Annotated in this window: 38 protein-coding genes and 12 pseudogenes (1 of these 50 running past the window's edge); 34 read left to right on the top strand and 16 right to left on the bottom strand. The window is 61.6% G+C overall.

Annotation, left to right across the window (positions count from 1 at the left end):
- Window positions 1–1,301, top strand: the 3' portion of a protein-coding gene (locus BZ163_RS14670) for an aldehyde dehydrogenase family protein (protein WP_128871509.1). The gene continues 112 nt to the left of window position 1, outside the view; the window shows 1,301 of its 1,413 coding nt (coding positions 113–1,413); its start codon lies beyond the left edge, outside the window; it ends in the stop codon at window positions 1,299–1,301.
- A gap of 134 nt (window positions 1,302–1,435) precedes the next feature.
- On the opposite strand, the gene BZ163_RS14665 is transcribed toward BZ163_RS14670, so the two are convergent.
- The gene (locus BZ163_RS14665; protein ID WP_128871508.1) at window positions 1,436–1,876 is read right to left on the bottom strand and encodes an Rrf2 family transcriptional regulator; all 441 of its coding nucleotides are present in this window, start codon (window positions 1,874–1,876) and stop codon (window positions 1,436–1,438) included.
- A gap of 176 nt (window positions 1,877–2,052) precedes the next feature.
- On the opposite strand from BZ163_RS14665, the gene BZ163_RS14660 reads away from it, so the two are divergent.
- From BZ163_RS14660 to BZ163_RS14640, 5 genes and pseudogenes are all read left to right on the top strand, one after another.
- A complete protein-coding gene (locus BZ163_RS14660; protein WP_128871507.1) occupies window positions 2,053–3,654 on the top strand; it encodes an ABC transporter substrate-binding protein in 1,602 nt (533 codons plus the stop codon).
- Between the two features lie 68 nt (window positions 3,655–3,722).
- A pseudogene (locus tag BZ163_RS14655) lies at window positions 3,723–4,681 on the top strand (ABC transporter permease).
- Between the two features lie 3 nt (window positions 4,682–4,684).
- On the top strand, window positions 4,685–5,512 hold the full coding sequence (locus BZ163_RS14650) for an ABC transporter permease (RefSeq protein WP_128871506.1): 828 nt from the start codon (window positions 4,685–4,687) through the stop codon (window positions 5,510–5,512).
- A gap of 2 nt (window positions 5,513–5,514) precedes the next feature.
- Window positions 5,515–7,176 (top strand): ABC transporter ATP-binding protein, encoded by a 1,662-nt coding sequence (locus tag BZ163_RS14645; protein ID WP_178084693.1) that lies wholly within the window; start codon window positions 5,515–5,517, stop codon window positions 7,174–7,176.
- A gap of 9 nt (window positions 7,177–7,185) precedes the next feature.
- A pseudogene (locus tag BZ163_RS14640) lies at window positions 7,186–7,904 on the top strand (NAD(P)H-dependent oxidoreductase).
- A gap of 62 nt (window positions 7,905–7,966) precedes the next feature.
- Here BZ163_RS14640 and BZ163_RS14635 read toward each other — a convergent pair.
- Window positions 7,967–9,205 (bottom strand): acyl-CoA dehydrogenase family protein, encoded by a 1,239-nt coding sequence (locus tag BZ163_RS14635; protein ID WP_128871505.1) that lies wholly within the window; start codon window positions 9,203–9,205, stop codon window positions 7,967–7,969.
- Window positions 9,206–9,595: 390 nt separating this feature from the next.
- Between BZ163_RS14635 and msuE the strand changes: the two genes are divergently transcribed.
- From msuE to BZ163_RS14595, 8 genes and pseudogenes are all read left to right on the top strand, one after another.
- The gene (msuE, locus tag BZ163_RS14630; protein ID WP_128871504.1) at window positions 9,596–10,159 is read left to right on the top strand and encodes an FMN reductase; all 564 of its coding nucleotides are present in this window, start codon (window positions 9,596–9,598) and stop codon (window positions 10,157–10,159) included.
- Window positions 10,160–10,205: 46 nt separating this feature from the next.
- Window positions 10,206–11,306 carry a dimethylsulfone monooxygenase SfnG gene (sfnG, locus tag BZ163_RS14625; RefSeq protein WP_128871503.1) on the top strand — a complete coding sequence of 367 codons (1,101 nt, stop codon included), beginning with the start codon at window positions 10,206–10,208 and terminating at the stop codon, window positions 11,304–11,306.
- Between the two features lie 15 nt (window positions 11,307–11,321).
- Window positions 11,322–12,478: pseudogene (locus tag BZ163_RS14620) on the top strand (AMP-binding protein).
- Window positions 12,479–12,490: 12 nt separating this feature from the next.
- Entirely contained in the window at window positions 12,491–13,282 is a 792-nt protein-coding gene (locus BZ163_RS14615; protein ID WP_128871502.1) for an ABC transporter ATP-binding protein, read from the top strand.
- A 46-nt stretch (window positions 13,283–13,328) separates the two neighbouring features.
- On the top strand, window positions 13,329–14,234 hold the full coding sequence (locus BZ163_RS14610) for a branched-chain amino acid ABC transporter permease (RefSeq protein ID WP_256579030.1): 906 nt from the start codon (window positions 13,329–13,331) through the stop codon (window positions 14,232–14,234).
- 11 nt (window positions 14,235–14,245) lie between these two features.
- A pseudogene (locus BZ163_RS14605) lies at window positions 14,246–15,314 on the top strand (branched-chain amino acid ABC transporter permease).
- A gap of 79 nt (window positions 15,315–15,393) precedes the next feature.
- Complete coding sequence (locus BZ163_RS14600) at window positions 15,394–16,716, top strand: ABC transporter substrate-binding protein (protein ID WP_128871501.1); 1,323 nt, start codon at window positions 15,394–15,396, stop codon at window positions 16,714–16,716.
- Between the two features lie 201 nt (window positions 16,717–16,917).
- Window positions 16,918–17,688: an ABC transporter ATP-binding protein gene (locus BZ163_RS14595; protein ID WP_128871500.1), complete on the top strand. Its 771-nt coding sequence runs from the start codon at window positions 16,918–16,920 to the stop codon at window positions 17,686–17,688.
- Window positions 17,689–17,757: 69 nt separating this feature from the next.
- On the opposite strand, the gene BZ163_RS14590 is transcribed toward BZ163_RS14595, so the two are convergent.
- The 5 genes and pseudogenes from BZ163_RS14590 to BZ163_RS14570 all read right to left on the bottom strand — a co-directional run.
- On the bottom strand, window positions 17,758–18,861 hold the full coding sequence (locus BZ163_RS14590; protein ID WP_128871499.1) for a sigma-54-dependent Fis family transcriptional regulator: 1,104 nt from the start codon (window positions 18,859–18,861) through the stop codon (window positions 17,758–17,760).
- An 8-nt stretch (window positions 18,862–18,869) separates the two neighbouring features.
- Window positions 18,870–20,057, bottom strand: a complete 1,188-nt coding sequence (locus BZ163_RS14585; protein ID WP_128871511.1) for an acyl-CoA dehydrogenase family protein — start codon at window positions 20,055–20,057, stop codon at window positions 18,870–18,872.
- 402 nt (window positions 20,058–20,459) lie between these two features.
- Window positions 20,460–20,726 carry a hypothetical protein gene (locus BZ163_RS14580; protein WP_128871498.1) on the bottom strand — a complete coding sequence of 89 codons (267 nt, stop codon included), beginning with the start codon at window positions 20,724–20,726 and terminating at the stop codon, window positions 20,460–20,462.
- 391 nt (window positions 20,727–21,117) lie between these two features.
- A complete protein-coding gene (locus BZ163_RS14575; protein ID WP_128871497.1) occupies window positions 21,118–22,779 on the bottom strand; it encodes an alpha/beta hydrolase in 1,662 nt (553 codons plus the stop codon).
- 154 nt (window positions 22,780–22,933) lie between these two features.
- Window positions 22,934–23,383 (bottom strand): annotated as a pseudogene (locus tag BZ163_RS14570) (MBL fold metallo-hydrolase); the annotation flags it as partial.
- A 651-nt stretch (window positions 23,384–24,034) separates the two neighbouring features.
- Here BZ163_RS14570 and BZ163_RS14565 point away from each other — a divergent pair.
- Window positions 24,035–24,898 (top strand): sensor domain-containing diguanylate cyclase, encoded by an 864-nt coding sequence (locus BZ163_RS14565; protein ID WP_128871496.1) that lies wholly within the window; start codon window positions 24,035–24,037, stop codon window positions 24,896–24,898.
- A 153-nt stretch (window positions 24,899–25,051) separates the two neighbouring features.
- Window positions 25,052–25,783: a hypothetical protein gene (locus BZ163_RS14560; RefSeq protein WP_228761607.1), complete on the top strand. Its 732-nt coding sequence runs from the start codon at window positions 25,052–25,054 to the stop codon at window positions 25,781–25,783.
- Between the two features lie 105 nt (window positions 25,784–25,888).
- On the opposite strand, the pseudogene BZ163_RS36425 reads toward BZ163_RS14560, so the two are convergent.
- Window positions 25,889–27,246 (bottom strand): annotated as a pseudogene (locus BZ163_RS36425) (amidase).
- A gap of 13 nt (window positions 27,247–27,259) precedes the next feature.
- Complete coding sequence (locus tag BZ163_RS14550; protein WP_128871494.1) at window positions 27,260–28,591, bottom strand: MFS transporter; 1,332 nt, start codon at window positions 28,589–28,591, stop codon at window positions 27,260–27,262.
- Window positions 28,592–28,802: 211 nt separating this feature from the next.
- On the opposite strand from BZ163_RS14550, the gene BZ163_RS14545 reads away from it, so the two are divergent.
- Window positions 28,803–29,840, top strand: a complete 1,038-nt coding sequence (locus BZ163_RS14545; protein WP_128871493.1) for a LacI family DNA-binding transcriptional regulator — start codon at window positions 28,803–28,805, stop codon at window positions 29,838–29,840.
- Between the two features lie 72 nt (window positions 29,841–29,912).
- Here the strand turns inward: BZ163_RS14545 and BZ163_RS14540 are convergent, their stop codons facing one another.
- Window positions 29,913–30,827 carry a LysR family transcriptional regulator gene (locus tag BZ163_RS14540; protein WP_128871492.1) on the bottom strand — a complete coding sequence of 305 codons (915 nt, stop codon included), beginning with the start codon at window positions 30,825–30,827 and terminating at the stop codon, window positions 29,913–29,915.
- A gap of 184 nt (window positions 30,828–31,011) precedes the next feature.
- Between BZ163_RS14540 and BZ163_RS14535 the strand changes: the two genes are divergently transcribed.
- The 4 genes from BZ163_RS14535 to BZ163_RS14520 all read left to right on the top strand — a co-directional run bounded on the left by BZ163_RS14535 (window position 31,012) and on the right by BZ163_RS14520 (window position 35,247).
- Entirely contained in the window at window positions 31,012–32,505 is a 1,494-nt protein-coding gene (locus BZ163_RS14535; RefSeq protein ID WP_128871491.1) for a cytosine permease, read from the top strand.
- Between the two features lie 50 nt (window positions 32,506–32,555).
- Window positions 32,556–33,395, top strand: coding sequence for a nitrilase family protein (locus tag BZ163_RS14530; protein WP_128871490.1), 840 nt, complete (start codon window positions 32,556–32,558; stop codon window positions 33,393–33,395).
- A 206-nt stretch (window positions 33,396–33,601) separates the two neighbouring features.
- Window positions 33,602–34,267 carry a c-type cytochrome gene (locus BZ163_RS14525; RefSeq protein ID WP_128871489.1) on the top strand — a complete coding sequence of 222 codons (666 nt, stop codon included), beginning with the start codon at window positions 33,602–33,604 and terminating at the stop codon, window positions 34,265–34,267.
- Window positions 34,264–35,247, top strand: coding sequence for a c-type cytochrome (locus BZ163_RS14520; protein ID WP_128871488.1), 984 nt, complete (start codon window positions 34,264–34,266; stop codon window positions 35,245–35,247). The genes BZ163_RS14525 and BZ163_RS14520 overlap by 4 nt, the downstream gene beginning before the upstream one ends.
- A gap of 89 nt (window positions 35,248–35,336) precedes the next feature.
- Here the strand turns inward: BZ163_RS14520 and BZ163_RS14515 are convergent, their stop codons facing one another.
- Window positions 35,337–35,615, bottom strand: coding sequence for a hypothetical protein (locus BZ163_RS14515; RefSeq protein ID WP_128871487.1), 279 nt, complete (start codon window positions 35,613–35,615; stop codon window positions 35,337–35,339).
- 276 nt (window positions 35,616–35,891) lie between these two features.
- On the opposite strand from BZ163_RS14515, the gene BZ163_RS14510 reads away from it, so the two are divergent.
- The 3 genes and pseudogenes from BZ163_RS14510 to BZ163_RS14500 all read left to right on the top strand — a co-directional run bounded on the left by BZ163_RS14510 (window position 35,892) and on the right by BZ163_RS14500 (window position 38,797).
- Complete coding sequence (locus tag BZ163_RS14510; RefSeq protein ID WP_128871486.1) at window positions 35,892–36,098, top strand: hypothetical protein; 207 nt, start codon at window positions 35,892–35,894, stop codon at window positions 36,096–36,098.
- A gap of 441 nt (window positions 36,099–36,539) precedes the next feature.
- Window positions 36,540–37,865, top strand: coding sequence for an MFS transporter (locus tag BZ163_RS14505; protein WP_128871485.1), 1,326 nt, complete (start codon window positions 36,540–36,542; stop codon window positions 37,863–37,865).
- Window positions 37,865–38,797: pseudogene (locus tag BZ163_RS14500) on the top strand (2-hydroxyacid dehydrogenase). The gene BZ163_RS14505 and the pseudogene BZ163_RS14500 overlap by 1 nt, the downstream one beginning before the upstream one ends.
- A 23-nt stretch (window positions 38,798–38,820) precedes the next feature.
- On the opposite strand, the gene BZ163_RS34840 reads toward BZ163_RS14500, so the two are convergent.
- Window positions 38,821–38,982, bottom strand: coding sequence for a hypothetical protein (locus BZ163_RS34840; RefSeq protein ID WP_168187365.1), 162 nt, complete (start codon window positions 38,980–38,982; stop codon window positions 38,821–38,823).
- A 350-nt stretch (window positions 38,983–39,332) separates the two neighbouring features.
- On the opposite strand from BZ163_RS34840, the gene BZ163_RS14495 reads away from it, so the two are divergent.
- Window positions 39,333–40,640: an MFS transporter gene (locus BZ163_RS14495; protein ID WP_128871484.1), complete on the top strand. Its 1,308-nt coding sequence runs from the start codon at window positions 39,333–39,335 to the stop codon at window positions 40,638–40,640.
- 46 nt (window positions 40,641–40,686) lie between these two features.
- On the opposite strand, the pseudogene BZ163_RS14490 reads toward BZ163_RS14495, so the two are convergent.
- The 3 genes and pseudogenes from BZ163_RS14490 to BZ163_RS14480 all read right to left on the bottom strand — a co-directional run bounded on the left by BZ163_RS14490 (window position 40,687) and on the right by BZ163_RS14480 (window position 44,660).
- Window positions 40,687–41,951, bottom strand: a pseudogene (locus BZ163_RS14490) (nitrate/nitrite transporter).
- A gap of 20 nt (window positions 41,952–41,971) precedes the next feature.
- Window positions 41,972–43,042 (bottom strand): sugar phosphate isomerase/epimerase, encoded by a 1,071-nt coding sequence (locus BZ163_RS14485; RefSeq protein ID WP_128871483.1) that lies wholly within the window; start codon window positions 43,040–43,042, stop codon window positions 41,972–41,974.
- A gap of 108 nt (window positions 43,043–43,150) precedes the next feature.
- A pseudogene (locus BZ163_RS14480) lies at window positions 43,151–44,660 on the bottom strand (PLP-dependent aminotransferase family protein).
- A gap of 230 nt (window positions 44,661–44,890) precedes the next feature.
- Here BZ163_RS14480 and BZ163_RS14475 point away from each other — a divergent pair.
- The 5 genes and pseudogenes from BZ163_RS14475 (at window position 44,891) to BZ163_RS14455 (ending at window position 50,302) form a co-directional block, all read left to right on the top strand.
- Window positions 44,891–45,871, top strand: a complete 981-nt coding sequence (locus BZ163_RS14475; RefSeq protein WP_128871482.1) for a quinone oxidoreductase — start codon at window positions 44,891–44,893, stop codon at window positions 45,869–45,871.
- Window positions 45,872–45,884: 13 nt separating this feature from the next.
- Window positions 45,885–46,733: a TauD/TfdA family dioxygenase gene (locus tag BZ163_RS14470; protein WP_128871481.1), complete on the top strand. Its 849-nt coding sequence runs from the start codon at window positions 45,885–45,887 to the stop codon at window positions 46,731–46,733.
- A gap of 86 nt (window positions 46,734–46,819) precedes the next feature.
- Window positions 46,820–47,872, top strand: a complete 1,053-nt coding sequence (locus tag BZ163_RS14465) for a 3-keto-5-aminohexanoate cleavage protein (protein ID WP_128871480.1) — start codon at window positions 46,820–46,822, stop codon at window positions 47,870–47,872.
- A gap of 92 nt (window positions 47,873–47,964) precedes the next feature.
- A pseudogene (locus BZ163_RS14460) lies at window positions 47,965–49,295 on the top strand (MFS transporter).
- Window positions 49,292–50,302, top strand: coding sequence for a YeiH family protein (locus BZ163_RS14455; RefSeq protein ID WP_128871479.1), 1,011 nt, complete (start codon window positions 49,292–49,294; stop codon window positions 50,300–50,302). The pseudogene BZ163_RS14460 and the gene BZ163_RS14455 overlap by 4 nt, the downstream one beginning before the upstream one ends.
- 88 nt (window positions 50,303–50,390) lie before the next feature.
- On the opposite strand, the pseudogene BZ163_RS14450 reads toward BZ163_RS14455, so the two are convergent.
- Window positions 50,391–51,448, bottom strand: a pseudogene (locus BZ163_RS14450) (AraC family transcriptional regulator).
- A gap of 384 nt (window positions 51,449–51,832) precedes the next feature.
- Here BZ163_RS14450 and BZ163_RS14445 point away from each other — a divergent pair.
- From BZ163_RS14445 to BZ163_RS14430, 4 genes and pseudogenes are all read left to right on the top strand, one after another.
- Window positions 51,833–53,845, top strand: coding sequence for a DUF1302 domain-containing protein (locus BZ163_RS14445; protein ID WP_128871478.1), 2,013 nt, complete (start codon window positions 51,833–51,835; stop codon window positions 53,843–53,845).
- 41 nt (window positions 53,846–53,886) lie between these two features.
- Window positions 53,887–55,244: pseudogene (locus tag BZ163_RS14440) on the top strand (DUF1329 domain-containing protein).
- Window positions 55,245–55,410: 166 nt separating this feature from the next.
- Complete coding sequence (locus tag BZ163_RS14435; protein ID WP_128871477.1) at window positions 55,411–56,487, top strand: YCF48-related protein; 1,077 nt, start codon at window positions 55,411–55,413, stop codon at window positions 56,485–56,487.
- Window positions 56,488–56,518: 31 nt separating this feature from the next.
- Window positions 56,519–57,671: RND family transporter (locus tag BZ163_RS14430; protein ID WP_371916804.1), on the top strand; the 1,153-nt coding region annotated here is incomplete at its 3' end.

Genomic DNA, 57,671 nt, shown 5'->3' with positions numbered 1-57,671 from the left:
TGGGCGACGAGCGTGACGTTGATCGCGCCGTGGCCGCGGCCCGACGGGCCTTTGGTGCATGGTCGCGCACCTCGTCCAGCGTCCGCGCGGCTTACATCCGCGCACTGCGAGCAACTGCGAGCGCGGCGGACGAAATGGCGCAGGTGATCACCACCGAACTCGGCATGCCGGTGCAGTGGTGTCGCTCGGTGCAGGTCGAGGGGCCGATCGCCGGACTGGAACACTACGTCGAAATCGCCGGGTTGATGGATGAGGTGCGCGAGGTCGGCAACTCCCTGGTGATTCGCGAGGCGGTGGGTGTCTGTGCCTTCATCAATCCGTGGAATTACCCGCTGCACCAGTTGATCGGCAAGCTCGCGCAGGCACTGGCGGCCGGCTGCACGGTGGTGGTCAAGCCGAGCCAGGAAACCCCGCTGCATGCCTTCCTGCTGGCGGAAATGATCGAGGCCATCGGTCTGCCGGCCGGGGTGTTCAACCTGGTCAGCGGGCCCGGTTCCAAGGTCGGTGAAGCCTTGGCCAGGCACCCGGATGTCGACATGATGTCGTTCACCGGCTCCACCGGCGCCGGCGTCCGCGTGGCCCAGGCGGCAGCGCCTTCGGTCAAGCGGGTGTGCCTGGAACTGGGCGGCAAGTCGCCGCTGCTGATCGGCGAAGATGCCGATCTGGCGGCAGCGGTGCGTTACGGCGTGCAGGATGTGATGATCAACTCCGGACAGACTTGCACTGCCTTGACCCGCATGCTGCTGCCCGCCAGCCGTTATGCCGAGGCGCTGGAGCTGGCCCTGGCCGAGACCCGAAGCCTGCGCATGGGCGATCCGCTCGACCCGCAGAGTTTCCTTGGCCCGATGTGCTCGGCCGCGCAACGGCGGACCGTGCGTGATTACATTCAAGTCGGTCGGCAAGAGGGCGCGCGGCTGCTGTGTGGCGGTGAATCGGCCGACGAGTTCGAGCGCGGGTTTTACCTCAAGCCGACGCTGTTTGCCGACGTCGACAATCGGATGCGCATCGCCCAGGAAGAAATCTTCGGCCCGGTACTGTGCCTGATCCCCTATGCGGATGAAGCCCAGGCCATCCAGATCGCCAACGACTCGCCGTTCGGCCTGTCCAGCGGCGTATGGGCCGGTAGCGCCGAGCGTGCACTCGGGCTGGCGCGGCAGCTGCGCGCCGGGCAGTGCTTTATCAACGGCGCGGCGTTCAACTATCAGGCGCCGTTTGGCGGCTATAAACAGTCAGGCAATGGTCGCGAATGGGGTGAAGAAGGGCTGGCCGAGTTTGTCGAAGTGAAAGCGATGCAGCTGTGATCTCGCCATGAGCGCGGCCGGGCCGCAGGCCCGCATGGCGTTATACCTGGGCACCTCGCTGCTGCAACTGGCAGCGGGGTGGCCCAAGCACCGCAAAAAGATCCCAGCCTGCGCCAGCGCCTGCACCAGCCAAATCAAGCCCTGTCGCGGTTTTCCAGCGGGGTATCGAAGGCCACGAACAACTGGTCGGCGGTGATGCTTCCGAGATCCAGCCGCATGTTGTTTTCCAGCATGGCGAACAGCCGGGTAAACACTTCGAAGACCTTGCAATGGTCTTCCATGCCGGAAAACGGGTTGTCGATTTTCTCGGCGATCAGCGAGCTTTCCTGCACCGCGTCGTAGACCTCGCGCAGGGTGATTTCATTGGCGGGCCTGGCCAGGGTCAGCCCGCCCTTGGCACCGCGATAGGACTTGAGAATGTCCGCCTTGACCATCTGCGACACCAGATTGCGCACCCGCGTCGGGTGGGTTTTTACCCACTTGGCAATGGTTTCGGTGCGCAGCTTCTGCGGTGCGTTGGCGGCAACGAACGACAGGATGTAAGAAGCGGTGATCAAGCGGGTCGACTGGCTCATGAGGCGGAAGGCTCCCTGTAGAAACCGGATTATTCAATCGATGAAAAATACCCGTCAGGGCGTGGAATTTACGTTGTGAAGTCGTTAATGTATTTGTTACGGTAACAATTAGGAATGTTAGCAGATTCGGTAGGACCTTCGAATCATTTTCTCTGCAATCGATCAGGGGCAATGTAATGAGCGATAACAAAAACAAGATTACTCAAGCGATTAATGACTGCAATCTTCCTCGTCGGGATTTCCTCAAAGGCAGCGCCGCCGCCGGCCTGGTGGCCGCTGCGTTTTCCATGGGCCTGCCGTTCGGGGCCTTTGCCCAGGAAAGCACGCCCAAGCCGGGCGGTGTGCTGCGCCTTGGCCTGGCGGGTGGCAGCACCACCGATTCGCTGGACCCGGGCTCCTGGAGCGACACGTTCACTTTTGTCGGCTTCTCGGCGGTGTACAACACCCTGAGCGAAATTGGCGTGGACGGCACCGCGATTCCCGAGCTCGCCGAGCGCTGGGAATCGTCGCCGGATGCGCGGATCTGGACCTTCACACTGCGCCAGGGCGTGACCTTCCACAACGGCAAGAGCCTGACCGCCGAAGACGTCGTGGCGTCGATCAATCACCACCTGGGCGAAAAATCCACCTCGGCGGCCAAGACTGTGCTCGGGGATGTCGCCCAGGTGCGCGCACAGGGCACCGATACGGTGGTCTTCGAGTTGCATTCGGGCAACGCCGACTTCGCCTATGTGGTGGCCGATTACCATTTGGTGATCATGCCGAGCAAGGACGGCGTTGCCGACTGGCAAGCGGGGGCGGGCACCGGCGGTTATCGCCTCAAGGCCTTCGATCCGGGCGTGCGCATGGCCCTGGAACGCAGCCCCGATTACTGGAAACCCGGCCGGGCGCATTTCGCCAGCGCCGAGTTGATCGGCATTGCCGACGGCGCGGCGCGGATCAATGCACTGGTGACCGGGCAGGTCGATGTGATCAACAAGGTCGACCTCAAAACCGTGGCGCTGCTCAAGCGCAATCCGAACATGGTGATCGAAGAAACCAAGGGCGCGCAGCACTACACCTTCCCGATGCTGTGCGACAGCCAGGACTTCAGGAACAACGACATCCGCCTGGCGATGAAGTACGCCATCAACCGTGAAACCCTGCTGGCCTCGATACTGCACGGCTATGGCCTGGTCGGTAACGATCATCCGATCCAGCCCGGCAGCCGCTTCATCAATACGGCGCTGGAGCAGCGCAGCTATGACCCGGACAAGGCGCGATTCCACCTGCGCAAGGCCGGCGTCGAGTCGCTCAAGGTGCGCCTGCAAGCGTCCGACGCGGCGTATACCGGCGCAGTGGACGCCTCGGTGTTGTTCAAGGAGCAGGCGCGCCAGGCGGGGATCGATATCGATGTGGTGCGCGAGCCGGCGGACGGTTTCTTCTCCAACGTCTGGATGAAGCAACCCTTCACCACCTCGTTCTGGTACAGCAGCCTGACCGCCGACCGCATGTTCAGCATCGGTTACGCCAAAGGCGCGGCCTGGAACGAAACCCACTGGGACAACGGGCGCTTCAACCAGTTGCTGAACGCCGCGCGCGGCGAGATGAACGACCCGCTGCGCCGCGAGATGTACAACGAAATGCAGGCGCTGTGCCGCGACGACGGCGGGGCGATTGTGCCGTTGTTCGCCAGCTCCGTGGCCGCCCGCTCGAAACGCGTCAGTCATGGCGAACTCACCGCACCCTACGGCGAACTGGATGGTCTGCGGGTCATCGAGCGCTGGTGGCAAGCCTGAGCACCTGATCGTTGATGGCCGACCTGCGCGCAGGTCGGCCACCCTGTGCCATCCCGGAGGATTCTGCGGTGAATAGTATTTTGAAGTTGCTGTTGCAGCGCCTGCCCTGGGCCTGTTGTCGCTGTTTGCGGTGTCGGTGATTATTTTTCTGGCGGTCGGCATGCTGCCGGGCGATCTCGCCCAGGCCATGCTCGGGCAGTCGGCGACGGCCGAAACCGTGGCGGCCTTCCGTGCCCAGCTGGGGCTGGACTTGCCGCCATTGACCCGCTTCGTGCAGTGGATCTGGCAGCTGCTGCAAGGCGACCTCGGGGTCTCGCTGGCCAACCAGCGGCCGATCGCGGAGCTGATCGGCACGCGGTTGGGCAATACCCTCAGCCTGGCGGCCTTGGCGGCATTGGTCTCGGTACCCTTGGCGCTGCTGCTGGGGATGCTCGCGGCCTTGTATCGCAATAGCTGGTTCGACCGCCTGCTCAACACCTCGGCACTGAGTGCGGTGTCGTTTCCGGAATTCTTCGTCGCCTACCTGTTGATTCTGCTGTTTTCGGTGAAGCTCGGCTGGTTCCCGAGCATCTCCAACCTGGCGCCGGATGCCTCCTTCGGCACGGTGCTGGAACGCTCGGTGTTGCCGGTGGCGACCCTGAGCCTGGTGGTGATCGCGCAGATGATGCGCATGACGCGTGCGTCCCTGATCAACCTGCTGGCCAGCCCCTATATCGAAATGGCCCGGCTCAAGGGCATCAGTCAGTCGCGGATTATCTTCCGGCATGCCTTGCCCAACGCGCTGGCACCGATCGTCAACGTGGTGGCCTTGAACCTCGCGTACCTGGTGGTTGGCGTGGTGGTGGTCGAGGTGGTGTTCGTCTACCCGGGGCTTGGCCAGTTGCTGGTGGACTCGGTGGCCAAGCGCGACATTCCGGTGGTCCAGGCCTGCAGCCTGATCTTTGCCGCGACCTACATCCTGCTCAATACCACGGCCGATGTGCTATCCATCGCCAGCAATCCACGCCTGATGCATCCGAAGGGGTAGAACATGAGCCTGCTTAAAGAACTGGCCCGGGCACCGCTGAGTGCGAAGTTCGGGATTCTGGTCATCGTTGTGTACATCCTGGTGGCGCTGTGCGCTCCGGCATTGGCGCCCTATGGCGAAACCGAAGTGGTCGGCGAGGGCTTTGCGCCCTGGAGCGGGCAGTTCCTGCTGGGCACCGATAACCTCGGTCGCGACATGTTCAGCCGGCTGGTGTATGGCGCCCGCAACACCCTGGGCATCGCCTTTCTCACCACGGTGCTGGCGTTCCTGCTCGGTGGCTTTTGCGGTTTGATCGCGGCGATCAAGGGCGGTTGGGTCGATCAAGGCCTGTCGCGAGTCGTCGACATCCTGATGGCCATTCCACAACTGATCTTCGCCTTGCTGATTCTCAGTGTGGTCGGCACCACGGCCACTTCCCTGGTGTTGGTGATCGCGCTGCTGGATGCCACCCGGGTGTTTCGCCTGTCACGGGCGGTGGCGATGAACGTGGTGGTCCAGGACTTCGTCGAGGCGGCGCGGCTGCGGGGCGAGGGCTTGTGGTGGCTGGTGACCCGCGAAGTATTGCCCAACGCCGCCGCGCCCTTGATTGCCGAATTCGGCCTGCGTTTCTGTTTCGTCTTTCTGTTTATCAGTGCGCTGTCATTCCTCGGCCTGGGCATTCAGCCACCGACTGCCGACTGGGGCAGCATGGTCCGGGACAATGCGGTGCTCATCACTTTCGGCGACATCAGCCCGCTGCTGCCGGCACTGGCAGTGGCGTTGATCACGGTAAGCGTCAACTTCGTCGTCGACTGGATGCTGCATAAATCCAGCGGCCTCAAGGAGTGCTGAACATGCACCAACCCTCTTGCAACAACGACCAGCCGCTGCTGGAAATCCGCGGCCTGCATATCGAAGGTCATTACGAAGACGCCTGGCATCCGCTGATCAAAGGCATCGACCTGACCCTGCAACGCGGCGAAGTGCTGGGCCTGATCGGCGAGTCGGGTGCCGGCAAGTCGACCCTGGGCCTGGCAGCCATGGGTTATGCCCGTGACGGCTGCAAGATCACGGGCGGCTCGGTGCGCTTCGACGGCATGGAACTGTTGCAGGCCAAGCCCGACACCCTGCGCAAACTGCGTGGCCTGCGCATCGCCTACGTAGCGCAAAGTGCCGCGGCATCGTTCAACCCGGCGCATCGGCTGATCGATCAACACGTGGAAACCGCGGTCAACAATGGTGGCATCAGTCGCGCCCAGGCCGAAGCCGAAGCGGTGGAGCTGTACCGGGTGTTGCGCCTGCCGAATCCCGAGCAGATCGGTCAGCGTTATCCGCACCAGGTGTCGGGCGGGCAACTGCAACGGGTGATGACCGCCATGGCCATGGCCTGCCATCCGGACCTGATCATCTTCGACGAACCGACCACGGCCCTCGACGTGACCACCCAGATCGAAGTGCTGGCGGCGATTCGCGACGCGGTGGCGCAGTTCGGCAGTGCGGCGATCTATATCAGCCATGACCTGGCCGTCGTCGCGCAAATGGCCGACCGCATCATGGTGCTGCGCCACGGCAAGCTGGTGGAGGAGGCCGAGACCCGCACCATGCTCCGCGACCCGCAGGAGGACTACACCAAGTCACTGTGGGCGGTGCGCAGCTTTCGCACCGAACCCAAGCCGTGCCCGCAACAGGAAGTGCCGTTGCTGGAACTGCGCCAGGCCTGCGCCAGCTACGGTCACCAGCCGGTGCTGCACGATGTTTCGCTGAGCCTGTATCGCGGCCAGACGCTGGCCGTGATTGGTGAGTCCGGCAGCGGCAAGAGTTCGACGGCGCGGTTGATTACCGGCCTGCTGCAACCGACTTCCGGTCAGGTGCTGTATGCCGGCGAACCCCTGCCGGCGGACTTCCGCCAGCGCAGCAAGGAGCAGTTGCGTCGGGTGCAGATGATCTACCAGATCCCGGACACCGCCTTGAATCCCCGGCAGCGGATCGTCGACATCATCGGTCGGCCGTTGACGTTTTACCTCGGCCTGAAGGGCAAGGCCCTGCGCGCGCGGGTCGCCGAGTTGCTGGAAATGATCGAGCTGGATCCGGCGACGTTCATGGAGCGTCAGCCCCGTGAATTGTCCGGCGGGCAGAAGCAACGCATCTGCATTGCCCGGGCGCTGGCGGCCGATCCGCAGTTGATCATTTGCGACGAAGTGACCTCGGCCCTCGATCAACTGGTGGCCGAGGGGGTGCTGAAGCTGCTCAATCGTATCCAGCAGCAGCTCGGCGTCGCGTATCTGTTCATTACCCACGATGTCGCCACCGTGCGCGCGATTGCCGATGAAGTGGTGGTGATGCAGCGCGGGCGGGTGGTCGACCACGGCTCGCGCAGCGCGATCTTCACCCCGCCGCATCAGGACTACACCGGCCTGCTGTTTTCATCCGAACCGGAAATGGACCCGGACTGGCTGGATCACCTGCTCGCCCAGCGCGCTGGCCAACCCGCGCCTTCCAAGCTTGAAATCGTCTGAGGAATTACCATGAACGTACTGATTGTCCACGCCCATCCCGAACCCAACTCTTTCACCGCCGCCCTGCGCGATCAAGCGGTAGACACCTTGAAGGCCCAAGGGCATGAAGTGCAGGTCAGTGACCTGTATGCAATGAACTGGAACCCGGTGGCCAGTGCCGAGGACTTCTCCTCGCGGGAGAATCCGGACTATCTGGTCTATGCCCTGGAGCAGCGTCTGGGCGTTAAAAGCCAGTCGCTGGCGGCGGATATCCAGCAAGAGTTGGACAAGCTGCTGTGGGCCGACCTGCTGATCCTCAACTTTCCGATTTTCTGGTTCTCGACGCCGGCGATACTCAAGGGCTGGATCGACCGGGTACTGGTATCGGGCGTGTGCTACGGCGGCAAGCGCTTCTACGACCAGGGCGGGCTCAGCGGCAAGAAGGCGCTGGTGACGGTGACCCTGGGCGGACGCGAGCACATGTTTGGCGAGGGCGCGATTCATGGCCCGCTGGAAGACATGCTGCGGCCGATCCTGCGCGGCACCCTGGCGTATGTCGGATTCGAGGTGCTGGAGCCGTTCGTGGCCTGGCACGTACCGTACATCAGCGCGACGCGCGCAAGGACTTCCTGCGTGGCTATCGGCAACGCCTGGAAACCATCGCCGACGACCAACCCATCGAGTTCCCGCGCCTGTCGCAGTTCGATGAGGCGCTTTACCCGTTGCCCGGCCAGCGGGTGGCTGGCTGAGTCGCTGAGTCGGCGAAGGCGAGCGGTTCATTGCCGTTGGTTGGGCAATGCTGGTTTCGCGATCAGTCGGACGACCGGCCGATCTGCCAGACATAGGGCGGTTCGGTGCCGTTGATTTCCCAGTCGCCGATGATGCGCTCCTTGTAGATCAGCGGGTTGTGTGAAGCCGCGGTGCGCGCGTTGCGCCAGTGCCGATCGAGGGCCTTGCCGGTGCTGGTGGCCGAGGCGCTGAGCGCGTTGAACAGGTCACTGGTGGCGCGCAGCACCAGGTCGGCGATCACCACCTGGGCCTGGGCCGATTCCAGTTCGGCAGCGATGTTGGCCTCGCGTTCGGCGACTTCGTCATGGGCGAAGCGGCTTTCGTATGCGACCTGCAAGGCGGCCGCCGCGCGCAGGGTGGTGGCATGTGCGGCGTAGACCTGCGCCGACGCCTTGCCCACCACCTGCTGCACCTGGACGTCCTGGCTGACGTGGCTGGCATTGCCGGTGCTGAAGATGCGCGTGCGCTTGCGCACTTCTTCGGTGATGTCGTTGACCGCGGCACGGCCGGCACCGGTCTGGACCGCCAACAGCACCAGTTGATAGAAGGCCGTCTGGTACTTGAAGCGGGTGGCGAAGTCCAGCAGGTTCTCGGCTTCCACCACCGCGTTCTCGAACACCGAGGTGCCGCTGCCGGTGGTGCGTTGGCCAAAGCCATCCCAATCGTCGCTCTGGGTGATGCCCGGTTGCTGCACGCGGACGGCGGCAATCACGTCGGCGCCGGTGTCATCGCGCTGGGCATAGAGGTCGATCCAGTCGGCGAAGATGGTGCCGGTGCTGTAGTACTTGGTGCCGTTGACCACCCAGTGTTCACCCAGGCGCGAGACCCGGGTACCGACCTGGCCGATCTTCACGCTGCCGACTTCGGTCCAGGCGTTGCCCACCAGGTCACCCTCGACAAACCGCTTGAACCAGGTGTCCTGCGGCGCCTCGGCCTGAGCATTGAGGCGGTCTTCGACAAAGGCAAAGTGACCGCGCAATGCCTGCGGCAGGTTGGAATCGGCGGCGGCCAATTCGATCAGCAATTCAAACAATTGGGGCAGGGAAGCGCCGGCGCCCCCGTACTGCACCGGCACGCGCACGGCGCCAAAGCCGGCTTCCTTCAGCCACTTCACTTGTTCAAAAGGCAGGCTGCGCTGTTGCTCGCGCTCCAGTGCGCCGGCGGCGATGCGGGCAAAGATCGGCCGGAAGCGCGCGGCCAGGGCCTGGTAGTCGGTGCCGCTGGAGAGGGGGTGTGGCAGGTGCTGTTGCTGGACGGTCATGGTGCAGCTCCTTATGAAGGCAAGAGAAAGCAACAGAGCAGTGGATCTGTTGCGTTCTGCTGTCAGTGCACAGGTCGTGCCTGGCGCTGCAACGCCCGTTTTTCCGGGCGCGCGGGGTGTTGGCAGCGTTCGCTTCTGTCGTCTGCCGGGCAACTTGTTGAAGCGTTGACCGCCTGGCAACAGTGGCCGAGGTGCGCTGCGTTGCGTGGACCCGCAGGCAACTGTTGGGGGTGCAACAGTTGATCAACAGCCTGTCCGGCAGGCGACACTGCGCAAGTCCGAAAAAAATTTATAACTCTTTGATTAATATAGATTTATTGAAATGGCACGGTTGCTGCTCTAGTCCTTGTGCAGGTGCCGCGGTGGCCTCTGCCAGCACGAGGACGGGCAATGAGCAACACACTGAAAGTGGTCGCGGTATCCGGGAGCGTACAGCGGCCTACGCGCACCCTGGTATTGCTCAAGGCGCTGGTCGCCGGCCTTGCGCAACAGCTGCCGATCGAGCTGCACTTGATCGAGTTGTCCGAGGTTGGCCCGCAGTTCGCCGGGGTGCTGCGCCGTGAGGACTTGCCCGCGGCGGTCGAGGCCGATCTGCGGGCCATAGAAACAGCCGACCTGCTGATCGCGGCCAGCCCGGTGTACCGCGCCTCGTACACCGGACTGTTCAAGCACCTGTTCGACTTCGTCCATCACCAGGCGTTGAACAACGTGCCGGTGTTGCTGGCCGCCACCGGTGGCTCGGACCGCCACGCCCTGATCATCGATCACCAGTTGCGCCCGCTGTTCGGCTTTTTCCAGGCCCTGAGCTTGCCCATCGGTGTGTATGCCGCGGAAGCCGATTTCACCGATTACCGGATCACCAGCCCGCAGTTGCTCGAACGCATCGAGCGCGCTGTCGAGGCGGCGGTCCTGAGCCTCCATCCGACTGTCCAGCCGAACGCCAGCGCCGCCTGACGCCCCGGTCGACCCTCACTTCAACGAATCAACGGAGTACACGCAAATGAGCCAGGACAACATCAAGTTTGCCTACTGGGTGCCCAACGTCAGCGGCGGCCTTGTGATCAGCAAAATCGAACAGCGCACCAGCTGGGACATCGATTACAACCGCAAGCTGGCGCAAATCGCCGAAAAGGCCGGCTTCGAATACGCCTTGTCACAGATCCGCTTCACCGCCGGTTATGGCGCCGAAAACCAGCACGAATCGGTGACCATCAGCCACGCACTGCTGGCTGCCACCGAGAAGCTCAAGGTGATCGCCGCCATCCTGCCCGGGCCCTGGAGCCCGGTGCTGGCGGCCAAACAGCTGGCCAGCATCGACCAGTTCACCAACGGTCGCGTCGCGGTGAATATCGTCTCGGGCTGGTTCAAGGGCGAGTTCCGGGCCATTGGCGAGCCGTGGCTGGACCACGATGAGCGCTATCGCCGCTCGGAAGAATTCATCCAGGCGCTCAAGGGCATCTGGACCCAGGACAATTTCAGTTTCCATGGCGATTTCTACCGCTTCCATGACTACACCCTCAAACCCAAGCCCCTGCAGCAACCGCACCCGGAAATCTTCCAGGGTGGCAGCTCGCGCGCGGCGCGGGACATGGCTTCGCGAGTGTCCGATTGGTATTTCACCAACGGCAACACCGTCGAAGGCATCAAGGCCCAGGTCGACGAGATCCGGGCCAAGGCCGCGATCAATGGCCACTCGGTGAAAGTCGGGGTTAACGCCTTTGTCATTGCCCGCGAAACCGAGGCTGAAGCCCGCGCGGTATTGCAGGAGATTATCGCCAAGGCCGACCCCGAGGCCGTCAACGGTTTCGGCAGCGAGGTGAAGAACGCCGGCGCCGCAAGCCCTGAAGGCGAGGGCAACTGGGCCAAGTCCACCTTCGAAGACCTGGTGCAGTACAACGATGGCTTCAAGACCAACCTGATCGGTACGCCGCGGCAGATTGCCGAACGCATCGTCGCCCTCAAGGCGGTGGGTGTGGACCTGGTGCTCACTGGCTTCCTGCACTTTCACGAAGAAGTGGAGTACTTCGGCCGCCACGTGTTGCCGCTGGTGCGTGAGCTGGAGCGCGAGGCAGTCGCGGCCAAGGTTGCGGCACTCGCCTGAAGGAAGGGAACGGTCATGCCGACATTCACCGATAACCCGCAACCCGGCACCTTGCCGCAGTGGCTGCAACAGCAGGCGCGTCAGCAAGGGACGGGCATCGCCCTGCGCCATAAACGCCTGGGGGTGTGGCAGGTGCGCACCTGGCGCCAACTGGCCGCGGAGGTTGAACAGCTGGCAACGGCCTTGCAAGTGCGTGGTTTTGTGCCAGGCGCAAGCTTGGTGATTGTCAGCCGCCCGCGGCCGGAGGCGTTGATGGCGGCCCTGGCGGCACAATGGTTGGGTGGCGTGGCCGCGCTGCTGGATCCGCTGGAGGCTGCGGCCGCGCAGGTGCCGCTGTTGCGTGAGCTGCACACTGAATGGGTGTTCGCCGAAGGCCACGGGGAGATTCAGCGCCTGCGCGCCGCCGGACTGGCACCCAGACTGCTGATTTACGCCGACGGCCGCGGCCTGGCGGGGGTGAGCCAGGCCGGCGACACCCTGGCGTTCGCGCAACTGCAGCAGCAGGGCAGCGATCACCGGCTGGAACCCCAGGCCCGCGCCGAGCGCACGGCCTTTGCCTTCTACCGCTTGGGCACGGGGCAACGCATCGAGCAGCAGCGCATCAGCCATGCCGAATTGCTCCAGGAAGGCCGGCGCCTGTGCACAGCGAGCAGCAGGGGCGGCAGGAAGAAGCCCTGGCGGCGCGAGCGTTTGCCGCGGGTGGTCACGCGCGTTTTGTGTTGGCGCCCTGGTTGATGGCCGGCTTTCGCCTGAATTTCCCCGAGAACCTCGCGACTCGCGACCAGGACCGCCGTGAGCTGGGCCCGACGCTGGTGGCCGGCACCCGGGACACCTACGAGCGCCTGCATGCCCAGGTCCTGGCCCGCCTGCCGGAACCAGGCAGCTGGCGCCGGCGCCTGGTGGACTGGGCGCTGGTGGCGAACCCCGGTGCGCTGCAACGGCACCTGGGGTACTGGCTGATCCGTCGGCCGTTGCGCGACGTCCTCGGCTTTTCCCGCACCCGTGTGCCGTTACTGGTGGGCGAGGCACTGGCACCGCCCACCCTGGCCTTTTTCCAGGCGTTGGCGATTGAGGTACGCAGCTGGCCGGACCCGGCGCAGTGGCATCGCCCCTTACCCTGGCCAGCCCCGCTGGTCAACGGCTGGATCGAAGACAGCCCCCAACCTGCCTGAAGGACATGACGCATGACACAGACACAGGCGACACAGGTTGAACAGCTGCTGGTGCTGGAAAACATCGGCTTGTCGTTCAAAGGCGTCAAGGCGGTGACCGACATCAGCTTTGCCGTGGCCACCGGGGAGATTTGCGCCTTGATCGGCCCCAATGGCGCGGGTAAAAGCTCGCTGCTGAATGTGATCAACGGCGTGTACCAGGCCCAGCAGGGGCGTATCCGCTTTGCCGGAGAAGCGCACCGGCGCATGCGCCCGCATGATATGGCGGTGCGCGGCATTGCCCGGACCTTTCAGAACATCGCCTTGTTCAAAGGCATGAGTGTGCTCGACAACGTGCTCACCGGACGCACCCTCAAGCGGCGCAGCAGCTGGATCGAGCAGGCCCTGCGCATCGGCCGCGCCGCGGGCGAAGACGACCGCCAGCGCGAGGCCGCCGAACGGATCATCGACTTTCTGCAGATCCAGCCCTGGCGCGACACCCAGGTCGGCAAGCTGCCTTATGGCTTGCAGAAACGGGTGGAACTGGCGCGTGCCCTGGCCGCCGAACCGCGCTTGCTACTGCTGGACGAACCGATGGCCGGGATGAACGCCGAAGAGAAGCAGCAGATGAGCCGCTTCATCGTCGACATCAACCGTGAGCTGGGGACCACGGTGGTGTTGATCGAGCGCGACATCAGCGTGGTCATGGGCATTTGCGATCACGTGGTGGTGCTCGACTACGGCCGCAAGATCGGCGACGGCCCGCCCGATGAGGTGCGGCAAAACCCCGAGGTGATTGCCGCCTACCTCGGCACGCGCCACTAACCCCCGAGTCTGCAGCGCCGCCCGCTATCGGGTGGCCGGGGACTCTTTGCCCGCAACACAGGAAGGCTCATGGAATTTTTTTTTCGAGGTGTTGATCGGCGGGCTGCTGGCCGGGGTGATGTACGCCCTGGTGGCCATCGGTTTTGTCCTGATCTACAAGGCGTCCGGCGTCTTCAACTTCGCCCAGGGCGCCATGGTGCTGTTTTCCGCGCTGACGTTTGTCAGCCTGCTGGAGCGCGGGGTGCCGTTCTGGCTGGCCTTTGTCATCAGCCTGGCGGCAATGGTCCTGCTGGCGGTGGCGGTGGAGCGGGTGGTGTTGCGCCCGCTGGTCAACCGTCCACCGATCACCTTGTTCATGGCCACCCTCGGCTTGTCCTACGTGATCGAAGGGTTCGCCCAGGCGCTGTGGGGCGCTCAGGTGCATGGCCTGGAATTGGGCATCAGTGACGAGCCACTGGAGCTGGGCGGCATGCTGCTGTCGCAATTCGATATTTTTGCCGCCGTCACCGCCGCGTTGCTGGTGTTGGCGCTGTCGCTGCTGTTCAACAAGACCCGGATCGGTTTGTCGTTGCGTGCCGTGGCCGATGATCCGCTGGCGGCGCTGGCCGTGGGCATCCGCCTGCAACGGGTCTGGGTGTTGGTGTGGGCGGTGGCCGGGTTTGTCGGTCTGGTGGCCGGCCTGCTCTGGGGCGCGCGGCTGGGGGTGCAGTTTTCGCTGTCGCTGGTGGTGCTCAAGGCCTTGCCGGTGCTGATCATCGGCGGCTTTACCTCGATCAGTGGGGCGATTGTCGGCGGCTTGATCATCGGCGCCTCGGAGAAGCTGGCCGAGGTGTACCTGGGCCCCGTCATCGGCGGCGGCATCGAGAACTGGTTTCCCTATGTGCTGGCGCTGCTGTTCCTGCTGGTGCGGCCGGCTGGGCTATTTGGCGAACGCGCGATCGAGCGGGTTTAAGGAGAGGCGTGATGTTTTATCAGGAAGCCGGTCAGTTCAGTACTCGCTATGCCCAGGACCGCCGGGTGTTTCGCCTGCGTCAGGACCGGTACGGCCTGGTTGCCTTGCTGCTGTTGGCCTTTGTCGGTGTGCCGTACCTGGGCAACGACTATTGGTTCAGCGCCATTCTGATTCCATTTCTGGTGCTGTCACTGGCCGGGCTGGGGCTGAACCTGCTGACCGGCTATGCCGGGCAGTTGTCACTGGGGTCGGCGGCCTTCATGGCGGTGGGCGCCTTTGCCACTTACAACGTTGAACTGCGGGTGCCGGGCTCGCCGTTGTTGCTCAGCATGGCCCTGGGCGGGGGCGTGGCAGCGCTGGTGGCGGTGCTGTTCGGCCTGCCCAGCCTGCGGATCAAGGGCTTCTATCTGCTGGTGTCGACCCTCGCCGCGCAGTTCTTTGTGACCTGGGCGCTGACCCGCTTCAGCTGGTTCTCCAACAACAGCGCCTCGGGGGTGATCAGCGCACCGGCGCCTGGAAATTCTGGGGGTGGACCTGAGCTCGCCGGTGGGTCGTTACCTGCTGACACTGGGCGTGGTGGTGGCGTTGTTCTGGCTGGGCAAAAACCTGGTGCGCAGCGAATTGGGGCGCAACTGGATGGCCGTGCGTGACATGGACACGGCCGCCGCGGTGATGGGCATTGTGTTGCTCAAGACCAAGCTGTTGGCGTTTGCCGTCAGCGGCTTCTTTCTCGGGGTGGCCGGAGCGCTGTGGGCCTTCACTTACCTGGGCACCGTGGAGCCCCATGGTTTCGATCTGAACCGGTCCTTCCAGATCCTGTTCATCATCATTATCGGTGGCCTGGGCAGCATCCTCGGCAACTTCCTGGGCGCGGCGTTCATCGTGCTGTTTCCGGTGCTGCTGTCGAACCTGGTGGCCTTGTTGCCAGCCGGGCTGATTGATGCCGGGCAGATGGAAAACCTGCAGAAGATGGCATTTGGCGCCCTGATCATTGTGTTCCTGGTCAAGGAGCCGGAGGGCCTGGCGCGCCTCTGGCAAACATTCCGCGAGCGCGCCCGGGTGTGGCCGCTGCGCTACTGAGCAAACGGCGCAGGCAGGGTCTGCGCTTCGATCCTTGTGCGGCAACCGTGCGATTGAATCATTGATAAGGAAAATACCGATGTCCAAACGTTCTCTACTCAGTGGCCTGGCGCTGGCAATCAGCCTGAGCGCCGCCTTTCCCGCGCAGGCGGCTAACGAACAGTATTTCCCGCTGCAGAGCTATCGGGTCGGTCCTTATGCCGCCGGTGGTAGCGGTTTTTTTGGCGGGTTTATCGACTACCTCAAGTACGTCAATGCCAATGGCGGGGTCGACGGCGTCAAGCTGACCTGGAGCGAGTGCGAAACCGAGTACGTGGTCGAGAAGGGCGTGGAGTGCTATGAACGCCTGAAAAAAGGCCTCAATGGCGCGCCTGCCGCCGCGACCAATCCGCTGTCGGTGGGCATTGCCTATGCCACGCTGGAGCGCTCGACCGCGGACAAACTGCCGCTGATTACCATCAACCACGGCCGTACCGATTCCACTGACGGCAGCGTGTTCCCCTATGCCTTCCCGTTGCAGCTGAACCCGTATTCCGAGGTGTCGGCGATCATCAACTACATCGGCCAGCAGGCCGGAGGCCTGGACCAGCTCAAGGGCAAGAAGATCGTCACCCTGTATCACGGCTCGCCCTACGGCAAGGAAACCAATGAGGTGTTGCAGACCCTGGCCGACAAGTACGGGTTCAAGCTGACCCTGCTGGAAGTGCCCCATCCAGGCAACGAGCAGCAGTCGCAATGGCTCAACATTCGCCGGGAAAAACCCGACTGGGTGATTCTGCGCGGCTGGGGCGTGATGAACCCGGTGGCGTTGAAAACCGCGCAGAAGGTCGGCTTCCCGGCGGATCACATCATCGGCAACATCTGGAGCAACTCCGAGGACGATGCCGCCCCCGCCGGTGCCGCCGCCAAAGGCTATATCGCGATCACCACGCACCCCTCGGGCACCGATTTCCCGGTCCTGCAAGGCATCCAGCAGCAGGTGGTGGCCAAGGGCAATGGTGACCTGGCCGATCCGAAACGCTTTGGCACCGTGTATTACAACCTCGGGGTGGTGAACGGCATTCTCAACGTTGAAGCCGTGCGCATTGCCCAGGAAAAATTCGGCAAGCAGCCGCTCACCGGCGAGCAGGTGCGCTGGGGTTTCGAGCATCTCAAGCTGGACGAAGCCCGCCTCAAGGAGCTGGGTGCGCTGGGCCTGGTGCAACCCTTGCAGCTGTCGTGCTCGGACCATGAAGGGGGCGGTGCGGTGCGCTTCCAGCAGTGGGATGGCAGCCAGTGGAAACTGATCAGTGACTGGGTGCAGGCCGATCGCGCCATGCTCAGGCCGATCATTGAAGCCTCGTCGCACCAGTACGCCAGGGAACAGGGCATCACGCCGCGCGATTGCAGCCAGGACATTTGATTAGTGTAGGCGCTGGCTTGCCAGCGAAAATCGTTAACGAAACCCCGTGTTTCCTGGATTAACGCGGCCCTTGTAGGAGCTGGCTTGCCAGCGATGGTCGTTAACGAAAACCCGTGTTTTCCTGGTTCAACGCAGCGCATTTAAATCCATCGCTGGCAAGCCAGCTCCTACAGGATGCTCGGCTGCCTTGGAGAGAACAGCATGAACCCAGTATCGATCTTGCAGATCGACGCGATTGAAGTCCTTTATGAACAGGCCATCCTCGCCGTGCGCGGGGTATCCCTGGTGGTGCCGCAAGGCCAGATCGTGGTGTTGCTGGGGGCCAACGGTGCCGGCAAAAGCACCACGTTGAAGGCCGCGTCCAATCTGGTGAGGGCCGAGCGGGGCGAGGTGGTGCAGGGGCGGATTCTCTATCGGGGCCAGGATGTCACGCGCAGTACGCCCCATAGCCTGGTGGCCGGCGGCCTGGTGCAAGTGCTGGAAGGCCGGCATTGCTTTGCCCAACTGACCGTGGAGGAAAACCTGCTGACGGGCGCCTTTGCGCGTCAGGTGTCCCGTGGGCAATTGAAGGCGGATCTGGAACGAATCTACAGCCAGTTTCCACGCCTCAAGCTGCGGCGCAAAAGCCTGGCCGGCTACACCTCTGGCGGTGAACAGCAGATGGTTGCACTGGGCCGGGCGTTGATGGCCCGGCCACAGCTGGTGTTGCTGGACGAACCTTCGATGGGGCTGGCGCCGCAGGTTGTCGAGGAGATCTTCGAGATTATCCACCAGCTCAATCAGCGCGATGGCGTGAGTTTTTTGATTGCCGAGCAGAACATCAACCTGGCCCTGCGTTATGCCCGGTACGGCTACGTGCTGGAAAGCGGCCGGGTCGTCAGCGAAGGCACGGCCGAGCAGTTGGCCGCGCGCAGTGATATCCAGGATTTCTACCTGGGGGGCGGCACCGGTGGCACAGGGGCTGCGGCTTGACCACAGGTGAAGTGGCGAGGGCTCATCCCCGGCTCGGATCGTTGAGCCAGGGATGAGCTCGCTCGCCGTTCAGATCGACAGGTTAACCACTTTGATCGCCTGGTCGGTTTGTGCCGGACGGCGTTTGTTCACCACCAGCTCACCGACCCTGATCAGCATGGTGCGGGTGATGTTGCGGCTCAGCCCCAGCAGGCTGGCGGTGTGCACCTGGTTGTAGTGGCAGAAGCGATAGGCCGCGCGCAGCAGCGCTTCCTCGACCCGCTCATGCAGGGCGCCGCTTTCTTCCTCGAACAGCTTCTGGAAGGCTTGCTGCAATCGGGCGTCGGCACTGTCGTCCGGAACGGTGTTAGCGGCTTCCTGGCGGTCGATACGCAGGTTGGACAGGTGCAAATCCTGGACGCGGATCAGATTGTCACGGCAGATCAGCAGGGTGTGGTGGATGACGTTTTCCAGCTCGCGAATATTGCCCGGCCATGCATAACTCACCAGTTTGCGTTCAGCTTCGGCATCCAGCACCACTTCGCCATAGCCCAGGCGGTGACTGTATACGCCGATGAAGTGACGGATCAGCGGCAGAATGTCGCCCGGTCGCTCGCGCAACGGGCTGAGTTCCAGGCTGACCACATTCAGCCGGTAATACAGGTCCTCGCGAAAGTGCCCGGCGTTGATGGCTTTTTCCAGCTGCACGTTGGTCGCCGCCAGCACCCTTACATCGATGGGGATGCTTTTGCGTGAACCCAGGCGAACCACTTCACGCTCCTGCAGCACCCGCAGCAACTTGACCTGGATCGGCATCGGCAGGTCGCCGATCTCGTCGAGGAACAGCGTGCCGCCGTTGGCTTCTTCGAACCAGCCGGCCTTGGCGCTCAGGGCACCGGTGAAGGCGCCTTTTTCGTGGCCGAACAGTTCGGCCTCCACCAGGCTTTCGGAAAAGGCCCCGCAGTTGACTGCGATAAACGGCTTGTTGCGACGGGCGCTCAGGTTGTGCAGATGGCGGGCCACCAGCTCCTTGCCGGTACCGGTGTCACCGATAATCAACACGCTGGCATCACTGGGCGCCACCTGTTGCAGGTGCGCCAGCAGCGCCTGTGATTTCGGATCTTCGAAGACTTGCGCGGTGGCGCGTATCGAGGTGGCCAGGGCCGGGGAGGGCGGCAGCGTGAGTAATTGCATGGTCGGGCCTATGAATAAAAGGACGGGGTGGGCAGCGCCGAGTTGAGCGCCCAGTCACCCAGTTCATGGAGCTTGTAGTCCACGGGGTCGTGCAGGGTCTGGGTGCGCAGGTTGCGCCAGTGACGATCAAGGCGCAGCGCGGCATGGGTGGCGCGGGCGCCGGTCACTTCGAACAGGCTGCTGGTCAGGTCCAGGCCGGTGCGGGTGGCCGCGACCTTCGCGGTGGCAATGGCCAACGCCAGTTGGCCACGCTCCTCGGTGCCTAGCCGGTGCTCCTTGCTCCAGGCTTTGTCGAGCAGGGTGTTGGCGCGCTCAGTGAGCAGGCGCACGCTTTCCAGTCCGACCCAGAATTCGCCGTAATGGCGCAGGATATAAGGGTCTTGATTGGCCTGGCTGACGTTGGCCTTGAACCAGGGGCGCGTTTCCTTGAGGGTGTAGTTGCGAGCTTCTTCGAACGCGCCCTCGGCGATACCGAGGAAGATATTGACGAAGGTCAGTTGGGCAATCAGCGGGCGCAGGCAGGCAAAGGGCGTGCTCAGCGGGCCGGGCTCGAGCAGCAGTTCATTCTCTTCCACGCGGACCCGCTCGAAGGTGGCGCTGCCGCTGTCGGTCTGCCGTTGGCCGATATTGTCCCAGTCGCCGTGCAAGGTGATGCCGGTGCGGTGACTGGGAATGGCGGCGATCAACAGTTTGCCCCTGGTGGATTCGTCCAGCGCCGAGGCAATCAGCATTTCCGAATCGGCGGAGCCTGAGCAGAAACTCTTGCGCCCGGAAAATTCGCGCCAGCCAGCGAGCTTTTTCGACAGGGTGCGGGTGTCCAGCGGGTTAAGGGCGTTGCCCCAGAACCAGTTGTTGCGCGCGGTCTGTTCGAACCAGGGCTGCCACTGTTCTGGCCGGGAAAACAGACGCACCGTGGCCAGCATCAGATGCTGGAAGCCGAACACATGGGCAATCGAGCTGTCGACCCTGGCGAACTCGCGCACCACTTCCAGGGTGTCGCTCCAGCTGGCGCCAAGGCCACCGTATTGCTGGTCGATCTTCATCGCCAGCAGGCCGCTGCGGCGCAGCTCGTCACGCTCGGTTTTCGGCGTGCCGCCCAGATGATCGCGTTCGGCGGCGGTTCGGGAAAACTCGGCGGCGAGCGTCCGGGCGACCTGCAGCGGGGTTTCAAGTCTGGATGTAGGGATGGCGGTCACAGGCTGTTCCTCAGGCTGTTTTCCGCAGGTAAGTGGAGTGCTCATGGGCGCTGTTCCTGTTCGAATTGCGGAAGGTGCAGCCATCAGAGCAAAAGCTGTTCCATTGTGGAAATAGCTATAAAAAACAATAAGTTAATCTGTTGTTTTGTCTCGACTGCTGTTGCCGGGACCGTTAACTGTTGAGCGACTGTTGCGTGAGCAACAATGGCGCTGCTGTTTGTCTGGCAACACCGAGGCATCCATGAGTTGAATGTAAATGATCTAAAAACCATCTAATAAATACTTTTTGGTTATTAGCTTAAGGCTTTATCGGGCTGGAGTTTGCCAGTGAGTAAAACTCCCCAGGTTCATTGCGAACCATGGGGAGTGAATGATTGATACGCGAGAACGGCAGGCCGCCTCTTACCCTGGCATTGTCCAGGATTGCAGGGTGTAGCCCCCCTGGTTCAACTCGGCGCGTACCTGTTCCAGCACGCTTTCCAGCTGCGCCGGGTCGGAATAGGCACTGCTTGGGATCTGTTTACGACAAATACGCGTGCTGGCCCGGTCGATGACGGTCAGGCTCAATTCGCCATTCCCGTCTTGCGGAGCCCAGGCGATGCATTGGAAAGGTTCGAATGCGTGGCCGGCAATCAAAAGTGCTTCGTTGATGCGGAGCGGGGTGCTCATGGGTCTCGTCTCTCCTTGTACCCAAACAAATGATGTGCCGTCGTTGGGTGCTGATTTCTACTTCTTTTTATTAAGCTGCAGGAAAGGCGATTGTTCGGTATCGACGGGCCGTGCGGAAGTGTTTGAAGGTGACGTTCCCCTGTCCATCGGTGCCACGTCTTGTTCGTCGAACTATTGAATCAGAAAAAACGGTTCATCCACCCAGCGATACCGGCAGCCGCAGCGGTGGCATCTCGCTCCGGACTCGATTGCCATGCCGAATGCCTGTTCGCAGCAGGAATGACATGGCCTGTCACTCCTGCCGCTATCAGCGTTTATGGTGAAACCTGGGGCGTATTTTCAGCGGCGACCAAGCGTGAAACAGCGGCGCTTCTGCATCACCCGCGCGTTCTCACTCATGGACGTAGCGCCCTGGAGCCGGCTCCAGTTCAGCATGGCGTTTGCGCCCGGCCACTGTCGGTGCCGAGCGTTCCGCTCCGGCACGTTCGGTCACCCAGTCAGCCCAGTGGGTCCACCAGGTGCCGGAGTGCTCGCTGGCCTGCGCCAACCAGTCATCTGCGTCCACGGTCGGAGCCGGGCCGGTGAAGTGGCGTGACTTGGGGTTGCTCAGTGAGTTGATCAGGCTGGCGATATGCCCCGCGTTGCTGAGCACGAAACTGCGCTCGCCACCAAATAGCTGGGCCGACTGGTAACAGCCTTTCCAGGGGGTTACATGGTCCCCCTCTGCCGCCATGAAATAGCTGTCGCAGTCGATAGCGCTTGCCTCGAAGGGTGAGCCGAGCACGGTCAACGGCCCGTCGACCAGGGCGTTGTCGCCGAAAACATCGAGGAACTGGCTGTGCAACGCCGCTGGCATGCGAGTGCCATCGGCATTCCAGGCCATCACATCGATCGCGGGTGGCAATTCACCCATCAGGTAATTGTTGTGCCAGTAGTTCCACACCAGGTCGTTAGGACGCAACCAGGCAAAAGCTGCGGCCATATCGCTAGAACTCATCACTCCGGCCCTGGCGGATTTCTCACGGACCAGCTTCAGCAAGGGGGCCGGGGAAAACGCGCCGAGGGGCATCGGATAATCGAAGTCCAATAACATCACACCAAAGGACGCGGCGTTCACCGGGCACTTGCCCTGAGCCACACTGTGGTTCAGGGCCGCGCTGAGAATGAAGCCTCCGGCACAGATGCCATGGGCATTCACTTCGGCGCCATCGGCAATCTCGCGCACCACCTCCAGCGCTTCGAGCACGGCGGCGGCGTAGGTGTCGAGATTCCATGCGGCGTGTTCAGGGTTCGGGTTGCGCCAACTGATCGTGAAGAAGTGCAAGCCGCGACTGACCGCGTATTCGATAAAGCTGCGTCCCGGCGCCATGTCGAGGAAGTAGTACTTGCCGATCATCGGCGGCACCAGCAGCACCGGACGCTCACGCACCGTGGCGGTGACCGGGTGATATTCGATCAGCTCGAACACCTCGCAGCGATACACCACCGAACCTGGGGTGACCCCCAGGTTCTCGCCGACTTTAAAGCCGCTGGCATCCACCTGAGTGGGCATGCCGCGATTATGCAGCACGTCGTGGAGCCAGTTTTTGCTCCCTCGCAGCAGACTGGTTCCGCCCGAATCGAAGGCTTTTTGCAACGCCGCCGGATTACCCAGCAGGGTATTGGTCGGCGCGGCGGCACTGGTCCATAGATCAAGGGCAAAGCGCAGTTGTTCCCGGGTACGCCAATCCGGTGTGTCGAGTCGATCGGCCAGGCCGTTGACACTGCGTGACCACGCCAGATAGGCCTGGCCCAGACGGCGGTAACCCGGATGTTCGCGCCAGGCCGGGTGGGTGAAACGCCGATCACCTTTCTCAGGCTCGATCTTCGAAGTGCCAACGCCGATTGAAGCCAGTTGGCTGGTCAGCTCAGCACTGGCCGCGACGACCCGGGCGCTGTTTGTTGCCAGGCGCGCCAATCGTGCGAACAGCGATTCCTTCCTGGTGGCCTTGTCCGGAGTTGTTTTAGGCGGTGGGACGACAATGAGCTGATTGTTCGTTCTTTTTTTGCTCATGGCTGGTGTTCCTTGTTATGGGACGAGCTTGGTTTTTAAGAGCTTAGGAGAGCCTGGTGGTTGGTGCATGGTCCGCTTGGACAGTGAGCGTACAACTGCGCACGTTATTCCGATATGCACGTCGGGCCCAAGGCCGCACCCATCCTGGACCTGCCTATTGCGACAAGCGTCCCATGACGACTTGAAGCCGACCCTCCCGATCGAGATGGTAGCGTTGCAGATCCTGCGCCAGGATCAACTGGCCGGTGAAACAGGCCGATGCTTCCTCGCGGATATCCCCAATGAACGGGCTTTGCCCGGGATTGGATTGATAGCGTGCACTGAAGTGGGTAAGCACCAGATTCGGTATGCCTGCCGACTCGGCAAAACGCGCCACGGCGGCGGCACTGCTGTGTCCGTAACTCTCGTGAGTGCGATCGATTAAGGACTTGCAGAAGGTTGCCTTGTGCACGAGCACATCCGCACCTGGAACCACCTTGGCCAGCAGTTCGGGGGTGTCGTTGTCGCCACAGATGATGAAGCGTTGACCGGGTCGCGCCGGGCGTAAATAGTGCTGCGCACGAAATAGGCGTCCGGCATGCTCAACGTCAAGTCCATGCGCCAGCGAACATCGTCGCATGCGGCTCGGTGGGGCGAACACATCAGTCGGAGTTGGGTTTGTTCATCGATTTGCTGCGCCGAAAAGCGCAGGTTTTTTGACCGGAAACAGCACAGTACCCGCCATTGGGCGGGTCGTTATTGCCTGAAAAAAATGCGCGAAGCAGAAATCAATCAGCGTCGAAGGCGGACCTTCTCCCAGCTGCGGTCAACGTAAAACGATCCGGTATCGCCACGAATGGAATAGAGTGTCGCTCTATAGAAGGCCGTCCGGCGGGAGCAGTGCAGCCCGCGCAGTTTGTCGTAGGCCCATTTCCAACCATGCTTAGGTGCGCTGTTCATAGAGATCCCTATACCCCTGTCATCCGTTCCTTGATCGTAGCTGGTAGCCAATTAGTGGCCAACCATTGTTTTCCGGCGTCAAAAAACCGTTCTGAAGCCGTCGGGGTTGTTCTTTTACCTGATGAAACGCTCGGATCGCCGCACCGCAGCGAAGGCGACCTGAAGATCGCTATACGTCTCCAGGGCTCCTTCGCGAGCAAGCTCGCGCCCACAGTGACCGAGGACTTTGCGCATGCCTGCTAGTCTGCAGGATTCCTCGCCGCCGTCCTTCGCGATCAGGCTATGATCAAGCTATATGAACCGGACCCACTGACTTATGGCCGTTGACCTGGAAGCGCTCTACCCCAAACTGATCCATCTGATGCTGGACACGGTCTTCGTGGTCGACAGGCACAATCAGATTGCATTTGTGAGTGATGCCTGTGAGGCACTGCTCGGTTACCGTGCCGAGGAGCTGACCGGCACCCCGATCACCGACTATATGCATCCTGATGACCTGGCGGTCTCGCGAGCCTCGATTGTCCGGGTCATGAACGGTCACCCGCACTTCGATTTCCGCAACCGCTATATCCGCAAGGACGGCGGTATCGTGCACATCCTCTGGGCTGCCTTCTGGTCCGAGGAAGTGGGCGCGCGGATCGGTGTCGCCCGGGACGTGACGGCCCTCAGCCAGGCCGAGGAGGAATTACGCTTCCTCGCCCATCATGATCCGCTGACAGCACTGACCAACCGGTCGCTGTTCAATGATCGACTGGACTCGGCCCTGCGCACGGCGCACCGCCACGACAGCACGCTGGCGTTGCTGTTTCTGGACATCAATGACTTCAAGGGCATCAATGATGTCCACGGACATGCCGTGGGCGATCGTGTGCTCTGTGTGATTGCACGACGGCTGGAAGGCTGCGTGCGTGGAACGGACACGGTGGCCCGGATGGGCGGTGATGAATTCACTGTGCTGTTGACGGATCTGCAGTCGGAGACCGCCGCTTGCGAGAAAATGGCGCAGATTCTCGCGGTCATGAGCGAGCCGCTGGGCCCCGAATTTGGCGGGCTGAAGATGCCGTCCTGCAGTATCGGCGTGGCCTTTTATCCCGCGGACGGGGAGGATGCCGATACGCTGCTCAGCCATGCGGATGACGATATGTACCGGATAAAAAGGCGCCGTTCTGCAACGAGGTAGGGCGGGAAAGAGGCTGACCGTCAGCACGACATCGAGCTTGGCGACCTGATGCACAAACTGTACGATCGCGCCTTCGCCCAAACGCAATGCGTGACACAGGGAATATCAATGCATCAGGTTGCGCAATGTTATCTTGGCGTATGGAAGCGGCGTTTGATCCAGCACCGCTCAGGGCATTCGGACAGTGAAACGGCCGTGTATTGGCTACAGACACCGCGACTGTTTGCCGACCTGCGAATCCCCTCCAATCCGCTCCCAAGCCTGGCGCTCGAAGAACTCAGTCACTCTCAACATCTGGCGTTGTGTGAACAGAAAGGTTTCGCCGGGGTGACCCGGATAGATGCCGACATTTGCCAATGGCATCGCAAAATGGACTATCAGCCGGCCAGTGGTGCAGAAGACATTGGTCGCATGCACTTCGAAACCAGCGAGTGCCTGATCGAAACCGCCCTGGACGAAAGTTACTACGAAATATGGGATCGCTTGCCCGACTCTCTCGGCGCTTGTCGTGGCCAATGGTTGCAAGCAATGGATGAGCCATCGCGTGCGGGCTGCCTGCTATTGGTCGGGGACTATTTTCTGTTCGCCGCCAGCCGTCCCACACCGCTGACACCGGGCCCTCATCTGCGCGAAACGTTCAGGCAACCCGAAAGCTCAATAAACCCTGCTTCCCTGTTCGCCTGCGAACTGTCTTTTGGCCGGCATCACGCCGGAGAAACCCCATGGAAAATCGAGTGCTCAACGCTCCCCGCCAACACGGGCCAATGCCTGCTGCCATCATCGGTGGACCCGTTTGCCCCGGATATTTTCGCCAATGAAGCCGTCATGTCTTCACTCGGCACATTCATTCCGGCTGGCGGTTGGCGCTGTGCGCCTGACCCGTGACAGCTCCACCGTCATAAATCAGCTTAAAAACCCCGAAGGGCTCAAGCGGTTAGTGGAGTTGGGTGACGGTGGAGGCTTGTGGTGATCAAGCGATTCGCCGGCCCACTAGTCCCGCACGAATCGCTGCGCCATCACCCGTAACAAACGATCATCCTCTCCCGCTGCGCCAATCACCTGCAGCCCCACCGGCATGCTCTTCACCTGCCCCACCGGCAGGCTGATCGCAGGCAGCCCGGTGAGGTTCCAGGCACTGGTATGGCTGAGCAGCGCGGCACGCACATCGATGTCCTGCTCACCCACCCGGACCTCGCGCGCATCGATTGCTGTCGCGGTAATCGGCACGCTGGGCGAGACCAGGAAGTCATAGTGCTCGAACAAGCGCGCCATCGCCGCCTTGAGCCGTGCCTGGCTGGCCTGGGCGCGGATGTATTGCCAGCCCCTTACTTCACGCGACAATTCGAGGCGCTCGCGCACCTCCTGCTCGAACGTGTGCGGTGCATCCTGCATGCGCTCGGCATGCACATCGAAGGCCTCGGCGCGTTGCAATACCAGCAAGGTGTCTTTCATTGCGGCCGCCAGCGGCTCCAGTTCGGCAGTATCCTGGAGCGCCTCGCCAAACAGCTGCTGCGCCGCCTGGTACACCTGCCGATCCAGCTCGGCGTCGACCGGGCCGAAGCTGCCGCTGGTGATCCAGCCGACCCGCAAAGGTCGAGGGTTGGCCGCGGGTGCACAAACCCGCCCAGCCACCACCTCGAACAGCAGGCGCGCATCCTCGACGTGGTTGGCGATCGGGCCCACGTGGTCGAGGCTCGATGACAGCGGGAACACCCCCTGAAGCGGCACGCTGGCAAACGATGGCTTGAAGCCGACCACTGCGCACAACGCCGCCGGAATACGGATCGACCCGCCGGTGTCGGTGCCCAGCGCCAGCGGCACCATGCCGCTGGCCACCGCAGCGGCGCTGCCGGCGCTGGAGCCGCCAGTGATGCAGATGGCAATCCCAGGGGTTACGTGCCGCGCCCTGGCAGCGAGCGGTCGCCGGTCGGGCCGTAGGCGAATTCGTGGGTCAAGGTCTTGCCGACAATGACCGCGCCCGCCTCGCGCAGGCGCTGCACGCACAGCGCATCGCGGCTCGGCTTGAAGCCTGCGAAATGCGCCGAACCGTAGGTGGTGACGTAGTCGAAGGTGTCGATGTTGTCTTTGACCGCCACCGGGATGCCGTGCAGCGGGCCCAGGTCCAGGCCCTGGGCGAATAGATCGTCGGCCTTGCGCGCCTGGGCCAGCGCCACCGGTGCATCGACCTGAACGAAGGCGTTCAAGATCGGATTCAGACGCTCGATGCTGTCCAGGGCTGCTTGAGTCAGCTCGACACTCGTCAGGCTGCCCGCGCGCAGACGTTCGGCCAGTGTGATGACCGATTGACCAAAAAAATATCCAACGTGAGGAGGCTTCGCCAGGCTCATACAAACAACTCCATCAAACTGCTGCGGGTAAAGGGGAAGGGTTGACCTGCCGACTGCCGGGACGCACCATCAGCATCGCGCTCATGCCCAGTGCAGTGGCCACCGCCGCCGCCACGAACATCGACGAGTAGCCATAGCGCACGGTCAGGTAGCCGGTCAGCATTGGCGCGATAAACGAAGCGGTGTTGGCGATGAAATGGGTCATGCCGCTGTAGGCACCGACCCGGTTGGACGGCGCGGTGTCGATCACCACGGCCCAGTAGACCGAGTTGGGCAGCGCGTTGAGGGCGTTGGCCAGGGTCATCAGGGCAATCACGCCCCACACGGTCTGGGCCTGCGATACCAAGATGAAACAGAGCGTGGTCAGCAGCAGGCAAGTCGCGGCCAGCCAGCTGCGTGCCACCTTCAGGTTGCCGGTGCGGCGCAACAGCAGGTCGGAGATCTTGCCGCCCAGTAGCACGGTGAAGCAGGCGCCGGTCCACGGAATCATGCCCATGTACCACAGCGACGACAGGTTGTAGTGGAACTCGTCCTGCAGGTATTTGGGGGTCCAGGTCAGCAGCAGGAACGTCACGTACACGAACGAGAAGTAACCGACCGCATTGAGTATCAGGTCCTTGTTCTTGAAGAAATGCCATATCGGCGCAACGCTGGTGGTCGGGGTTGAAGCATTGGCTGCCGCGGCGCGTTCCCGTCGCAGGAAATCAAGCTCGGCCTTGGACACCCGCGGGTTCTCATCAGGGGTGTTGGTAAAGCGCGTCATGAAGAAAATCAGCAGCGCCAGGCTGACCACGCCCAGCACCACGAACATGCTGCGCCAGCCGCCAGTCAGGGTTTGCAGACCTACTGCTACCGGGGCGGTGAGCAGCGCGCCCAGTGGTGTGCTGAGCAGTCCAACCGAGACCACGAAGCCGCGTTCCTTGGGCGTGGCCCAGTTGGCCACGCTTTTGTTGATTACCGAGTAGGCCGGGCCTTCGGCAAAGCCGAACAGCACACGGATAGTGGCGAAACCGGCCATGGCCGAGCCTCCCATGAATGCCAGCCCGAGGTCACCGGCAAACGCGGTGGCGATCTCGAAAATCGACCAGGTGGCACCCGCAATCAGCCAGATGCGCTTGGCGCCAAAGCGGTCGGCCAGGATGCCGCCGATCAACGCCCCGAGGATGTAGCCGTAGCCGAAGTAACCCAGGACTTTGCCCCAGTCGGCCTTGTCGAAACCGTACTCCGGAAGAATGCTCGCCGAGGCATAGGCAATCGCGCCGCGGTCAATGTAGTTGAGCAGTGCCATCAGCATGATCAGGAAGAAAATCTGGTAGCGGAAAGACGGAATAGCTGCGCTCTTCATAGGGATCTGACTCTTCAAAATGATGGCAGAAGTCAAAAAGTCGGCCGCGTCCGGCGTATTTTTATTGTGTTACCCAAACGTTTGGGTAGGCAAAATGTAGAGACGGAGAAAGTTTTAGTCAATCGTTTGGGTAAAGGTTTTTTTTCCGGGAAGAGGTCCCGGTTGAGGTAGAATCGCGCGCTGAATAATGCACGGTGGAAGACGCTCAAACATGCCGAATCAATCTCGCCCCGCCACCCTGAAGTCCATGGCGACTGCTCTCGGGGTGCATGTCTCCACGGTATCCCGGGTGCTCAATGGCGACCCGGCCGGGGTTGAGCGAGCGGCGTCGGCCGAGGTGGTGGCGCGTATCCGCGCGTTGGCCAAGGAGCTGGACTATCGGCCGAACACCCAGGCATCCAACTTGAAACTGCGTAAAAGTCAGGAAATCTGCGTGCTCATGCCACGCCTCACCGACCTGGTGATGGCGACCATTTATGACAGCATCGACAGCGCGGCCGAGGAGGCCGGCTACCTCACTTTCGTCTCCAATACCGACGACCTGCAGCCGCGCCAACTGGCCCGTGCCGAGCATGCCTTGCGCCGCTCAGTGGCCGGGTTGATCGTGGGTGACTCGCACGTGGGTGAAAACCAGCCCCTACTCGATCTGCTTACACGCAAGCACATTCCCTACGTGCTGGTCAGCCGGCAGATTGCGGGCCACCTCGCGGCGGCCAGCGACGACGAATTGGGCGGCTGGTTGGCGGCCGAACATTTGTATCGGCTGGGCTGCCGCGAGGTGGCGATCCTGGCTGGCGAACGGCATGCGTCCACCGGCGCTGATCGTACCCGCGGGTTCATCCGCTATTACCGTGAGCAAGGTGTCACCCTGCGCCCGGAGTGGATCCTCAATGGTCCTTTTGACAGCCACACCGGGCACCGACAAGGCGAATATCTGTTGGGGCTCGACCCGCGCCCGCAGGCTTTTTTTGCGGTCAACGACTTCCTTGCCATCGGCCTGATGGGAGCCGCGCGCGACAAAGGGTTGCAGCCGGGCAAGGACATTGCCGTGGTCGGCTTCAACGACATCCCGCTGGCCAATGAACTGATCGTTCCACTGACCAGCGTGCGCCTGCAGATGGCACAGATGGGGCGGCATGCGGTGGAGTTGCTGCTCAAGCGCATCAAGGGCGAGGCCGCAGAGTCGATCATCCTTGCGCCGCAGTTGCAGGTGCGGGCGAGTTCCTCGTTGTTGCGCCGCGATAACTGAGGAAACTGGCGACTGATCGAAGTAGAGGTTTGCTTCGGGTATAACCGAGTCGGAGTCAGTCAACTCAAGTTGTCAGGCGTTTAACGATTTCGCCCCAAAAATGTCGATCAACTCGGTCAGGAAGCTGCTCACCACCTCATGCTGGCGAGTAGAGTGTCGAACCGCGGCATGAAAGACGACTTCATAGCGCAACTGCTCAGTGTTAAGGGGGTGCAACTGCCCTAACGCTTCATGCTTGGCGCCGTAGAACTGCGGCAGAAAACCCAAGTGCTGGCCCGACAGGATGAGCAAAGCGGCCCCGTCCATGCTGTCGGTAAGCGCCGTCAAACGTTCAAGGGACGTGGGTGCCGGCATTTCCGGTAACGGGTGGCTGGGCCAAACCCAGTCGTGCTCCCGAACATCCTCGCTATTGAGTGCCCCGACCTTTTCAAACAGAGGATGCGTGGGGCCGCAATAGGCGATTTGTGCTTCATTGAACAGTGGGAAGTAATCGATGTTTGGCAGGCGGCGCCAGAAATAGCCTATTGCCAGATCGAGATGACCATTGATCAGTTTCTCTTCCAGGAACGATGACGACAATTCCGTAAAGTGAAAGTAAAGCCCTTCGTGTTCGGATCGTAATCGGGCGATGGCCAAGGCAATTTTTTTATTGACCACGGGATCGATCTGGCCCAGTAACCCGATATTGATGTTGCCGGTGATCTTGCGATTGATGTGCTGGACTTCAATGCGAAACCCCTCCGTTGCGGCCATCAATCGGCGTGCTGCATCGATGAACTGGGTCCCCTTGGGCGTGACGGAAAAACCCGCTCGCCCTCGCTCGCAAAGGCGAAATCCGAGCCTGGCTTCCAGCGTGGCCAATTGTGCGCTAATGGTGGGTTGCGTGGTATTGAGCGCCGTTTGTGCTGCCGAAATTCCCCCCGCCTCAACGACGGCAAGAAACACCCGGATCAAGCGTAGATCCAGTTCCGATACAGTTCCCAGCATAAGTGCTCCCGATAGATCGGCTACATAGACAAACATCTATGTAAACAGTTGGCCTGCGATATTTAACAGTTCTGGTCACATCCATACATTTCAACGGGTCGGTACGAGCGAGGGGACACGCACTGACAGTGTTACCCCTATAAAAACAATTATCACTATCGATTCCAAACAATAGGAGAGTCGTATGTCCGAGTCCAAGAGCTCAGCGGGCGCTATCGAGGCGAGCGGAGGGATGGCCATCGAAGGCCACTCCATCGATTACATTCCGGAAAACGAACGGCACGCCAAACTCAGCAACCAGGGCCCATTCTGGTTTTTGGGCAACTTCCATTTCTTCACCATTTCCATTGGTTTTGTTGGCCCAAGCCTGGGGCTGTCCGCACTGTGGGCTACCTTGGCGGGTACGCTCGGTATCATGTTCGGCACCATTTTCATGGCTTTCCACGGCTCTCAGGGGCCTGAGATGGGCCTTCCGCAAATGATCCAGTCGCGTGCCCAATTCGGCTATCGCGGGGTGATCCTCGCATTGATGGCGACGATGTTTGTGTTCGTCGGCTTCAACGTGGTGAACATTACGCTCATCGTGGGTGGCCTCAAGCATGTCTTCGGACTCGATCCGACCATTGTGGCCGTCACGGTGGTGCTGATCGGTGCATTGCTGGCGATTTACGGCCACGACATGATGCACAAGGCGTTCAAATGGGCGCTGCTGGTCACCTTGCCGCTCTATGCGTTCGTCACCATCGCCTTGATGTTTGGCGCAGGCCAAAGTGACGTCGTTCCCGCAACTACCCTCGGCTTCAACTGGGTCGCGTTTGCCAGCATGTTTGCCATTGGTGCCAGCTACAACATCTCCTATGCGCCGTACGTGTCCGATTACTCGCGTTATCTGCCTAAGAACACCAGTCGTGCCAAACTGATTACCGCCTTGTTTCTGGGGGCATCCTTGTCGGGCGGATGGATGATCGGCCTGGGTGCCTGGCTTGCGCAGCAGTTGCAGGCGACCGATGCACTGGTTGCGCTCAATCAGGTCGGTTCCTCGATGATTCCCGGCTTGGGCAACTCACTGGTGCTGGTGTCGGTTGTGGGCTTTCTGCCGATCATCGCGCTCAACACCTACAGCGCCATGCTGACGCTGTTGACCGGTGTCGATTCCATCAAGAAAATCACCCCGACGCCTCGCGCTCGTGTGATGTCGATCTTCGCCATCAGCGTCATCCTGTTGGGTTGCGTGCTGTCGATCAAAGGGGATGGTGTCGCGCTGTTGAATACCTTCCTGGTCGTGCTGTTGTATTTCCTGGTGCCGTGGACTGCCGTCAACCTGGTGGATTACTTCTTTGTACGTAAAGGCCGCTACGCCATTCCCCATTTCTTTACGCCCAAGGGCATTTACGGCGCGTGGCAATTTCGCGGGATTGTTTCGTACCTGATCGGTTTTGCCGCCATGGTGCCGTTCTTCTACATCTTTGACGCCGCCGCTGGCCAGGAAGTGTTCGTCGGCCCGCTGGCGCGCCTGCTCGAAGGCGTCGACATCGCCTGGCTGGTGGGCCTGCTGGTTTCCGGCCTGAGCTATTTCATACTCAGTCGTTCGATCGATCTTGAGTCCGAGCGCCGGATCATCGATTCAATCACCGAAAGCGATATCGTCTCGATGACTCAAGCGGCGACAGAAAAATGAGCGTTGATCACCGCCAGTGAGCGCATGTCCTAACTATGGAAGTCTGCACAATGAACACACACAGAAGTATCAGCGTCGCGTGCTGCCAAGTGGCGCCGAAGATCGGCGATCTTGTGTACAACCGAATACTCACTGAATTTGCGATCCGCTCGGCAGCCTCCCGCGGCGCCCAGGTGGTGGTGCTGCCCGAGCTGGTGCAGAGCGGCTACCTTTTTGTTAACCGTAGCGAAGCGCTGTCCTCGTCTGAATCGACAGATGGGCCGACCTTGCGGCTGTGGGAAGCACTGGCCCGCGAACTGGAGATCGTGATCGTCGCAGGATTCTGCGAGCGGCTGGAGGGCGATCGGGTGGCCAACAGTGCGGCAATGATCGATGCTCAAGGATTGTGCGCGGTTTACCGGAAGGCTCATCTCTGGGGCGCGGAAAACTCGATTTTCAGCGCCGGAAGCGCGCAGCCGCCGGTGGTGGACACTGCTTTTGGGCGAATCGGCATGATGATCTGTTACGACCTGGAGTTTCCTGAGTGGGTACGGCTACCGGCATTTGCGGGTGCGGAGCTGCTCTGCGCTCCGGTCAATTGGCCCGATGGCCCACGACCGGAAACCGAGCGCCCAACTGAAGTCATACGCGTTCAGGCGAATGCGGCGGTCAACCGCATGTTCATCGCCGCGTGTGATCGCCACGGCCACGAGCGCGGGGTCGACTGGGTTCAGGGATCGGTCATCGTCGACGCCGACGGTTATCCTCTGGCAGGGCCGACGGAGCTGGCAGGCGAGCAGATTTTGCTGGCGACGATGAACCTCGCCCAAGCGCGTAACAAGCGCATCGGTGACCGGAACGACGTGCATTGCGATCGTCGTCCTCAACTCTATGGCAACCCACTTCAGTAACGAAGGCGCGGCAACGCCCTGGTTTCGTGTAGGAAAGAAACCAGGTTTCGCGTAGGAAGAAACTTGGCTATACTTTTTCGGGTATAAGGATATTCCTGAAAAGAATAAAGGCGCCATCTGTCGCTTTCTATCTATGTCCCTCTCCCATGGGGCCTAAGTAGTTGACTGACGCCGTGAATTAGCCAGAAAAAAGGAGCCCAGAACCGATGAATCTTGCAACGAGATTCGGCCTCAAGACCAGCATCAGCGCCTGCGTGTTCATGCTGGCGACCGCAGCAAACGCCGAGCCCCAAGGGCAGAAAATCTACACCCAGGGGGGCGCGTCCCCTGCAGCCATGGCTTGCGGCACCTGTCATGGCGCCAATGGGATGGGCACCGATGGCGCAGGGTTTCCCCGTCTGGCAGGGTTGCCGCAGGGTTATCTGGTCAAGCAGCTTGAGGATTTTCGCTCGGGCAAGCGGGCCAACGCCGTGATGCAGCCCATCGCATTGGCACTTGAGGAGGCCGAAGGCAAGGCGGTGGCCAGCTATCTGGGTGCACTGGATATCGCTGCGCGCAGTGTTGCTCCGGACCTCGCGGGAGGTCCTGGCAGCGCTGCTGAAAAACTGGTCAAACAAGGAGACTGGAGTCGTAACATTCCAGCCTGTGTGGCGTGTCACGGAGTGGGTAACCGCGGCGTGGGAGAAAGTTTTCCTCCGCTCGTTGGCCAGTCCGGAGCCTACATCGCAACCCAGTTGAATGCCTGGCGCAGCGGTACGCGCAAGAATGATCCAAATGACTTGATGAGTCATATCGCGCGCTCGCTGAGCGACACTGAAATTAAAGACTTGTCAGCCTATTTCGCCAGCCTGAGCGGGGAGGCTAAACAATGAACTTTCCAGCGAAAATACTGCTCACCGTCGCTATAGCCGTGCCACTTCTGGCTGCGAAGACGTATTACGAAGAGCGCGATATGGCGCCCATCGTGAAGGACCCGGTCGCACAGCCAGACGTTGGCAACGCGCACAAGGATGCAGCCGTGGCGGGTGAGCCGACCCAGCCATCCAGCCCTCTGGTATTTACGCCACCGCAAGAGTCGGAGCTGCCAGACAATGCATTCGGGGAGCTGGTGCGGGAAGGGCGGGATATTTTTATCAATACCCAGAAGAATGCTCCTGAGTTTGTAGGCAATGGACTCAACTGCAGCAATTGCCACCTCGATCAAGGTCGCAAGGCGGGGTCTGCTCCTCTTTGGGGTGCGTATGGCATGTACCCGGCCTATCGAAAAAAGAACAACAAGGTCAATACGTTTACCGAGCGCATGCAGGGTTGCTTCGAGTTCAGCATGAACGGCAAGGCACCCGCCAGTGATAGCCATGTGATGAAAGCGCTCGGCACCTATGCCTATTGGCTCTCGACCAAAGCGCCGGTGGGGCAGGACCTGCCAGGGCGCCTCTATCCGGTTATCCCGGCACCGGAAAAAGGCTTTGATCTGGTCAAGGGCAAACAGATTTATGCCGACCAATGCTCCATCTGCCATGGCGGCGAAGGGCAGGGCCAAAAATCCGCAGGCGTGTTCGTATTTCCGCCGCTTTGGGGCAAGGACTCTTACAACTGGGGCGCGGGGATGCACCGTATCAATACGGCCGCCGGTTTCATCAAGCAAAACATGCCGCTGGGCAAGGGCGATTCCCTGACGGATGACGAAGCCTGGCATGTCGCCGCTTATATCAATAGCCATGAGCGACCACAGGATCCGCGTCTGGTCGATAACTCCGTTGAAAAGACCCGCAAGAAATACCATGAGGGCGACGGCGTCAACTTATATGGAGAGTCCGTCAATGGTGTGATGCTGGGGCAAGGCATCAACTAACCGACTCAACGCCGGCAGCGACGCCGTGTGTGAACACGGCTTCGCGCAGCGCATCTTCATCTGGCAAGTTTCGTCTCGCGCAGGCGGCATTAGTTCGCCGTACGCCGTGGCCCTGCCATCCGACGGTTGGACTTTTCCTCGAGCTGGATAGCGAAATCCATGGCCTCTCGGTAACTACGGAAGTCCCAGGTCTTGCCGGTGTATCGCTCGACGACCTGGAAGATGCCGAGCCTCATGGTCACCACCTGAAAGCGCACGCCGCGGCGCGATTTGAGTCGCTTGCGCCGGAAGAAATCGATGGGTGCCACATTGGAGTGGACAAGCAGGTCGTCTAGCTCATCGATGCGCTGCACAAAGGATGGATGCATGTCTGATCCTCTTAAGTAGGAGCCTGTATGCGTAAGCACTCGTGCCGCTAGTTGCTTGCCAATGCAGGCAGAGGTGAGTTCTGGACTAAAAGCTGATGGATCTATTGGCGGGAGCACAAACGGTCCAGCCCTGAATGAAATAGATAAGTCTATTTTTGGCCATCGTGCCGGTTTTTTTGTTCACATGCCGTTCGTCCAAAGTTCGCCGCTTGTTAGTGTCTTGCCGTATCTAATGTTCAAGCACATACCTCGCGCTTATCAGAACGGAGAGCCAACATGGACATTGATGAAAATGCCCCTGGAAACATATCTCAGAAGGGCGTAACGAGCGGTACGGATAATGAAGCAGGCCATGACCCCAGGCGCAATGAATCTGAAGTGCCGTTGCCGGCGGACGACGAAGCGCCAGTGGATGAAGAATTGGCGGATCTGGATACCGATGGCGGGGGTGGATACGATCATGGCAACGGATTGAAGCCGTAATGGATTTGGTTGGATCAGGTAGCCGGTGGCATCGGCACACCTTCATCCAGAGGTAAATCAACGCAAGATCAAAAGATCGCAGCCTCGCTTCGCTCTGCAGCTCCTACTCGATCACCGGTGGACAGATGAATTGTGGTCAACGCCGAACCTGGTAGGAGCCGGCTTGCTGGCGAAGGCGTCGTCATGGGCGCTGCAAGGCTCGAGGCCGCTTCGCCGGCAAGTCAGTCTCGCTCCCACAAAAAGCCCCCCGACCCCAAGCGCGATAGCGCGGAGTCGAAAAAGGGGCGGAGTCTCGAGTGTGTAGTGGTGATTTAATCCCATATATTGGGTTCGTAATTCATATATTGAACTTATTTCGGCTCTGGTTTATGGTCTGCCGTACCCAAGGGACCCGGCGGTTATCGGGCACCGAAAATAAAGACAATAAAAGGAATTCAGCCCATGACCGGTCCTTCGCTGGACAGCCGTCTGCACGCCAGCACCATGAAGAAGCTCAATCTGAAGCTGATTCCGTTCCTGATGCTGTTGTACATGGTGGCTTACATCGATAAGTCGAACATTTCGGTGGCGGCGTTGACCATGAACGCCGACCTGGGCCTCAGCCTGCGGATGTACGGTATCGGCGTCGGGTTGTTCTTCCTCACCTACATCCTGTTCGAAGTGCCCAGCAGCCTGATCCTGACCAAGGTCGGTGCGCGGCGCTGGATTGCGCGGATCATGATCACCTGGGGCATCATCGCCGCGGGCATGAGCTTGATCCAGAGCGCCAACCAGCTGTACGTCATGCGCCTGCTGCTCGGCGCCGCCGAAGCCGGTTTCACCCCCGGGATCATCTACTACCTGTCGCAGTGGTTCCCGCGCAGCGACCGGGCCAGGGCGATGTCATGGTTCTACATTGGCGCGGCACTGGCGTCTGTGATCGGCCTGCCGTTGTCGGGCGCTTTCCTGCATCTGGACGGTCTATTGGGGGTCAACGGCTGGCGTTGGTTGTTCCTGCTCGAAGGCATCCCGGCGGTGGTGCTGGGCATCGTGGTCCTGCGTTACATGCCTGACTCGCCGACAGCCACCCACTGGCTGGACAGCGCGCAGAAAGCATGGCTCAGCCGCACCCTGCAGGCGGAACAGGCGACCACGGTGATCTCTCACAAAGACGCCTGGCACGTCGCCTTTCGCAGCCGCCAGGTGTGGTTGCTCAGCCTGTTCTGGTTGCTGCAGGCCTTCGGCACCATTGGCGTAACGCTATTTCTGCCGCTGATCGTGCAGTCGGTATCGAAGCAGGGCTCGTTCGTCGTCAGCCTGCTGTCGGCGATGCCGTTTTTCCTGGCCTGTGTGTTCATGTACCTCAACGGCCGACATTCCGATCGCTCCGGCGAGCGAGGCTGGCATCTGGGTGGGCCGCTGTTGCTGGCCGGGGTCATGCTCGGCCTGGCGGTGTTTACCGGCAACCAGTGGCTGGCGTATGTGCTGCTGGTGGTGGCGGTCGGCCTGAACTGGGCGGCGACGCCAGTGTTCTGGGCGACCACCACCGAATACCTGTCCGGGCCCGCGGCCGCCGTGTCGATCGCCTTGATCAACTCCATCGCCAACATCGCCGGGCTGGGCCTGCCACCGGTGATGGGCTGGATCAAGGACGCCACCCATAGTTACGATTATGCCTTGCTGCTGGTGGCCGTCGCGTTGCTGGCCGGAGGCCTGCTGGGCCTCTATCTGGGCGGCGAACGCAGCCGCAGGGCCACGCATGTTGCTGCTGTCCAGGAGGGGCATTGATGAAATTTACCGTGCTTAAAGTCGCGCATCTGCCGCCGATGCTCAGCGAGCGGCTGCATGCCGATTATGAGGTGCTCGAGGGCAGTGAGCGCGGCGACGAACTGGATGCCGCCCAGACCCGGGGCATCCGCGCCCTCGTCGCCAATGGCGAGTCTCGGGTGCGGGCCGGTTTGATCGATCGCCTGCCTGACCTGCAGGTAGATCACGGTGTTCGGTGTCGGTTACGACGGTATCGACGTCGAGGCTGCCCGGGCCCGTGGCATTGCGGTCACCCACACGCCGGACGTGCTCACCGAAGACGTCGCCGATTTCGCCATCACGTTGATGCTCGGCACTGCCCGTCGCCTTGCCCAGGCCGACCGTTTCGTGCGTGAAGGGCGGTGGCAGCAAGGGCCGTTTCCATTCACCCGCAAGGTCAGTGGCAAACGCCTGGGAATCGTTGGCCTGGGTCGGATCGGCAAGGCGATTGCGCAACGCGCCGCGGCGTCGACATGCACATCAGCTACCACGGTCGGCGCCCGCTGGCGGTGGATTATCCGTATTACGCTTCGGTGACCGAACTGGCCGCTGCGGTGGATTTTCTGGTGGTCGCCGTCGGCGGTGGGGACTCGACTTATCACCTGATCGATGCCGCTGTACTCGATGCGCTGGGCAGCACAGGCATCCTGATCAACGTAGGGCGCGGCAGTGTGGTCGACGAGGTGGCGCTGGCACAGGCATTGGCCGAGGGTCGTCTGCTGGGTGCCGGGCTGGACGTGTTCGAGGATGAACCTCGGCCGCACGCTGGCTTGCTGGACCTGGACAATGTCCTGCTCGCGCCGCATATGGCGAGTGCCACCTGGGATACGCGCCGGGCGATGTCCGATCTGACCTTGGCCAACCTGGCCGCGCATTTTGCCGGGGAACCGTTGCCTACGCCGATCCCGGGGTGACATGAAGCCCCGGTGGCACGCGGTCAGAGCGTCTCGCTGATCCGCTCATATTCGGCTTCCAACCAGGCTGCGCGGTCCTGGGCCTCCTCGATGGTCGAGAATGAATCTATGTTCTTTCCGCACTCGGTATCGACCGAGAACATCGCGGTGCCATGGGTAGAGTGATCTATGACTTGGAATTTCATGTGGGGACCCTCGGCGCTGGAGCCGGGTAATGGGAAAACGAAAAGGTCGTTCGAATTAGTGACGGCGGGTAGAAATGAGCGCAATTGGGCGTCAGTGATCCGTACTCGTTGGTGAATTTTGACTAGCGGGATCAATGGATGTTCAAAAAATCGCAGCCTCGCTTCGCGGGGCGGCTCCTACAGGGTATGACTGGCGCGCTTGCACCCTCCTGAAAAAAAGTATCAGTCCGCATCACCTCACGCGTTAGCCACAACCCTCCTTCGATGGGATTCTTCCCTCGGCGCTCGTCGATCCTGTTACGCACATGTCGGCTGCGGCTTTACCTACAAATACAAAAAAAGGAAAAACCATGGTCACTCGCGAATCGTCTCGAGGGTTGTTGCTGGGCATGCCTGTCTGTCTGATATGGGGTTACGTCGCCATTGCTCTGTTCATGACAGGGGACGGCATCGAGCTGGCGTTCCTGTCGCGGTACATCGTCGACCTCGGTTTCACGCCCACCCAGGCTTCCTTGCTATTCACCGTGTATGGCCTGCTCGCAGCCTTGTCCAGCTGGAGTTCCGGGGTGTTGGCCGAGACCTTCGGCCCGCGGCGGATCATGTTGGTCGGCGTCGTGGCCTGGCTGGTCTTTCATGGGTTGTTTCTGACGTTCGGCCTGAGCGCGCAGAACTACCCTTTGATGGTGCTTTTCTACGGCATCCGCGGGCTTGCCTACCCCTTGTTCATCTACGCGTTCCTGGTCTGGATTGCGCAGGTCACGCCCGGTGCTCGCCTTGCCTCGGCGATGGGTTGGTACTGGACGATGTATTCCATTGGTATCGGTTTTCTCGGTACGTATCTGCCAAGTCTGAGCATCTCGCGGATCGGTTTTATCGGCACGCTGTGGATGGCGACATTCTGGGTCGCGCTGGCGGCGCTGTTGATTGTGTTCATGGTCAAGGACCGAGGCGCGGCGCGCGAGGATACGCCTGCACGCCTCGCCGAGCGTTTGCGCGAGTTGAGCCGAGGGGTCACGATCCTGTTCGACCAACGCAGCATTCTGATCACGGCCATCGTGCGCATTATCTGCAACCTGACGCTGTTCGGTTTCCCGGTCATCATGCCGCTGTACCTGACGTCGGCCGAGATCGGTTTCACCATGGAGCAATGGTTGCACCTGTGGGGAGTGATGTTCATCGTCACCATTTTCACCAATGTGATCTGGGGATGGGTCGGTGACCGGATCGGCTGGCTGCGGCAGATGCGCTGGTTCGGTTGTGTCGGCGGTGCGCTGGCGACCCTGGCGTTCTATTACGTGCCCCTGATGTATGGCGCCCACTTCGAACTGGCGATCGTCGCCGCGGTGGCACTGGGCATTTGCGTCTCGGCGTTCGTGCCCATGGGCGCGGTCTTTCTGGCTATTTCCCCCGAGCGCAAGGGCGCGGCCATTTCTGCCCACAACCTGGCCGCCGGGCTGTCGAATTTCATGGGGCCGGCCATCGCGACCCTGACGATTTCCTGGCTGGGGGTGCAAGGGGTGGTGTGGGTCTATGCCTCGTTGTACCTGGTGGGCGCGGTGTTGACCTGTTTCATTCGTGTCGAGCAACCCGGACTCGGGACGGACGCCGAGCCGGTTGCACATTTCCCCACCCGGGCCCGTCCTGAAGAAGCGATGTGAACAACGAGATTCAATATCCCACGACTCAGCCTTGCGCCGGGCCTGCTCAGCTTTGCGCTGCACTCACCTCGCCAGTAGCCATGGATTTATTGCGCACGCTCCTGTACAGCAGGCTGGACACCATGAATCCGACAATGGCCAACAGGCTCATCAGGCTGAAAACGTAGTTGTAGCCTTGCTGCCCCGGGAAATGGTCGAGGATGGCGCCGTAGATGACGTAGGCGAACATGCCTGGCGCGTAGCCGATCAGGCAGCCGATACCGAAGGCGGAACCGGTGATGTGTTGCGGGATGCCGACTTCACCCATGGGCGCCCAGAACACGCCGCGCATGGAAAACACAATCAGCGCGAAGGACAGCGTGGCGGCCATGCCCGCATAGATGAAACCCGGGTTTTTCGGGATCAGCAGGATCACGCCCATCAGCGGCAGCAAGGCCAGGAATGCCCACTTCAAATAGCGACTGGTGCTCTTGAACTGCTTGTCGGCAATGAAGCCGCCGGCGGCCCGCCCAGGATCTTCAGGAAGTACTGGTTGATGATGCCGTAGGCGCCCACCAGTGCCACGGGCAGCCCGTACATTTCCTTGAGGTAGGGAATGAAATAGGTCAGGCCACAGTAGACGATGTAGACCATGAACACGTTGAGGCTGACCAGCCAGATACCCGGCACCTTGATGGCTTCGAGCAGATTCGCCATACCGTTTTTCGGCTTGGCGATCGACTGCGTGGTGCCGCCCTTGAGCAGGAACCAGGTCAGGGTGCCTGCCAGAATATCGATGACCGAGTAGAAGAGGATGGCCGATTTCAGCCCGGTCTCGCCGGAGCCCATGGCCACGAACACGCCCAGCGCCGAAAAAGCCACCAGGGTGTCGATGACGCCGCGCCCACCTTCCAGCAGCCCGAACAACCGCCCCTGTTCCTGATCGTCACCCAGGTTGCGGATGGCTTTGAGCAGCGAGGGCCAGAAGATGCAGTCGGCGCAGACGGCCAGCAGGCTGAACACGATCAATAGATTGCTGAACGGCGGAAAGGTCGCCAGATACAGGCCCAGGCCACCGGTGCCGATCAGGCCGATGGGGATCAGTTTGCGCGTGTCGTAGCGGTCCGCCAGAACCCCGCCGAGGACAAACAGCGCAGTGGCGATGATGGCGTTGGCGCTCAATAGCAGGCCGATCTCAGTGTGGCTCAAGCCCATGAATTCTTGCATGGGGATGTAGAAGGCGTCCTTGAGGTTCGCCAGCTTGTAGATGGTGCCACCACCGAGGATGAGAATCAGGAATCTGAGCCATTTGGCCTTGTCACGAGTTGTCATTATTGTTCTCCACGTCAGGTTCAGGCGTTTTCGCGGGTGGCCAGGGTCAACTCGGCCAGGGTTCGGAACTCGGCCAGCAGGCCGCGCACATAGGCCACCTGGTTGTTCGCCCAGCGGTGTTCATCGGCCAGCATTCGCTCCAGCGAATAGCCGGCCGGCAGGGCGGTTTCACTCATTTCCCGGTACGCAATGAAGGGGTCGGCCGCCTCGAGGGTCTGGCGGAATGCCGGGGCGACGTAGTGGTTTTCCTGCTCGAGAATGAACGCGATCACTTGCGGGGTTGAGTCGCCGAGCATCAACAGTTCGAACAGCATGCGTGCGTTGGGCAGATCGTCTTCGTCGCTGCCCTGCAGCACGCCGTAATGGCCGAAGCCGTTGTGCTCGGGGACGACGCGCACACCCTTGAGGTGGGTCTGGCGGATGTGCGGCGCCAGGGTCCGCAGCGCCTGCAGGGGCTGTTCGCAGGCATTGATCATGTTGCCGAAATCGAACAAGGCATGCAGCCGCGGGTGGTCTAGCCGGGTCAGCAGTTGCGCGATCTCGCCGCTCTTGAGTTCCTCATGCTGCTCGAAGTCGAAGAACAGGTCGTGCTCATCGGCCTGCTGCGCGAGGTAATGCAGGTCCGACTCGATCAGGTCCATGACCCGGGACAGCGTGCCTTCGTAGCGTGAGTAGACGCGGATGTTGCGGGTGCCCAGGGCCTTGGCGATGGCGATCACCTGATCGACATCTTTTTTCAGCGTGCTGCTGATTTCCAGGTGCACCGCCAGGCCGAGCGCCTTGGCCTTGGCGGCAAACGCGTGCAGCTGTGCGGGTGTCATCCGGCTCAGGCTGTTTTCCTCGCCGTCCAGTAAATGCAGGCTCAGACCCTGCAACTCGTGGCGATAGGCGAAGTCCAGCAGGTCGGCGGGCGTGACACGGCCATGGGTGAGGTTGGTCAGCAAGGGATAGGCATGGGCAAACAGGCGCAGTTGCCCAAGGCGGTCGAGCAGTTGGCGGGCCAGTGCTTCAGTCAGCAGGGGAGGTGTTCCGGCCCCGGCAGCCTTGTGGCTGAGCAAGGCATTGAATCGCGCTTGGATCTTATTGTTCATTCGAGTCGTTCCTGGTTCAGACGCCGGGTCTACCGGCGCAGCCTTTATCGCGCCAGTCAGGAACTCTCGATAGATCCACTATCAGTTAAATCTTATGACCACTTGCCTTCAGGTGGCCTGCTGCAGATAGCCCATCTTGCCCAAGGCCCGGGCCAGCGCCGCGACGCGCTCCTGCGCCTGGCCTTCAGGCGTGCCGGCGAAGCCGATGAGCAGGGCCGGTGGCAGGACATGCTCGAGGCAGTAGTCGCTCAGGGCATAGGTGTGGATGTTGTGCCGAGCCAGTTCCCTGGCGATGGCGTCGTCATCGAGGGTGGGTGGCAGCCAGGCGATCAGGTGCATGCCGGCTTCCACCGGGGTGAGGGTGAAGAAGCCACCCAGTTGTTGCCGGAGCTGCTCGACCAGTGCTTGCTGGCGCGCCTGGTACAGCGCGCGCATGCGGCGAATATGGCCGAGGAAGTGGCCTTCGCGCATGAAGTCCGCCGTGGTCGCCTGCAGCAGGGTGGGCGGGCTGCGATCCATCACCGCGCGCAAGGTGCAGAAGGGTTCGACCAGGGCTTGCGGCAGGATCACATAGCCCAGCCTCAGCGAAGGGAAGAGGACTTTGCTGAAGGCTGCCGACGTAGATCACTCGCGCCATCCGGTCCATGGCGTAGAGCGCGGGGAGGAGGCGGCCGCTGTAGCGAAACTCACTGTCGCAATCGTCCTCGACGATCCAGCTCTGCTGCTGCGCAGCCCAGTCGATGAGCGCCTGGCGCCGCGCATAACTCAAGGTGACGCCCAGGGGATGCTGGCGAGACGGTGTGGTAAACACCAGGCGCGCGTCCGGGCACTCGGCCAGGCCCTGCTGGACGTCGATTCCCTGTTCATCGATACGCAACGGCACCACGTTGGCACCCTGGGCTTGCAGGGCAATTCTCGCCGCGATATGCCCCGGGTCTTCCATCCACACGCTGTCCTGCGGATTGAGCAACAGCATGCCCAACAGGTTGAAGGCTTGCTGGGCCCCTGACACGATCACCACCTGTTCGGCAGTGCAGTCGATGCCACGGGCATCGAAGACGTACTCGGCAATCGCCGCGCGCAAGGCCTGCAGCCCTTGCAGTTCGCCGTAGCCGAGCAGGGCCTTGGTCGGCTTGAGCAGGTGGCGGTTCATCAAGCGCCGCCACACAGCCAGCGGGAACGCGTCGTAGGAACTGTGGCTGGGCAGGAAGGAGGTGGGGGCCGCCGGATCCCAACCGGTATAGGAAACCCCGCGAAAGTGACTGCTTCGCAGCGACAGCATGGACTGGCTCAGGTCGGACAGGCGCGGGGGCTGGCGCTGCTGCTCGTCGTCGGCAAGCCCTCGATGCTCCCACTCATTGCCGACATAGGTGCCCGCTCCGGTGCGCGAGGCCAGGAAACCTTCGGCGATCAGCTGATCGAAGGCATTGAGAATGGTGATCCGTGACAGCGCCAGTTCCTTGCTCAGGGTTCGCGTCGACGGCAGGCGCACGCCCCCTTGCATTTTTCCGCTGAGAATCTGTTTGCGGATCTGCAAATAGAGTTGGCGGTACAGGGGGATGGCGCTGGCACGGTCCAGCTCGATAGCCGACAGCAGCAAACCTGCAGGGGATTTCATCACATGCTCGCCTGGAAAAAGGGTGGCTTGACCTGGAACACCTTCAGGTACCGAGGTGCGCAGGGTATCGAGAGGCACCGAATAAGTCATCCACCGCAGGCCTTGCTGCCGGCGGTCGACTGTCATGAAATGAAAAGCCATTGTCGCCTGATGTAAAGCGGCTCGCCAGGCTGAGTCCTACAGTCCAATCAGCGCAAATCGACGCTGCACAGACTGGAGAACAAGAAAAAATGGCCAACGCCGTACGCTTCTACGAAACCGGTGGTCCCGACGTCCTACGCTATGAAGAGGTCGACGTCGGCGAACCCGGTCCAGGCCAGGTCCGTCTTCGTCATGTGGCGGTCGGCCTGAACTATGCCGACACCTATTTTCGCAATGGCACCTACCCGATCCCGATGCCGAACGGCATGGGGGTTGAAGCGTCCGGTGTGGTGCAGGCCATCGGCGCAGGGGTGACCAACGTACAGGTGGGCGATCGTGTCACCTACACCGGTTTTCTCAACACCCTGGGGGCCTACAGTACCGAACGCCTGATCGCGGCCGCGCCGCTGATCAAGCTGCCGGAAACCATCAGTTTCGAGACGGCCGCCGCCATGACCATGCGCGGTCTGACTTCGGCGTACCTGATGCGGCGCATCTACGACTTCAAGCCCGGCGACAGCATTCTGCTGCACGCGGCTGCCGGCGGCGTCGGCCTGATCGTTTCGCAGTGGGCCAGGCTGCTTGGCCTGAACGTGATCGGCACCGTGTCCACCGAGGTCAAGGCTGAGATTGCCCTGGCCCATGGCTGCGACCATGTGATCAATTACAGCCACGAAGATGTCGCCCAGCGTGTGCGCGAGTTGACGGACGGGGTAGGGGTCAACGTGGTGTTCGACAGCGTCGGCAAGAACACCTTCATGGGCTCGCTGGACTCGCTCAAGCGGCGTGGCCTGATGGTCTGCGTCGGTACCGCCTCCGGCCCGATTCCGGATTTCAACCCGGCGCTGTTGGCGATGAAAGGCTCGCTGTACATGACCCGCCCGGCGCTGGCCGACTACATCGCCGATCCTGCAGAAAAAACCGCCTTGGCCGGCGAATTGTTCGACCACGTCGGCAGCGGTCGGATCAAGATCGAGATCAACCAGCACTATGCCTTGCAGGATGCCGTCCAGGCGCACCGCGACCTGGAATCACGCAAGACCACGGGCTCGTCGATTTTCGTCATTTAAGGAGTCGCCAGCCATGAAAGTCGAACAATTGACCTGCAGCATTGGCGCCGAACTGATCGGCGTCAACCTCGCCGATGCGGTGCATGACGACGGTCTTTTTGCCGAGATTCGTGCCCAGTTGCTCCAGCATCGGGTGGTGTTCCTGCGCGATCAGGACATCAGTCGCGCCGAGCACCTGGCCTTCGCCCGCCGCTTCGGCGAGTTGGAAGATCACCCGGTGGTCGGCAGCGATCCGGAGCATCCCGGGCTGGTGCGCATCTACAAGACCCCGGATCAGCCGCTGGACCGCTACGAAAACGCCTGGCACACCGACGCGACCTGGCGCGAGGCGCCGCCGATGGGCTGCGTGTTGCGCTGCGTGGAGTGCCCGCCGGTGGGCGGCGACACCATGTGGGTCAACATGGTCGAGGCCTACGCGCGCTTGCCGGAAGACGTGAAGGTGAAGATCGCCGACCTGCGCGCCCGCCACAGCATCGAAGCCAGCTTTGGCGCCGCCATGCCGATCGAAAAGCGCCTGGCGCTCAAGGCGATGTACCCGGATGCCGAGCACCCGGTGGTGCGCACCCATCCGGAAACCGGGGAGAAGGTGCTGTTCGTCAATGCCTTCACCACGCACATGAGCAACTACCACACCCCCGCACGGGTGCGCTTCGGTCAGGACGCCAACCCGGGCGCGAGCGAGCTGTTGCGCTACCTGATCAGCCAGGCCTACATCCCCGAGTATCAGGTGCGCTGGCGCTGGAAGCCCAACAGCATCGCCATCTGGGACAACCGCAGCACCCAGCACTACGCCGTCATGGATTACCCGCCGTGCCATCGCAAGATGGAGCGTGCCGGGATCATCGGCGACAAGACTTACTGATCGACCCCTCTGCATTCGCACTCGTAAACACGTTTGCCCGGCACGATGCCGGGTGGACGCGACAATCATAAGAACAGGAGTAAACCATGCAATTCTTCGACGATTCCCTGTACCCGGAAAACATGGAAAAAGTGGTTATCACCGTGGCCCCGTACGGCCCGGAATGGATGCCCGAAGACTTCCCCGAAGACATCCCGCTGACCATGGACGAGCAGGTGCAAAAAGCGGTCGAATGTTATGAGGCCGGCGCCACAGTCTTGCACTTGCATGTGCGCGAACTGGACGGCAAGGGTTCCAAGCGCCTGTCGAAATTCAACGAGTTGATCGCCGGTGTGCGTGAAGCCGTGCCGGACATGATCATCCAGGTCGGCGGTTCGATTTCCTTCGCGCCGGAAAGCGATGGCGAAGCCGCCCTGTGGCTGTCGGACGATACGCGCCACATGCTGGCCGAGCTGACGCCCAAACCGGATCAGGTCACGGTGGCCATCAACACCACCCAGATGAACATCATGGAATTGCTGTATCCGGAGTACCTGGAAGGCACGTCCCTGGCCAACCCCCTGTATCAGGCGGCGTACAGCGAGATGACCGTACCGGCAGGCCCGGCCTGGGTCGCCGAGCACCTCAAGCGCCTGATGGCCAACGGCATCCAGCCGCACTTCCAGCTGACGGGCATGCACGCCATGGAAACCCTCGAGCGCCTGGTGCGCCGGGGCGTCTACAAGGGCCCGTTGAACCTGACCTGGATCGGTATCGGTGGCGGTTTCGATGGCCCCAACCCGTTCAACTTCTTCAACTTCATCCACCGCGCGCCAGACGGTTGCACCCTGACTTCCGAGTCGCTGCTCAAGAACGTCATGCCGTTCAACACCATGTCGATGGCCATGGGCATGCACCCGCGCGTGGGCAATGAAGACACTATCATTGATCACAAGGGCGATCGTTTCGGTTCGGTTGCACAGATCAAGCAAACCGTGCGCATCGCGCATGAGCTGGGTCGCGAGATCGCCACCGGCAAAGAAGCCCGTGAGATCTACCGCATCGGCGTGCAGTACCAGAGCATCGAGGAAACGCTGCTGGCCAACGGCATGGCCCCCAACCGCAAGGCTGGGCAGAAAGGCGTGCCGCAACGCGGCTGATCGGCAGGCGATGCGGGCGGCCGATGGTCTCCCGCTCGCTGCCCTGCTACACGCTTGATAACAACAATAAAACAAAGCTTTGAGGAGGCTGCATGGCCTTTCACCCAATCGCCGCAGACGATGACGACTGCGCTGTCGGTGTTGCGCGCCCGTATGCCTGGATCGTCTTCGCACTGACGTTCGGGCTGTTGATTTCCGATTACATGTCGCGCCAGGTGCTGAACGCGGTGTTCCCGATGCTCAAGGGCGAATGGGCCCTGAGCGACGGCCAGCTCGGCCTGCTCAGTGGCATTGTCGCGTTGATGGTCGGCCTGCTGACATTCCCGCTGTCGCTGCTGGCCGACCGCTTCGGCCGGGTCAAGAGCCTGGCGCTGATGGCCTTGCTCTGGAGTCTGGCGACGCTGGGCTGCGCCGTGGCGCAGGACTATCAGCAGATGTTCATTGCCCGCTTCATGGTCGGCGTCGGCGAGCGGCGTATGGCAGCGTCGGCATCGCGGTAGTGATTTCGGTGTTTCCCAAACACCTGCGTGCCACGCTGGCCAGTGCCTTCATGGCGGGCGGCATGTTCGGTTCGGTATTGGGCATGGCGCTGGGCGGGGCAATCGCCGCCAAGCTGGGCTGGCGCTGGTCGTTTGCCGGCATGGCGCTGTTCGGCCTGCTGCTGGCCGTGCTGTACCCGATTATCGTCAAGGAAGCACGCATTGCCCCGCAACGCGCCGCCCAGGCGGCGAACAAGGCGGTTGCTGCGGTCAAGCGGCCGTTGCGTACGCTGTTTGCCAGCCGCTCGGTGATCGCCGCCTACATCGGCAGTGGCTTGCAACTGTTCGTCGGCGGCACTGTGGTTGTGTGGATGCCCAGTTACCTCAATCGGTATTACGCCATGCCCACGGACAAGGCGGGCGGCGTCGCGGCGATCATCGTGCTGTGCAGCGGTGCGGGGATGATCCTGTGCGGCATGCTCAGCGATCGACTGAGTCGCCATGCGCCGGAGCGCAAAGTCTCCTTGGCCATCGCCTATTGCCTGGGCAGTTGCCTGCTGTTGTCGGCGGCGTTCGCCCTGCCGCCAGGCCCTGCGCAACTGGCGCTGATCTGCCTGGGCATGTTGATTGCCGCGGGCACCACCGGGCCGTGTGGCGCGATGGTTGCCAACCTGACCCATTACTCGGTCCACGGCACGGCGTTCGCCACGCTGACCCTGGCCAACAACATGCTGGGGCTGGCGCCCGGGCCGTTCATCACCGGCAGGGTGTCCGACCTTATCGGCTTGCAGGCGGCTTTTCAGCTGGTGCCCCTGGTCAGCCTCGCGGCAGGGGCCGTGTTCTTTTATGCCAAGTGTCATTACCTTCGGGACATTGCCCGGCTCAAGGGTGAGCGGGTCGCCGATCCTGTGGGCAAATCCGTGTCAGAGGTGCCCGCACCATGAGTACCCTCGCTCTTACCCGTATCCACAGCCGAACGCGCGAATTGGCGCCAGGGTTTATCGTCAGCCTGATCGTGGCCGCCGCCGCGTCCTTTCTGTCCGAGCATTACGGCGCGCCGGTGATGCTGTTCGCGTTGTTGCTGGGCATGGCGCTGAACTTCCTGGCCGGCGACGGAGCCTGCAAGGCCGGCATCGAGTTCACCGCACGCACCGTGTTGCGCATCGGCGTGGCGCTGCTGGGCATGCGCATCACCCTCGAGCAGATGGTTGCGCTGGGCTGGAAGCCTGTGGCGCTGGTGGTGATCCTGGTGGTGGTGACCATCGGCGTGTCGGTGATCGCCGCCAAGGCCCTGGGCTTTCAGCGTTTGTTCGGCATGCTCACCGGCGGGGCCACCGCGATTTGTGGTGCCTCGGCCGCGCTGGCGCTGGCGGCGGCCTTGCCCAACCATCCGCAGAAAGAACGGGCGACGTTGTTCACGGTGATCGGAGTGTCGGCGCTGTCGACCCTGGCGATGATTGTGTACCCGATGATTGCCAATTGGCTGTCGTTGTCACCGCAAATGGCGGGCGTGTTCCTCGGGGCGACCATCCACGATGTCGCCCAGGTGGTCGGTGCCGGCTACAGCATGTCGACCGAGACCGGCGATACGGCCACGGTGGTCAAGCTGATGCGGGTGGCCATGCTGCTGCCGGTGATCGTCTGCGCCGCGATGATTACCCGGATGCAGGGAGCCGACCCGGCCGGCAAACGACCGCCGCTGTTGCCATGGTTCGCCGTAGGGTTTCTGATATTGGCCTGTATCAACAGCACCGGCTGGATAGCCCCGGTGGTGCAGGGCTCGGTCAATGAGCTGTCGCGCTGGTGCCTGGTGGTGTCCATCAGCGCCCTGGGCATGAAAACCCAACTCAAGGAGCTGGCGGCGGTGGGCATCAAGCCCATCCTGTTGATGTTGGGGGAGACGGTGTTTCTCGTGGTGCTGGTGCTGTTGTTGCTGCGCTGGGGGGGATAAATATCTACCAGGCATGAAACCTGTGGGATCCACACCGGTTTTTGCGGCGACTGTACCAGCGGTCGCCGCTTTTTTTTTGCAGCCTCTTTCAGTCCTCCGAAAGTTGCTCAGGGCGGGGCAGGGGGCTTGGCTCGCCGGGTGACTTGGGTTGTTTTTGCGCGCTGCGCCAGGCCGCCGGCGGCATGCCGAACTGGGCGATGAACCAGCGCGTGAAGGAGCTCGCCATGGAGTAGCCGAGCATGTCGGCGATCCGCCCAACGAGTAGTTCGGGTTGTCCAGGTAGCGCAGCACCAGGTCGCGGCGCACGTCATTGATCAAGTCATTGAAGGCACACCCGTCGTCTTTGAGACGGCGCTGCAGCGTGCGCACGTTCATGCCCTGGGTCTGGGCAATCTGCTCGATGGTGGCGCGTCCCATCGGCAACAACAGGTAGATGGCCTTGCGCACCTCGAACAGCATCGAAGGGCCTTCGTGACCCAGCAGCGAGTCGAGGTAACTCTGGGCGTAACGCGCCATGGCCGGATCGGCATGGGGGTTGGTCATGTCGAGGCTGGTGTTGGGACAGACAATGCCATTGAACTCGCTGCCGAACTCCAGTTTGCAGCCGAACAGACGGCGATGCAGCTGCAGGTTGTCGGGCGGCTGGTGCGTGAAGTTGACGCTGTAGGGTTGCCAGTGTGTGCCGAGCAGGGCCGCGCACAGGCGGAACATCACCCCGATCGCCAGTTCATTGGCTTGTCGGCAGGACATGGGCGAGTCGGCGACCACCTCTTCGCGAATGATCACCATCTTGCCGGCCTCTTCAATGAACAGGGCCAGCGAGTCGTTCATCAGGTGACGGTAATGCACCAACACTTGCAGCGCGTCACGCAGCGTTCGCTGGTGGCTGAGCAGCAGGCTGACCACCCCGAAGTGCGAGAGCTGGCGCGACTCGGCCATGCTCAGGCCGAAGCTCTGGCAGCCGCTGGCGGCGGCCGAATCCTCCAGCAGACGTACGGCGGCATCGATGGGGATGCGGTGTTCGGGCGCCAGCAGCTTGGCTTTGCTCAAGCCGACGCCGGCGAGTACATCGCGCGGGTTGAACCCCAGGTACTGGGTGACCTCCAGGTAGTTGGTCAAGACGGCGGCGCGAACGAGCTTGGGCATGCGAAGGTCTTTCCTGGCCGGTTGCGATTCGAATTAGCGTGGCGACTATATCCAGCACATCGGCAATTGAACAGTTGTGACGTTGTCCCGGGCGCTCGTCCGATTCTGTCCCCAATCACCACGCTTGTCCTGCAGCAATCGACGCTTACCCAGTGATTACGGTGAGCTTCGCAGCAGCGGCGGGGACGTTCGCCCCCTGCCCGCTGCATGCCAGCGCCTGGAAATTTGTCATGAAAAGAAAAGTGCCTGACGTCCAATGAAAAGCGCCTCGGGCGAGCTCTCTCTAATGTCGGTCCTACAAAAAGCCCCTGGCGAATAACGCCAGTCGAGTCATCGAGAGGGCGGCTGCGCTGAAAACAAATAAAAAAAGGCGGAGACAACGCAATGCATAACACTAAGCGCCACGGGTTCGTACCCTCGCGTTACACCCTGTTGGCCTCGGCCATTCTGGCCGCTGCCGTGCCGGTCGCGCAGGCGGTCGAGCTCGACACAGGGAACCCGGACTGGGCCGTGCGTCTGGATAACACCGTGAAGTACAACTACGGCGTACGCACCGAAAGCGCCGACAAGCGGATGCTGGGCACGCCGAACAACAACGACGGCGACTACAACTTCCGCAAGGCCGGGACCAACATCACCAACCGTGTCGACCTGTTGACCGAGATGGATGTGGTCTATCAGGACCACGTGGGTTTTCGCGTCAGCGCGGCCAGTTGGTACGACAAGGCCTACGAGAACACCGGTTCCAATTCCAACCCGTTCGTCAACGGCAATGGCGGGACGTCGGGCCTGGTCGCCAATGATCCGCGCCTTGCCGCGGTCAGCGGCGACAACGTCGGCAACGGCAGCCCGCACCTGAGCAACTATGCGCGGCGTTACTACACCGGTCCCTCCGGCGAAATCCTCGATGCCTTCGTGTTCTACAGCACCGAAGTGGGCGAGGAGTCGCTGCTGAACGTCAAGGCCGGCCAGCACAACGTGTTCTGGGGCGAGACCATTCTCAGCCCGGTGCACTCGATCAGTTACGGCCAGTCCGGCCTGGACCTGGCCAAACTGGCCGCCTCGCCCGGTACCGAGGCCAAGGAACTGTTCGTTCCGCGCAACCAATTGTCGATGTCGTTCACGGTCAACCCCGAGTTGACCGTGGGCGCTCAGTATTTCCTCGATTGGGATGCCGCCCGCCTGCCTGAAGCCGGTACCTACTATGGCGGTTCCGATCTGGTCGGCTTCGGTGCGCAGTCGTTCCTGCTGGGCAACACCAATGGCGTGGTGCCGGGCAGCCCCCTGGGCTGCGGCCTGGCGCCCTGCAACGGGCTGACCAATGTGCGTCGCGGTCATGACCTGACGCCGGACAAGCGCGGCGACTGGGGGATCATGGCCAAGTGGTCGCCGGCCTGGCTGGATGGCACCCTCGGCGTTTACTACCGCGAGACTTCGGAAATCCTCCCGCAAGCCTGGCTGGATGCCAGGGGCCTGAGTTCGGCCAACCCCAATGGCACGCCGCCGGCAGGGCAAGTGCCTGCGGTAGTGAATACGCTCAACTCGTTGAGCACCGCCACCTATCAGATGGCCTATGCCGACAACATCAAGATCGTTGGCCTGAGCCTGTCCAAGGACGTTGGCGGGGTGAGCGTCGGTTCGGACCTGAACGTTCGTCACAACATGCCGCTGGCCAGTATCCCGGCGATCGTCAGCACCAACAGTCCGCTGGGTCTGGGCGCGGGTCTTGGCCTGTTGCCGGCGCGGACGGCGGCTACCGGCGTGGTGTATGACACCCCGCAAAAGGGCGACAGCATGGCCGCCACCGGCGACACCTTGCACTGGACGCTCAACGGCCTGATGACCTTCCCGAAAACCCCGGTGTTCGATTCGGCCAGCCTGCTCGCCGAGTTGTACTACAGCAACCTGCTCAAGCTCGATAGCAAGAACGAAGCGCTCTACAAGGGCAAGGACAGCTACCGCGGCATCGACGCAGCGACCCGGGACAACTGGGGCATCGCGGTCAACTTCACACCGACCTGGTACCAGGTATTCCCGGGAGTCGATCTCAGCGCCCCGATGTCGATCAACGTCGGCCTCGACGGCGTGTCGCCGGTGTCCGGTGGCGGTGCCAAAGACACCGGTAACTATGCCATCGGCCTCGGGGCCGTTGTGTACAACAAATACTTCGTCGACCTGAAGTACGTGGACGCTTTCGGCAAGACCGACAAGTGCGACGCCAGCGGCCTGAGCACCGGCGCGGCCAGTGCCGGCAGCGGCGACGGCTCGACACCCAATGCCTTTAGCGGCAATGAAAACTACGCCTGTTACGCCGGTGGCTACTCAGCCTTCTCCGGTGGAGGGGCCACGACTGAGGACCGTGGCGCCGTTTACCTGACGATGAAAACCACTTTTTGAGTCACCACTGATTTGCTCAATGCAAGCAGGAGAATAACAAGATGAAATTCGCACAAACCGTGTTGGCCGCTTCTCTGGCGATGGTCATTGCCGCCCAGGCGCACGCCGCTGTATCGACTCAGGAAGCCGCCAGGCTGGGCACCAGCCTGACCCTGGTCGGGGCTGAAAAAGCCGGGAATGCCGATGGTTCGATTCCCGCGTATGCCGGTGGCCTGACCACGCCGCCGGCCAGCTTCAAAAACGGTGACAGCATGCGCCCCGATCCCTTTGCCGATGAAAAACCGCTGCTGGTGATCGACGGCAAGAACGTCGATCAGTACAAGGGCGCGCTCACGGCGACCACCGTGGAACTGGCCAAGCGTTACCCCAGTTTCCACGTCAATGTCTACCCGACCCACCGCACCGTCTCGTTGCCAAAAGCCGTGCTGGATAATGGTCTGAAAAATGCCACTGGCGCCAAGTCCCTTGAGGGCGGGTTGGCTATCGATAACGTACTGCCCGGCGTGCCGTTCCCGATCCCGCAGTCGGGCAACGAAGCGATGTGGAACTTCCTGTTGCGTTATCAGGGCGTCAGCATCAACTCCAAGTACGACTCCTGGAACGTCGACTCCGCCGGCGTACCGAGCCTGGCAACCACCGGGCAGGCGTTCATTTCCTATCCGATCTACGAAAACCTGGCGCAGCCGATCAGCAGCGCCGACGTGTACTACCAGATGAAGTTGTCCTACACCGGCCCTGCGCGCCGGGCGGCGAAGCGGTGATGCTCAAGGACGCGGCCAACCCGCTGCAGCAACCCCGTCGTGCCTGGCAGTACCTGCCAGGTCAGCGGCGGGTCAAGCTGGCCCCGAACCTGGCCTACGACACGCCTAACCCGGGCACCGCCGGCGCGGGCACCTACGACGATGTGTTCGTGTTCAACGGTGCACTGGATCGCTACGACTGGAAGCTGGTGGGCAAGCAGGAAATGATCGTGCCCTACAACACCTACAAGCTGACCTACGCCCAGGACCCCAAGGCGCTGACCACCGCCAATCACCTGGCGCCCGAGTACGTGCGTTGGGAAAAACACCGCGTCTGGGTCGTGGAGGGCACCCTCAAGTCCGGCGCCCGCCACATCTATCAGAAGCGCCGCTTCTTCCTCGACGAAGACAGCTGGACCGCTCTGGCCTCCGACCAGTATGACTCGAGCGGCAAGCTGTACCGTGGCTCCTTCGCCTTCCTCAGCCAGAGCTACGACAAGCAGATCCCGGACTCCACGCCTTTCATGATCTACGACATGGTGGTGGGGTCCTACAACATCAACGGCGTGGTCGGGCCTTACGGCGGCATCAAGTACATCGATCCGCTTTCCAAGACGCAATGGTCGGCTGAGTCCCTGGCAGGTAGCGGGATTCGTTAAGCAAACCGCATTGTAGGAGCGAGCCTGCTCGCGATGAATCAGAGGGCGGCGCGGGCATCCAGACAGCACGCGTAATCGTTCACGTCTATCGCGAGCAAGCTCGCTCCTACAACGGCATGAGCTGCACTGCGCGAGGTGCGGCGCGGTTTCCCGAAGAGGACGCAGTATGTGTTCGTATAAAAATAATATGTTGCAGCTGGCCTTTGGCGTTGTGCTCTGCCTGTCGCAGGGTCTCAGCCAGGCGTCCGGTTACGTCGACGTGCTGGATCTGCCGGCCAAGGTCAGCGCCTTGGCCGGCAACAGCCCGTTATCGGGCATGGCCCGGGCCGGCGACCGACTGGTTGCCGTCGGACAGCGTGGCCACATTCTGTATTCCGATGACGCCGGCAATCACTGGCAGCAGGCCGCCGTGCCGGTCAGTTCCGACCTCAATGCCGTGAGTTTTCCGTCTGCCACCCAAGGTTGGGCGGTGGGCGGCGACGGCGTGATCCTGCACAGCAACGACGCGGGTGCGACCTGGCACAAGCAACTGGACGGCCGCCAGATCGGGGCCTTGCTGGTCAAGCATTACCAGGCGTTGGCCAGTGCAGAACCCGGCAACGAACAATGGCCGCTGCTGGTCGCCGAAGGCGAGCGCCTGGTGGCGCAGGGGGCCGACAAACCCTTGCTCGATGTCTGGTTCGCCAACGACCAGCTGGGTTATGTGGTCGGGGTGTTCAACCTGATCCTGCGCACCGAGGACGGCGGCCAGAACTGGACGCCGTTCCAGGACCGCACCGACAACCCGCAGGGCTTTCACCTCAATGCCATCGCCTCCACCGGCGATGCGCTGTACATCGCCGGCGAGCAGGGCTTGCTGCTGAAGTGGGATGACGCGCAGCAACGCTTCGCCGCATTGCAAACACCCTATCAGGGCAGTTTTTTCGGGGTGGTCGGCAAGCCTGGGGAAGCGCTCGTCTACGGCTTGCGCGGCAATGTGCTGCGCAGCACCGATGGCGGACTCAGCTGGACCCCGCTGGACACCGGCCTGCGCATCAGCATCACCGCCGCCATGGTCGATGCCCAAGGTAACTACCGCTTGTTCACCCAGGGTGGGCAGAGGCTGGCGAGCCAGGGCGTCGGTGCGCAAATGCACTGGGCGCGGCAAGTCGAGCCGGTCCCGGTGACGGGCGTCGTGCGCGCCGCCAACGGTGCGCTGGTGGTGGTGGGCAGCCGTGGTGTACGGACGCTGTCCGTTGAATAAGCCCTCGAACCCTTAAAGCGAGAACCCAGACATGGGCAATATCAAACAAGACACCATGCCGGTCATCCGCGATCTGCGAGACTTCGACCGGTGCTCCGGCAATCGGCTGGAGCGGCTGGTGTTCAACTACCGTCCGCTGTTCATGGTGCTCATGACACTGGTCACCCTGGTGCTGGGCTACATGGCGGTGACGCGTCTGGAGCTGCGCCCCAGCTTCGAGAAAATGATTCCGCAGAGCCAGCCGTACATCAAGAATTTCCTTGAAAACCGCCAGTCGCTGCGCGGCCTGGGCAACTCGGTGCGGGTGGTGGTCGAAAACACCCAGGGCGATATTTTCGACCCCGGCTATCTGGACGTGCTCAAGCAGGTCAACGATAAATTGTTCCTCACCGAAGGCGTCGACCGCGCCTGGATGAAGTCGCTGTGGAGTCCAGGCGTGCGCTGGACCGAAGTCACCGAGGAAGGTTTCCAGGGTGGCCCGGTGATGCCGGATGCCTACCGGGGCAAGCCTGAAGAAATAGACCAGCTGCGCCAGAACATTTCCCGTGCCGGTATCGTTGGCAGCCTGGTGGCCAGCGACTTCAAGTCCACCATGTTGATCGTGCCGCTGCTGGACAAGGCCACGGCCAGCGGTCAGCGCATCGACTATCACGCCTTTTCGCAGATGCTCGAAGAGCAGTTGCGCGACAAGATCGAGTTCGCCGGCGACAGCGCGGCTCGCAAGGCCGGGGAGGAGGGCAAGGGCCAGTACAAGGTCCGGGTGATCGGTTTTGCCAAGCTGATGGGCGACCTGATCGACGGGCTGATTCAGGTGATGATGTTCTTCGGCCTGGCCGTGGTCACCTCGCTGGTGATCATCTATTGCTACACCCGCTGTGTGCGCAGCACTTTGCTGGTGGTCGGCTGTTCGCTGATCGCGGTGGTCTGGCAACTGGGCATCGTTGCCTGGCTGGGCTATGCCATCGACCCGTATTCGGTGCTGGTGCCGTTCCTGATCTTTGCCATCGGCGTGTCCCACGCGGCGCAGAAGATGAACGGCATCATGCAGGACATCGCCCGCGGCACTCATAGGCTGATCGCCGCGCGCTATACCTTCCGCCGCCTGTTCATTGCCGGCGTCACCGCGCTGCTCGCCGATGCCGTCGGTTTTGCGGTGCTGATGCTGATCGACATCCCGGTGATCC

Origin of the sequence: Pseudomonas sp. VI4.1 (assembly GCF_002029345.1) — a bacterium.
In the GTDB taxonomy this organism is placed as follows: domain Bacteria; phylum Pseudomonadota; class Gammaproteobacteria; order Pseudomonadales; family Pseudomonadaceae; genus Aquipseudomonas.
This window is presented reverse-complemented; position numbering and strand designations above follow the sequence as displayed.

What these genes read in the sequence shown, in the direction of transcription:
- sfnG (WP_128871503.1), top strand. Translation starts at nt 10,206, where the DNA reads ATGAGCCAGGACAACATCAAGTTTGCCTACTGGGTGCCCAACGTCAGC.
- BZ163_RS14475 (WP_128871482.1), top strand. Translation starts at nt 44,891, where the DNA reads ATGGCCAACGCCGTACGCTTCTACGAAACCGGTGGTCCCGACGTCCTA.
- BZ163_RS14645 (WP_178084693.1), top strand. Translation starts at nt 5,515, where the DNA reads ATGCACCAACCCTCTTGCAACAACGACCAGCCGCTGCTGGAAATCCGC.
- BZ163_RS14580 (WP_128871498.1), bottom strand. Translation starts at nt 20,726, where the DNA reads ATGAGCACCCCGCTCCGCATCAACGAAGCACTTTTGATTGCCGGCCAC.
- BZ163_RS14595 (WP_128871500.1), top strand. Translation starts at nt 16,918, where the DNA reads ATGAACCCAGTATCGATCTTGCAGATCGACGCGATTGAAGTCCTTTAT.
- BZ163_RS14550 (WP_128871494.1), bottom strand. Translation starts at nt 28,591, where the DNA reads ATGAAGAGCGCAGCTATTCCGTCTTTCCGCTACCAGATTTTCTTCCTG.
- BZ163_RS14525 (WP_128871489.1), top strand. Translation starts at nt 33,602, where the DNA reads ATGAATCTTGCAACGAGATTCGGCCTCAAGACCAGCATCAGCGCCTGC.
- BZ163_RS14505 (WP_128871485.1), top strand. Translation starts at nt 36,540, where the DNA reads ATGACCGGTCCTTCGCTGGACAGCCGTCTGCACGCCAGCACCATGAAG.
- msuE (WP_128871504.1), top strand. Translation starts at nt 9,596, where the DNA reads ATGAGCAACACACTGAAAGTGGTCGCGGTATCCGGGAGCGTACAGCGG.
- BZ163_RS14650 (WP_128871506.1), top strand. Translation starts at nt 4,685, where the DNA reads ATGAGCCTGCTTAAAGAACTGGCCCGGGCACCGCTGAGTGCGAAGTTC.
- BZ163_RS14540 (WP_128871492.1), bottom strand. Translation starts at nt 30,827, where the DNA reads ATGCTGGGAACTGTATCGGAACTGGATCTACGCTTGATCCGGGTGTTT.
- BZ163_RS14600 (WP_128871501.1), top strand. Translation starts at nt 15,394, where the DNA reads ATGTCCAAACGTTCTCTACTCAGTGGCCTGGCGCTGGCAATCAGCCTG.
- BZ163_RS14615 (WP_128871502.1), top strand. Translation starts at nt 12,491, where the DNA reads ATGACACAGACACAGGCGACACAGGTTGAACAGCTGCTGGTGCTGGAA.
- BZ163_RS14485 (WP_128871483.1), bottom strand. Translation starts at nt 43,042, where the DNA reads ATGAACAATAAGATCCAAGCGCGATTCAATGCCTTGCTCAGCCACAAG.
- BZ163_RS14470 (WP_128871481.1), top strand. Translation starts at nt 45,885, where the DNA reads ATGAAAGTCGAACAATTGACCTGCAGCATTGGCGCCGAACTGATCGGC.
- BZ163_RS14455 (WP_128871479.1), top strand. Translation starts at nt 49,292, where the DNA reads ATGAGTACCCTCGCTCTTACCCGTATCCACAGCCGAACGCGCGAATTG.
- BZ163_RS14510 (WP_128871486.1), top strand. Translation starts at nt 35,892, where the DNA reads ATGGACATTGATGAAAATGCCCCTGGAAACATATCTCAGAAGGGCGTA.
- BZ163_RS14545 (WP_128871493.1), top strand. Translation starts at nt 28,803, where the DNA reads ATGCCGAATCAATCTCGCCCCGCCACCCTGAAGTCCATGGCGACTGCT.
- BZ163_RS14565 (WP_128871496.1), top strand. Translation starts at nt 24,035, where the DNA reads ATGGCCGTTGACCTGGAAGCGCTCTACCCCAAACTGATCCATCTGATG.
- BZ163_RS14445 (WP_128871478.1), top strand. Translation starts at nt 51,833, where the DNA reads ATGCATAACACTAAGCGCCACGGGTTCGTACCCTCGCGTTACACCCTG.
- BZ163_RS14515 (WP_128871487.1), bottom strand. Translation starts at nt 35,615, where the DNA reads ATGCATCCATCCTTTGTGCAGCGCATCGATGAGCTAGACGACCTGCTT.
- BZ163_RS14465 (WP_128871480.1), top strand. Translation starts at nt 46,820, where the DNA reads ATGCAATTCTTCGACGATTCCCTGTACCCGGAAAACATGGAAAAAGTG.
- BZ163_RS14575 (WP_128871497.1), bottom strand. Translation starts at nt 22,779, where the DNA reads ATGAGCAAAAAAAGAACGAACAATCAGCTCATTGTCGTCCCACCGCCT.
- BZ163_RS14435 (WP_128871477.1), top strand. Translation starts at nt 55,411, where the DNA reads ATGTGTTCGTATAAAAATAATATGTTGCAGCTGGCCTTTGGCGTTGTG.
- BZ163_RS14520 (WP_128871488.1), top strand. Translation starts at nt 34,264, where the DNA reads ATGAACTTTCCAGCGAAAATACTGCTCACCGTCGCTATAGCCGTGCCA.
- BZ163_RS14535 (WP_128871491.1), top strand. Translation starts at nt 31,012, where the DNA reads ATGTCCGAGTCCAAGAGCTCAGCGGGCGCTATCGAGGCGAGCGGAGGG.
- BZ163_RS34840 (WP_168187365.1), bottom strand. Translation starts at nt 38,982, where the DNA reads ATGAAATTCCAAGTCATAGATCACTCTACCCATGGCACCGCGATGTTC.
- BZ163_RS14635 (WP_128871505.1), bottom strand. Translation starts at nt 9,205, where the DNA reads ATGACCGTCCAGCAACAGCACCTGCCACACCCCCTCTCCAGCGGCACC.
- BZ163_RS14590 (WP_128871499.1), bottom strand. Translation starts at nt 18,861, where the DNA reads ATGCAATTACTCACGCTGCCGCCCTCCCCGGCCCTGGCCACCTCGATA.
- BZ163_RS14665 (WP_128871508.1), bottom strand. Translation starts at nt 1,876, where the DNA reads ATGAGCCAGTCGACCCGCTTGATCACCGCTTCTTACATCCTGTCGTTC.
- BZ163_RS14660 (WP_128871507.1), top strand. Translation starts at nt 2,053, where the DNA reads ATGAGCGATAACAAAAACAAGATTACTCAAGCGATTAATGACTGCAAT.
- BZ163_RS14495 (WP_128871484.1), top strand. Translation starts at nt 39,333, where the DNA reads ATGGTCACTCGCGAATCGTCTCGAGGGTTGTTGCTGGGCATGCCTGTC.
- BZ163_RS14530 (WP_128871490.1), top strand. Translation starts at nt 32,556, where the DNA reads ATGAACACACACAGAAGTATCAGCGTCGCGTGCTGCCAAGTGGCGCCG.